Annotated in this window: 55 protein-coding genes and 1 riboswitch (2 of these 56 only partly in view); of the genes, 30 read left to right on the top strand and 25 right to left on the bottom strand. The window is 58.2% G+C overall.

Annotated features, from left to right (window positions below; all coding sequences use genetic code 11):
- Positions 1-952 carry the 3' portion of a cystathionine beta-lyase gene (gene metC, locus DFO52_RS12815; RefSeq protein ID WP_047646352.1) on the top strand. Its footprint begins 236 nt before the window's first position, so 952 of the gene's 1,188 nt are visible here — the last part of the coding sequence; its start codon lies off the left edge, out of view; the stop codon is at positions 950-952.
- 143 nt (positions 953-1,095) lie between these two features.
- Entirely contained in the window at positions 1,096-1,755 is a 660-nt protein-coding gene (gene yghB / locus DFO52_RS12810; RefSeq protein ID WP_029740714.1) for a DedA family general envelope maintenance protein YghB, read from the top strand.
- A gap of 39 nt (positions 1,756-1,794) precedes the next feature.
- Here the strand turns inward: yghB and DFO52_RS12805 are convergent, their stop codons facing one another.
- Positions 1,795-2,694 (bottom strand): AraC family transcriptional regulator, encoded by a 900-nt coding sequence (locus tag DFO52_RS12805; protein ID WP_133550507.1) that lies wholly within the window; start codon positions 2,692-2,694, stop codon positions 1,795-1,797.
- A gap of 195 nt (positions 2,695-2,889) precedes the next feature.
- Between DFO52_RS12805 and yqhD the strand changes: the two genes are divergently transcribed.
- Both yqhD and dkgA read left to right on the top strand, forming a co-directional pair.
- Entirely contained in the window at positions 2,890-4,053 is a 1,164-nt protein-coding gene (gene yqhD / locus DFO52_RS12800) for an alcohol dehydrogenase (protein ID WP_047646353.1), read from the top strand.
- Positions 4,054-4,158: 105 nt separating this feature from the next.
- Positions 4,159-4,986, top strand: a complete 828-nt coding sequence (dkgA, locus tag DFO52_RS12795) for a 2,5-didehydrogluconate reductase DkgA (RefSeq protein WP_047646354.1) — start codon at positions 4,159-4,161, stop codon at positions 4,984-4,986.
- A gap of 84 nt (positions 4,987-5,070) precedes the next feature.
- Here dkgA and DFO52_RS12790 read toward each other — a convergent pair whose 3' ends face one another.
- Positions 5,071-7,242, bottom strand: coding sequence for a YgiQ family radical SAM protein (locus DFO52_RS12790; RefSeq protein WP_047646355.1), 2,172 nt, complete (start codon positions 7,240-7,242; stop codon positions 5,071-5,073).
- 199 nt (positions 7,243-7,441) lie between these two features.
- Here DFO52_RS12790 and DFO52_RS12785 point away from each other — a divergent pair, with 199 nt between their 5' ends.
- Positions 7,442-8,917, top strand: coding sequence for a TrkH family potassium uptake protein (locus tag DFO52_RS12785; RefSeq protein ID WP_029740709.1), 1,476 nt, complete (start codon positions 7,442-7,444; stop codon positions 8,915-8,917).
- A 29-nt stretch (positions 8,918-8,946) separates the two neighbouring features.
- Here DFO52_RS12785 and ftsP read toward each other — a convergent pair whose 3' ends face one another.
- The 4 genes from ftsP to DFO52_RS12765 form a co-directional block, all read right to left on the bottom strand.
- Entirely contained in the window at positions 8,947-10,359 is a 1,413-nt protein-coding gene (ftsP, locus tag DFO52_RS12780; RefSeq protein WP_133550506.1) for a cell division protein FtsP, read from the bottom strand.
- A gap of 58 nt (positions 10,360-10,417) precedes the next feature.
- Positions 10,418-11,155, bottom strand: a complete 738-nt coding sequence (gene plsC / locus DFO52_RS12775; RefSeq protein ID WP_029740707.1) for a 1-acylglycerol-3-phosphate O-acyltransferase — start codon at positions 11,153-11,155, stop codon at positions 10,418-10,420.
- 163 nt (positions 11,156-11,318) lie between these two features.
- Complete coding sequence (gene parC, locus DFO52_RS12770; RefSeq protein ID WP_032659942.1) at positions 11,319-13,577, bottom strand: DNA topoisomerase IV subunit A; 2,259 nt, start codon at positions 13,575-13,577, stop codon at positions 11,319-11,321.
- Between the two features lie 118 nt (positions 13,578-13,695).
- On the bottom strand, positions 13,696-14,103 hold the full coding sequence (locus DFO52_RS12765; protein ID WP_121932331.1) for a NirD/YgiW/YdeI family stress tolerance protein: 408 nt from the start codon (positions 14,101-14,103) through the stop codon (positions 13,696-13,698).
- A gap of 139 nt (positions 14,104-14,242) precedes the next feature.
- Here DFO52_RS12765 and qseB point away from each other — a divergent pair, with 139 nt between their 5' ends.
- The 5 genes from qseB (at position 14,243) to lysM (ending at position 17,862) form a co-directional block, all read left to right on the top strand.
- On the top strand, positions 14,243-14,902 hold the full coding sequence (gene qseB / locus DFO52_RS12760) for a quorum sensing response regulator transcription factor QseB (RefSeq protein ID WP_029740705.1): 660 nt from the start codon (positions 14,243-14,245) through the stop codon (positions 14,900-14,902).
- On the top strand, positions 14,899-16,248 hold the full coding sequence (qseC, locus tag DFO52_RS12755; protein ID WP_133550505.1) for a quorum sensing histidine kinase QseC: 1,350 nt from the start codon (positions 14,899-14,901) through the stop codon (positions 16,246-16,248). Before qseB ends, qseC begins: the two co-directional genes overlap by 4 nt.
- A 104-nt stretch (positions 16,249-16,352) precedes the next feature.
- Complete coding sequence (locus tag DFO52_RS12750) at positions 16,353-16,934, top strand: NAD(P)H-dependent oxidoreductase (protein ID WP_023333418.1); 582 nt, start codon at positions 16,353-16,355, stop codon at positions 16,932-16,934.
- Positions 16,935-16,965: 31 nt separating this feature from the next.
- On the top strand, positions 16,966-17,280 hold the full coding sequence (locus DFO52_RS12745; protein WP_133550504.1) for a putative quinol monooxygenase: 315 nt from the start codon (positions 16,966-16,968) through the stop codon (positions 17,278-17,280).
- Positions 17,281-17,421: 141 nt separating this feature from the next.
- Positions 17,422-17,862 (top strand): peptidoglycan-binding protein LysM, encoded by a 441-nt coding sequence (gene lysM, locus DFO52_RS12740; protein ID WP_023309194.1) that lies wholly within the window; start codon positions 17,422-17,424, stop codon positions 17,860-17,862.
- Positions 17,863-17,879: 17 nt separating this feature from the next.
- Here lysM and DFO52_RS12735 read toward each other — a convergent pair whose 3' ends face one another.
- Genes DFO52_RS12735 through DFO52_RS12715 form a run of 5 tightly spaced genes read right to left on the bottom strand, consistent with a single transcriptional unit; the run spans position 17,880 to position 22,553 of the window.
- Entirely contained in the window at positions 17,880-18,767 is an 888-nt protein-coding gene (locus DFO52_RS12735; protein WP_023309195.1) for a MurR/RpiR family transcriptional regulator, read from the bottom strand.
- Positions 18,764-19,714, bottom strand: coding sequence for an iron-siderophore ABC transporter substrate-binding protein (locus DFO52_RS12730; protein WP_045356063.1), 951 nt, complete (start codon positions 19,712-19,714; stop codon positions 18,764-18,766). Before DFO52_RS12730 ends, DFO52_RS12735 begins: the two co-directional genes overlap by 4 nt.
- A gap of 9 nt (positions 19,715-19,723) precedes the next feature.
- On the bottom strand, positions 19,724-20,764 hold the full coding sequence (locus DFO52_RS12725; protein WP_133550503.1) for an iron ABC transporter permease: 1,041 nt from the start codon (positions 20,762-20,764) through the stop codon (positions 19,724-19,726).
- Positions 20,761-21,744 (bottom strand): iron ABC transporter permease, encoded by a 984-nt coding sequence (locus DFO52_RS12720; RefSeq protein ID WP_063439520.1) that lies wholly within the window; start codon positions 21,742-21,744, stop codon positions 20,761-20,763. The genes DFO52_RS12725 and DFO52_RS12720 overlap by 4 nt, the downstream gene beginning before the upstream one ends.
- On the bottom strand, positions 21,741-22,553 hold the full coding sequence (locus tag DFO52_RS12715; RefSeq protein WP_133550502.1) for an ABC transporter ATP-binding protein: 813 nt from the start codon (positions 22,551-22,553) through the stop codon (positions 21,741-21,743). The genes DFO52_RS12720 and DFO52_RS12715 overlap by 4 nt, the downstream gene beginning before the upstream one ends.
- A gap of 386 nt (positions 22,554-22,939) precedes the next feature.
- On the opposite strand from DFO52_RS12715, the gene DFO52_RS12710 reads away from it, so the two are divergent.
- Entirely contained in the window at positions 22,940-25,081 is a 2,142-nt protein-coding gene (locus DFO52_RS12710) for a TonB-dependent siderophore receptor (protein ID WP_133550501.1), read from the top strand.
- 83 nt (positions 25,082-25,164) lie between these two features.
- Here the strand turns inward: DFO52_RS12710 and parE are convergent, their stop codons facing one another.
- Genes parE through nudF form a run of 5 tightly spaced genes read right to left on the bottom strand, consistent with a single transcriptional unit; the run spans position 25,165 to position 29,573 of the window.
- The gene (gene parE, locus DFO52_RS12705; protein WP_029740698.1) at positions 25,165-27,057 is read right to left on the bottom strand and encodes a DNA topoisomerase IV subunit B; all 1,893 of its coding nucleotides are present in this window, start codon (positions 27,055-27,057) and stop codon (positions 25,165-25,167) included.
- A gap of 28 nt (positions 27,058-27,085) precedes the next feature.
- Positions 27,086-27,667 (bottom strand): esterase YqiA, encoded by a 582-nt coding sequence (yqiA, locus tag DFO52_RS12700; protein WP_008502976.1) that lies wholly within the window; start codon positions 27,665-27,667, stop codon positions 27,086-27,088.
- Entirely contained in the window at positions 27,667-28,494 is an 828-nt protein-coding gene (cpdA, locus tag DFO52_RS12695) for a 3',5'-cyclic-AMP phosphodiesterase (RefSeq protein WP_029740697.1), read from the bottom strand. The genes yqiA and cpdA overlap by 1 nt, the downstream gene beginning before the upstream one ends.
- A 27-nt stretch (positions 28,495-28,521) precedes the next feature.
- Positions 28,522-28,944 (bottom strand): DUF1249 family protein, encoded by a 423-nt coding sequence (locus DFO52_RS12690; protein WP_003862516.1) that lies wholly within the window; start codon positions 28,942-28,944, stop codon positions 28,522-28,524.
- Entirely contained in the window at positions 28,941-29,573 is a 633-nt protein-coding gene (gene nudF / locus DFO52_RS12685; RefSeq protein WP_023333429.1) for an ADP-ribose diphosphatase, read from the bottom strand. Before nudF ends, DFO52_RS12690 begins: the two co-directional genes overlap by 4 nt.
- Before the next feature lie 204 nt (positions 29,574-29,777).
- Between nudF and tolC the strand changes: the two genes are divergently transcribed.
- The 3 genes from tolC to DFO52_RS12670 all read left to right on the top strand — a co-directional run bounded on the left by tolC (position 29,778) and on the right by DFO52_RS12670 (position 33,278).
- Positions 29,778-31,256, top strand: coding sequence for an outer membrane channel protein TolC (gene tolC / locus DFO52_RS12680; protein WP_133550500.1), 1,479 nt, complete (start codon positions 29,778-29,780; stop codon positions 31,254-31,256).
- A 190-nt stretch (positions 31,257-31,446) separates the two neighbouring features.
- Entirely contained in the window at positions 31,447-32,115 is a 669-nt protein-coding gene (locus DFO52_RS12675; protein ID WP_029740695.1) for a DUF1190 family protein, read from the top strand.
- A 2-nt stretch (positions 32,116-32,117) separates the two neighbouring features.
- A complete protein-coding gene (locus tag DFO52_RS12670; protein WP_133550499.1) occupies positions 32,118-33,278 on the top strand; it encodes a glutathionylspermidine synthase family protein in 1,161 nt (386 codons plus the stop codon).
- A 92-nt stretch (positions 33,279-33,370) separates the two neighbouring features.
- Here DFO52_RS12670 and ygiD read toward each other — a convergent pair whose 3' ends face one another.
- Positions 33,371-34,159 carry a 4,5-DOPA dioxygenase extradiol gene (gene ygiD, locus DFO52_RS12665; protein ID WP_047646362.1) on the bottom strand — a complete coding sequence of 263 codons (789 nt, stop codon included), beginning with the start codon at positions 34,157-34,159 and terminating at the stop codon, positions 33,371-33,373.
- Between the two features lie 196 nt (positions 34,160-34,355).
- Here ygiD and zupT point away from each other — a divergent pair, with 196 nt between their 5' ends.
- Positions 34,356-35,129, top strand: coding sequence for a zinc transporter ZupT (zupT, locus tag DFO52_RS12660; protein ID WP_024906487.1), 774 nt, complete (start codon positions 34,356-34,358; stop codon positions 35,127-35,129).
- A gap of 31 nt (positions 35,130-35,160) precedes the next feature.
- On the opposite strand, the gene ribB is transcribed toward zupT, so the two are convergent.
- Positions 35,161-35,814 carry a 3,4-dihydroxy-2-butanone-4-phosphate synthase gene (gene ribB, locus DFO52_RS12655; RefSeq protein WP_023309208.1) on the bottom strand — a complete coding sequence of 218 codons (654 nt, stop codon included), beginning with the start codon at positions 35,812-35,814 and terminating at the stop codon, positions 35,161-35,163.
- A 106-nt stretch (positions 35,815-35,920) separates the two neighbouring features.
- A riboswitch (FMN riboswitch) is annotated at positions 35,921-36,071 on the bottom strand.
- Positions 36,072-36,190: 119 nt separating this feature from the next.
- On the opposite strand from ribB, the gene ubiK reads away from it, so the two are divergent.
- Positions 36,191-36,487, top strand: coding sequence for a ubiquinone biosynthesis accessory factor UbiK (ubiK, locus tag DFO52_RS12650; RefSeq protein ID WP_014071796.1), 297 nt, complete (start codon positions 36,191-36,193; stop codon positions 36,485-36,487).
- Positions 36,488-36,563: 76 nt separating this feature from the next.
- On the opposite strand, the gene hldE is transcribed toward ubiK, so the two are convergent.
- Genes hldE through DFO52_RS12635 form a run of 3 tightly spaced genes read right to left on the bottom strand, consistent with a single transcriptional unit; the run spans position 36,564 to position 42,213 of the window.
- A complete protein-coding gene (gene hldE / locus DFO52_RS12645; protein ID WP_029740691.1) occupies positions 36,564-37,994 on the bottom strand; it encodes a bifunctional D-glycero-beta-D-manno-heptose-7-phosphate kinase/D-glycero-beta-D-manno-heptose 1-phosphate adenylyltransferase HldE in 1,431 nt (476 codons plus the stop codon).
- 40 nt (positions 37,995-38,034) lie between these two features.
- The gene (gene glnE / locus DFO52_RS12640; RefSeq protein WP_133550498.1) at positions 38,035-40,890 is read right to left on the bottom strand and encodes a bifunctional [glutamate--ammonia ligase]-adenylyl-L-tyrosine phosphorylase/[glutamate--ammonia-ligase] adenylyltransferase; all 2,856 of its coding nucleotides are present in this window, start codon (positions 40,888-40,890) and stop codon (positions 38,035-38,037) included.
- Positions 40,891-40,911: 21 nt separating this feature from the next.
- Complete coding sequence (locus tag DFO52_RS12635; protein WP_133550497.1) at positions 40,912-42,213, bottom strand: inorganic triphosphatase; 1,302 nt, start codon at positions 42,211-42,213, stop codon at positions 40,912-40,914.
- Between the two features lie 229 nt (positions 42,214-42,442).
- Here DFO52_RS12635 and DFO52_RS12630 point away from each other — a divergent pair, with 229 nt between their 5' ends.
- Together DFO52_RS12630 and DFO52_RS12625 are read left to right on the top strand one after the other, a co-directional pair.
- The gene (locus DFO52_RS12630) at positions 42,443-43,063 is read left to right on the top strand and encodes a TIGR04211 family SH3 domain-containing protein (RefSeq protein ID WP_024906484.1); all 621 of its coding nucleotides are present in this window, start codon (positions 42,443-42,445) and stop codon (positions 43,061-43,063) included.
- 60 nt (positions 43,064-43,123) lie between these two features.
- Entirely contained in the window at positions 43,124-44,365 is a 1,242-nt protein-coding gene (locus DFO52_RS12625; RefSeq protein ID WP_023309213.1) for a multifunctional CCA addition/repair protein, read from the top strand.
- A gap of 10 nt (positions 44,366-44,375) precedes the next feature.
- Here the strand turns inward: DFO52_RS12625 and bacA are convergent, their stop codons facing one another.
- Entirely contained in the window at positions 44,376-45,197 is an 822-nt protein-coding gene (gene bacA / locus DFO52_RS12620; protein WP_087823187.1) for an undecaprenyl-diphosphate phosphatase, read from the bottom strand.
- Positions 45,198-45,302: 105 nt separating this feature from the next.
- Positions 45,303-45,671, bottom strand: coding sequence for a bifunctional dihydroneopterin aldolase/7,8-dihydroneopterin epimerase (gene folB / locus DFO52_RS12615; protein ID WP_023333447.1), 369 nt, complete (start codon positions 45,669-45,671; stop codon positions 45,303-45,305).
- A gap of 107 nt (positions 45,672-45,778) precedes the next feature.
- Here folB and plsY point away from each other — a divergent pair, with 107 nt between their 5' ends.
- Entirely contained in the window at positions 45,779-46,399 is a 621-nt protein-coding gene (plsY, locus tag DFO52_RS12610; protein WP_023309216.1) for a glycerol-3-phosphate 1-O-acyltransferase PlsY, read from the top strand.
- Positions 46,400-46,483: 84 nt separating this feature from the next.
- A complete protein-coding gene (locus tag DFO52_RS12605) occupies positions 46,484-47,950 on the top strand; it encodes an MFS transporter (protein WP_133550496.1) in 1,467 nt (488 codons plus the stop codon).
- A 40-nt stretch (positions 47,951-47,990) separates the two neighbouring features.
- Here the strand turns inward: DFO52_RS12605 and DFO52_RS12600 are convergent, their stop codons facing one another.
- Positions 47,991-48,413, bottom strand: a complete 423-nt coding sequence (locus tag DFO52_RS12600) for a MarR family transcriptional regulator (RefSeq protein WP_133550495.1) — start codon at positions 48,411-48,413, stop codon at positions 47,991-47,993.
- Positions 48,414-48,560: 147 nt separating this feature from the next.
- Here DFO52_RS12600 and DFO52_RS12595 point away from each other — a divergent pair, with 147 nt between their 5' ends.
- The 9 genes from DFO52_RS12595 to ureG all read left to right on the top strand — a co-directional run bounded on the left by DFO52_RS12595 (position 48,561) and on the right by ureG (position 55,205).
- Positions 48,561-49,574 (top strand): alpha/beta hydrolase, encoded by a 1,014-nt coding sequence (locus DFO52_RS12595; protein ID WP_133550494.1) that lies wholly within the window; start codon positions 48,561-48,563, stop codon positions 49,572-49,574.
- A 145-nt stretch (positions 49,575-49,719) separates the two neighbouring features.
- Positions 49,720-50,547, top strand: coding sequence for an urease accessory protein UreD (locus tag DFO52_RS12590; protein WP_133550493.1), 828 nt, complete (start codon positions 49,720-49,722; stop codon positions 50,545-50,547).
- Positions 50,548-50,557: 10 nt separating this feature from the next.
- Positions 50,558-50,860, top strand: coding sequence for an urease subunit gamma (locus tag DFO52_RS12585; RefSeq protein WP_006811999.1), 303 nt, complete (start codon positions 50,558-50,560; stop codon positions 50,858-50,860).
- Positions 50,861-50,870: 10 nt separating this feature from the next.
- Entirely contained in the window at positions 50,871-51,185 is a 315-nt protein-coding gene (locus tag DFO52_RS12580) for an urease subunit beta (protein WP_133550492.1), read from the top strand.
- Positions 51,178-52,881 (top strand): urease subunit alpha, encoded by a 1,704-nt coding sequence (gene ureC, locus DFO52_RS12575; RefSeq protein ID WP_133550491.1) that lies wholly within the window; start codon positions 51,178-51,180, stop codon positions 52,879-52,881. Before DFO52_RS12580 ends, ureC begins: the two co-directional genes overlap by 8 nt.
- 9 nt (positions 52,882-52,890) lie before the next feature.
- Positions 52,891-53,355, top strand: coding sequence for an urease accessory protein UreE (gene ureE, locus DFO52_RS12570; RefSeq protein ID WP_133550638.1), 465 nt, complete (start codon positions 52,891-52,893; stop codon positions 53,353-53,355).
- 9 nt (positions 53,356-53,364) lie between these two features.
- A complete protein-coding gene (locus DFO52_RS12565; protein ID WP_029741751.1) occupies positions 53,365-53,904 on the top strand; it encodes a HupE/UreJ family protein in 540 nt (179 codons plus the stop codon).
- Positions 53,904-54,578, top strand: coding sequence for an urease accessory protein UreF (locus DFO52_RS12560; RefSeq protein WP_133550490.1), 675 nt, complete (start codon positions 53,904-53,906; stop codon positions 54,576-54,578). Before DFO52_RS12565 ends, DFO52_RS12560 begins: the two co-directional genes overlap by 1 nt.
- A gap of 9 nt (positions 54,579-54,587) precedes the next feature.
- Positions 54,588-55,205, top strand: a complete 618-nt coding sequence (gene ureG / locus DFO52_RS12555; protein ID WP_023333456.1) for an urease accessory protein UreG — start codon at positions 54,588-54,590, stop codon at positions 55,203-55,205.
- Between the two features lie 44 nt (positions 55,206-55,249).
- Here ureG and tsaD read toward each other — a convergent pair whose 3' ends face one another.
- Positions 55,250-56,263 carry a tRNA (adenosine(37)-N6)-threonylcarbamoyltransferase complex transferase subunit TsaD gene (tsaD, locus tag DFO52_RS12550; protein WP_029741753.1) on the bottom strand — a complete coding sequence of 338 codons (1,014 nt, stop codon included), beginning with the start codon at positions 56,261-56,263 and terminating at the stop codon, positions 55,250-55,252.
- A gap of 236 nt (positions 56,264-56,499) precedes the next feature.
- Between tsaD and rpsU the strand changes: the two genes are divergently transcribed.
- Positions 56,500-56,659, top strand: the 5' portion of a protein-coding gene (gene rpsU, locus DFO52_RS12545; protein ID WP_001144069.1) for a 30S ribosomal protein S21. It continues 56 nt past the right edge of the window; 160 of the gene's 216 nt are visible here — the first part of the coding sequence; it begins with the start codon at positions 56,500-56,502; its stop codon lies beyond the right edge, outside the window.

Genomic DNA, 56,659 nt, shown 5'->3' with positions numbered 1-56,659 from the left:
CTGCGCGCTGTTCCCCTGCGGGGCGGCTGCGGTGGCCAACACCATTCTGGCTTTTGTGGAACAGGGCGACCATATCCTGATGACCAACACCGCCTACGAGCCCAGCCAGGACTTCTGCACCAAAATCCTCAGCAAGCTCGGCGTAACGACCGGCTGGTTCGACCCGCTGATTGGTGAAGGCATTGCCGAACTTATTCAGCCAAACACGCGCATTGTGTTCCTGGAATCTCCGGGATCGCTCACCATGGAAGTTCACGACGTGCCGGCTATCGTGAAGGCCGTGCGCAGCAAAGCCCCAGAGGCGATCGTTATGATCGATAACACCTGGGCGGCGGGCGTGCTGTTTAAAGCCCTGGAATTCGACATTGATATCTCGATTCAGGCGGCGACGAAATACCTGATAGGCCACTCTGACGGCATGATTGGCACCGCGGTCTCCAACGCGCGCTGCTGGGATCAGCTGCGTGAAAATGCCTACCTGATGGGCCAGATGGTGGATGCAGACACGGCCTACATGACCAGCCGCGGTATCCGCACGCTGGGCGTTCGCCTGCGTCAGCACCATGAAAGCAGCCTGAAGGTGGCCGAATGGCTGGCGCAGCATCCGCAGGTTGAGCGCGTGAATCATCCCGCGTTACCGGGTAGTAAAGGCCACGAATTCTGGCAGCGTGACTTTACGGGCAGCAGCGGTTTGTTCTCGTTCGTACTGAAAAAGCGGCTAAATAACGACGAGCTGGCGAGCTATCTGGATAATTTTACCCTCTTCAGCATGGCCTACTCCTGGGGCGGTTTTGAATCCCTGATCCTGCCTAACCAGCCGGAACAGGTTGCGGCTCTGCGCCCCGGCGGAGAAGTGGACTTCAGCGGCACCCTGATTCGACTGCATATCGGTTTAGAAAATGTTGACGATCTGATTGCCGATTTAGCAGCAGGGTTCGAGCGTATCGTGTAGAGTGCTGGCTGAAAATGTACTCTCTGGACGCTTTTGTGGACACGGCAATGAGAAAAGTCTGCATGAGTTGCGCCCGGGATCAAACCCGACGGGCGAATAAGGGAGTACAATAGCGCTATATCTGCTGTTCCACAGGAAAGTCCATGGCTGTTATTCAAGATATTATCGCGGCGCTTTGGCATCACGACTTTGCCGCGCTGGCGGATCCTCACATCGTTGGTATCGTTTACCTCGTGATGTTCGCAACTCTGTTTCTGGAAAATGGATTACTGCCAGCCTCGTTTTTACCCGGTGACAGCCTGCTTTTACTTGCCGGGGCATTAATCGGGAAAGGCGTCATGGACTTCACGCCAACGATGGTTATTCTCACCTCCGCAGCCAGCCTGGGCTGCTGGCTGAGCTATCTGCAGGGCCGCTGGCTTGGGAATACCCGCGTCGTAAAAGGCTGGCTGGCGCAGTTACCGCATAAATATCATCAGCGTGCGACCTGCATGTTCGACAGGCATGGCCTGCTGGCCCTGCTGGCGGGGCGTTTCCTCGCGTTTGTTCGCACGCTTCTGCCAACGATGGCGGGCATTTCCGGTCTGTCAAACCGCCGCTTCCAGTTCTTCAACTGGCTGAGCGCTCTGCTGTGGGTGGGTGTGGTCACCACGCTCGGCTATGCGCTGAATATGATCCCCTTTGTGAAACACCATGAAGATCAGGTGATGACCTTCCTGATGGTGCTGCCGATGTTCCTGCTGGTGGCAGGGCTGGTGGGAACCATCGCGGTGGTGATTAAGAAGAAGTACTGCAGCGCCTGATCCCCTCACCCTCTCCCCATAGGGGAGAGGGGAAAAAGCTTAAGCTCCCTGCATGGTTCGGATGCGTGATGCATCCTCTCCCGGCGTGACGCCGAAATAGCGCTTAAACTCCCGACTGAACTGCGACGCGCTTTCGTAACCCACCCGCATCGCCGCCGCGCTGGCCTTCATGCCGTCGTGGATCATCAGCATCCGCGCCTTATGCAGCCGGTAGGTTTTAAGGTACTGCAGCGGCGAGGTGCTGGTCACCGACTTGAAGTTATGATGAAACGCCGAGACGCTCATGTTCGCTTCCGCCGCCAGCTGGTCGACGCTGAGGTTTTCCGTGTACTGGCTTTCAATGCGCTTGAGCACGCGGCTTATCAGGCTGAAGTGGGTCTGTCGGCTCACAAGAGCCAGTAATGCCCCGCCGCCCGGGCCCAGCAGCACATGGTAGAGAATTTCGCGGACGATCTGCTTTCCCAGAATACGCGCGTCCAGCGGCCTTTCCATCACGTCCAGCAGACGCTCTATGGCGCAGAGGATCTCTTCCGACAGCGTCGCCGAGTTAATCCCGCTCGATGCCATAGACGGCTGGAAGAACTCATCTTCGCCAATCTCCATCAGCAGCTCCTGCAGCTGAAGAATATCGACGTTGACGCGAATACCGGCCAGCGGAACGGCTTCTGTCGCGAAGGTTTCACATTCGAAGGGTAAAGGTACCGTCAGAAGCAGATATTCATTGGTGTCGTAGCGGAACACGCGCTCGTTGATATAGCCAATTTTATGGCCCGAGAAGAGAAAAACGATGCCCGGCTGGTACATGACCGGCGTGCGCGTCCCGGGCTGCGTTCCATAAAGCAGACGAATGTCAGGAAGCAGATCGCTGACGTCATTTTCTTTATCTATCAGTCTTTTAATCTGCACAGTGAGCTGATGGCAGATCGCTTCACGGTTCATATTACGTTACTCCGGGTACGGTTTCCGACGTTGACAGTGTGCGTGCTTTTCCGCGCTTTCTCCAGCGCTCTGTAGAAATGGGCAAGACATCGGCAGGAATGTGCATTGAGAGGATAGCCCCGGACGGCCACAATGTGCAGCATCAGGTCGCCCTCTGCGCCACCACGGTTTTTCACCCACTAAAGGGAACGAGCAATGAACAACTTTAATCTTCACACCCCAACCCGCATTCTGTTTGGTAAAGACGCTATCGCCGATCTGCGCGCGCAGATCCCTGCTGACGCCCGCGTACTGATCACCTACGGTGGCGGCAGCGTGAAAAAAACCGGCGTGCTGGATCAGGTTTACAGCGCCCTGGACGGTCTGGACGTGCGTGAGTTCGGCGGCATCGAGCCAAACCCGTCTTACGAAACGCTGATGAACGCGGTGAAAATCGCCCGCGAAGAGAACATAACCTTCCTGCTGGCCGTCGGCGGCGGCTCCGTGCTTGACGGCACCAAATTCATCGCGGCGGCAGCGCACTACGCTGACGGCATCGATCCGTGGCACATTCTGGAAACCCGCGGCAGCGACATTAAAAGCGCCATCCCGATGGGCTCCGTGCTGACCCTGCCAGCGACGGGCTCTGAATCCAACAAGGGCGCGGTGATCTCCCGTAAAACGACCGGCGACAAACAGGCCTTCATGAACGAACACGTTCAGCCTGTGTTCGCCATTCTGGACCCGGTTTACACCTACACCCTGCCTGCGCGTCAGGTGGCGAACGGCGTGGTCGATGCCTTTGTTCATACCGTTGAACAGTACGTCACGTATCCGGTGAATGCCAAAATTCAGGATCGCTTCGCGGAAGGCATTCTGCTGACGCTCGTCGAAGACGGCCCGAAAGCGCTGAAAGAGCCGGAAAACTATGACGTTCGCGCCAACGTAATGTGGGCCGCAACGCAGGCGCTGAACGGCCTGATCGGCGCTGGCGTGCCGCAGGACTGGGCGACCCACATGCTGGGACACGAGCTGACGGCAATGCACGGTCTGGACCACGCTCAGACGCTGGCCGTTGTGCTGCCTGCCCTGTGGAACGAAAAACGCGACACCAAGCGCGCCAAGCTGCTGCAGTACGCCGAGCGCGTGTGGAACATCACCGAGGGTTCTGAAGATGCGCGTATTGATGCCGCCATCGAAGCGACCCGCAGCTTCTTTGAAGGTCTGGGCGTGCCAACGCGTCTGTCCGGCTACGGTCTGGACGGCAGCTCCATCCCTGCTCTGCTGGCGAAACTCGAAGAACACGGCATGACCCACCTGGGCGAGCACGGCGACATTACGCTGGACGTCAGCCGTCGCATCTACGAAGCGGCACGCTAAGCGTTTTTGCCCTCCCGACTTTCGTTTTTTGACATTTCGTCCAGACTTAATGCACACCCCATCGCCGGAGGAACCCTCCGGCGATGCGCACCTGAAGGAGGAAAAATGGCAAACCAAACCGTAATCAAGCTGCAGGACGGCAACGTGATGCCCCAGCTGGGGCTAGGTGTATGGAAAGCCGGTAACGACGAGGTCGTCTCCGCCATTCATAAAGCCCTGGAAGTCGGCTATCGGTCCATTGATACCGCCGCCGCGTACAAAAACGAGGACGGCGTGGGTAAGGCACTGGCCAGCGCTGGCGTCTCCCGCGATGAGTTATTCATCACCACAAAACTGTGGAACGACGATCAAAAACGCCCCCGCGAAGCGCTGGAGGAGAGCCTGGAGAAACTCCAGCTCGATTTCGTCGATCTCTGGCTGATGCACTGGCCGGTTCCGGCCATCGACCACTACGTTGATGCCTGGAAAGGGATGATTGACCTGCAGAAAGAGGGGCTGGTGAAAAGCATCGGCGTCTGTAACTTCCAGGTTCATCACCTGCAGCGGCTGATTGACGAGACTGGCGTTGCGCCAGTGATTAACCAGATTGAGCTGCACCCGCTGATGCAGCAGCGCCAGCTTCATGCCTGGAACGCCACGCATAAAATCCAGACCGAGTCCTGGAGCCCGCTGGCGCAGGGCGGCGAAGGGGTGTTTGATCAAAAAATTATCCGTGAGCTGGCGGATAAATACGGTAAAACCCCGGCGCAAATCGTCATTCGCTGGCATCTGGACAACGGCCTGGTGGTCATACCGAAATCGGTCACGCCATCGCGCATCGCCGAGAACTTCGACGTCTGGGATTTCCGTCTGGACAAAGAAGAGCTGGGTGAGATTGCGAAGCTGGATAAGGGCAAGCGGCTTGGGCCGGACCCGGACCAGTTTGGCGGTTAAGTGCGTAAAAAAGCCGGGTGGCGGCTTCGCCATACCCGGTCTACGTGTCTACATAAAAAACCCCGGCTTGCCGGGGTTTTTTATTTACGCTTTGCGCTTCATGGGCTTCTTCACACTCGAATTACCGTTTGAACGCTGATGCACAATCGGCGTGTGCTTGGTCAGCGCCGGGCGCGTATTGCGGTTCTGGCGACGCGCTTCGCGCATCTCATCCAGCGTCGGGGCCGGTACCAGGCAGTCGCGACGCGAGCCGATCAGGTGTTTTTTACCCATCTCTTCCAGCGCCTGACGGATCAGCGGCCAGTTTTTCGGATCGTGGTAACGCAGCAGCGCTTTATGCAGACGACGCTGTTTATCCCCTTTCGGCACCACCACCTCTTCACTCTTATAACCAATCTTACTCAGCGGGTTCTTGCCGGTGTAATACATGGTCGTCGAGTTGGCGAGCGGTGACGGATAGAAGTTCTGCACCTGATCCAGGCGGAAGCGACGCTGCTTCAGCCACAGCGCCAGGTTCACCATGTCTTCATCGCGCGTGCCCGGGTGGGCGGAGATGAAGTATGGGATCAGATACTGCTCTTTACCCGCCTGCTTCGAATAGGTATCGAACAGCTCTTTAAAGCGATCGTAGCTGCCCATGCCCGGCTTCATCATTTTCGACAGCGGGCCTTCCTCGGTGTGCTCCGGCGCAATCTTCAGATAGCCGCCGACGTGGTGCGTCGCCAGCTCTTTGATGTAGCGCGGATCTTCCACGGCGATGTCGTAACGTACCCCGGACGCGATCAGGATCTTTTTGATGCCCTTCAGGTCGCGCGCGCGGCGGTAGAGGTTGATCGTCGGCTCATGGTTGGTGTCCATGTGCTCGCAAATGCTCGGGTAGACGCAGGAGAGGCGACGGCAGGTTTGCTCCGCGCGCGGCGATTTGCAGCGCAGCATGTACATGTTCGCGGTTGGGCCGCCAAGGTCGGAAATCACGCCGGTAAAGCCCGGAACCGAGTCGCGAATCGCTTCGATCTCATTGATGATCGAATCTTCAGAGCGGCTCTGGATAATACGCCCTTCGTGCTCGGTAATGGAGCAGAAGGAACAGCCGCCGAAGCAGCCGCGCATGATGTTGATCGAGAAGCGGATCATCTCATACGCCGGGATACGGGCGTTGCCGTACGCCGGGTGCGGAACGCGCTTGTACGGCAGCGCAAAGACGCTGTCCATCTCTTCGGTGGAGAGCGGGATCGCCGGCGGGTTAATCCAGATAAAGCGCTCGCCGTGCTTCTGCATCAGCGCGCGGGCGCAGCCCGGGTTGGTTTCATGGTGCAGAATACGGGACGCGTGCGCGTAGAGCACCTTGTCGGCTTTCACCTTCTCGTAGGACGGCAGCAGCACGTAGGTCTTTTCCCACGGTTTCGGGCGCGGCGGCTGCACAACGATAGCCTTCGCTTCCGCTTTTTTCGGCTCAACCGGCTTGTTATCGGCACACGGCAGATCTTCGCCGTACGGGTGCGGGATCGGGTCGATTTTGCCCGGCATATCAATGATGCGGGAATCCACCCCGCTCCAGCCCGGCAGCGCCTCTTTCACCATAATGGCGGTATTGCGCACGTCGCGGATGCTGCTCACCGGTTCACCCTGCGACAGACGGTGCGCCACTTCCACCAGCGGACGCTCGCCGTTACCGTAAATCAGCATGTCGGCTTTGGAATCCACCAGCACCGAGCGGCGTACTGTATCTGACCAGTAGTCGTAGTGCGCGGTACGGCGCAGGCTCGCCTCGATGCCGCCCAGGATCACCGGCACGTCTTTCCAGGCTTCTTTACAGCGCTGGGTATAGACCAGGGTTGCGCGGTCGGGGCGTTTACCCGCCACGTTATCCGGAGTGTAGGCGTCGTCATGACGCAGCTTGCGGTCGGCGGTATAGCGGTTGATCATCGAGTCCATGTTGCCTGCGGTGACGCCGAAGAACAGGTTCGGTTTACCCAGACGCATAAAGTCGTCTTTGCTGTTCCAGTCAGGCTGGGAGATGATCCCCACGCGGAAGCCCTGCGCCTCAAGCATACGGCCACAGATGGCCATACCGAAGCTCGGATGGTCAACGTAGGCATCGCCCGTGACCAGAATGATGTCGCAGCTGTCCCAGCCCAGTTGGTCCATCTCTTCCCGGGACATCGGCAGGAACGGCGCCGGTCCAAAGCAGGCCGCCCAGTACTGGGGCCAGGAGAAGAGGTCACGATCCGGCTGGATCAGGGAAATTGCGCTCATAATGCTTCCGAAGAAAAAATAGACAAAAGGAGCGGGATTATACGCTGTTCATCCGCCAGATTTGAAGAAAAGGATGCATGAAGCAGGCAGATATTCGTGGAAGTCGTTAAAATACGGCGCCCTGATAATTTTGAATCATAATATTCACTATATTTTCCGGTGATTTGCCCCGGAACGTGTTATTGCGCGGAGCTCTGTCGTGAAGCCCAACGATTCGTTACATGTATCCCAGCTGCGGGTTGTCCTTCACCTCTGCGGTTTTCTGGTTCTGCTGTACAGCCTTTCCATGCTGCCGCCGATGGTTATCGCCCTGCTGAATAAAGAGCGGACCTACTTTGCCTTTCTGACCACCTTTTTAACCTTTTTTACTCTCGGAGGGTTAACCTGGCGGGCAACCCGTCACGCGGGCATACAGCTTCGCACCCGCGACGGGTTTGTGATTATCGTGCTGTTCTGGCTGCTGTTTTCATTCATTAGCGCCATGCCGCTCTGGATGGATGACGGGCTACAGCTCTCCTTTGCCGACGCGCTCTTTGAAGGGGTTTCCGGGATCACCACCACCGGGGCAACGGTAATCGGGGACGTCAGCGCCCTGCCTAAGTCGTACCTTTATTACCGCGCACAGCTGAATTTCATTGGCGGGTTAGGCGTCATCGTGCTGGCCGTCGCGGTCCTGCCGCTGCTGGGCATCGGCGGCATGAAGCTCTATCAGTCAGAGATGCCGGGGCCGTTCAAGGAGGAACGTCTGACTCCCCGCCTTGCCGATACCGCGCGCACGCTGTGGGTGACCTACTTCGCGCTGGGCGTGGCCTGCACCCTGGCCTACTGGCTGGCGGGAATGTCATTTTTTGACGCCCTCTGTCACGGGCTGTCGACCGTGTCGTTGGGCGGGTTCTCCACCCGCAGCGAGAGCATTGGGTTTTATGACAGCCACGCGATTGAGCTGGTCGCCGGGGCGTTTTCACTGCTCTCCGCGTTCAACTTCACCCTCTGGTACGTCGCCATTGTCAGACGCACCCTGAAACCGATTCGCCGCAGCCCGGAGGTTAAATTCTTTCTGAGCGCCGCTGCGGTGATTATTGTCATCACCGCCTGGCAGGTCTGGCATGCCGGGATGTACAACGCCACGGATAGCCTGGTGCACGCCTTCTTCCTTGCCAGTTCGATGATGACCGATAACGGCCTTTCGACCGCCGACTATGCCCAATGGCCCGCACACACCATTTTCCTGCTGTTGAGCGCCAGCTTTTTTGGCGGCTGCGTAGGCTCGACCTGCGGCGGGATCAAAGCCCTGCGTTTTCTCATTATGTTCAAGCAGAGTATTCAGGAGATGAACCAGCTGGCGCATCCGAGAGCGCTGTTGAGCATTAAGGTGGGCAAAAGCGTGGTGAATGAACGCGTCCTGCGCTCGGTATGGAGCTTCTTTTTTCTCTACGTCATGATCACGGGCTTTTTTGTCTGGTCGCTCAATCTGATGGGCTACGACCTGTTTACCTCATTCGCAACGGTTGCCGCCTGCATCAACAACATGGGGCTGGGGTTTGGCGAGACGGCGTCGACGTTTGGCACGTTAACAGAGGGGGCAAAACTGCTGATGTGCGCGGCAATGATCTTAGGGCGTCTGGAAATTTACCCGGTGCTGATTCTGTTCTCGCGCTTTTTCTGGCGGGCATAAACCATTCCCGGCGAACCGGGAATGTTGGGTTAAGGTGCGGGGTTGATCAGCATCTGCCCCACGGAGCCCCTGTCCATCATCTCCAGCGTCTGGCTGTGGAACAGGAACGGGAAGTGCGGCCACGAAGGCTGACCGTAATAGACAAGCAGTTCAACCTGACCGTCTACCCAGACGGTATCTTTCCAGCCGCGGTCTTCCGGGAACGGTATCGCGCCGTTGACGTTGCGGATCAGGAATGACACCCCTTCAATATGGAACGACTGCGGCATATCTGAACGGACCGTCCAGCGCTCCCAGGTGCCCTGCTGCGCGGTAATGTCGATGCGGTTGACGTCCCACAGCGCGCCGTTGATCCCCGGATCGTCGCCCAGGCTGATATCACGGCTGCGCACCGGCGAGCCGCTCATGATCTCCTGCGGCAGCAGGCGCATTGGCAGGCTATCGGTCACCAGCGGCAGCAGACCGGTTGGACGCAGGGTCAGCACCAGGGTCGAGACAAGTATGCTTGACGGTTCAAAGAACCCGCGAATACGGTCAACAATGCTCGCCGCTTCACCGCAGGTTAGCGACACTTCATCCCCGTTGGTCATGTCCACGAGAATTTCGCGACGTTCACCCGGCGAGAGCGCCAGCTGTTTGACGGAAACCGGCGCCGGCAAAAAGCCCTGGTCGCCGGAAATCACGTGCAGCGGACGGCCATCGCTCATTTGCAGCTGATAGCGGCGCGAGTTAGAGGCGTTGAGCAGGCGAAGGCGCACCCAGCCGCGCGAGACCTCGACGTACGGGCTTTGCGCGCCGTTGACCAGCAGCGTATCGCCGACGAAGCCACCGCTGCCCGGCTCGCTGTATTCCGGCGTACCGAAATTATCCAGACGTTTGTCCTGGATGATAATCGGGAAATCATCCACACCGTAGTGGTTCGGGATCGGCAGGGATTTGCTGACCTCATCTTCCACCAGCCACATTCCGGCCAGGCCGTTATAGACCTGCTGCGCCGTGCGGTTAGGCGTGTTGGCGTGATACCACAGGGTTGCTGCGCTCTGGCGAATCGGCAGAACCGGCGCCCAGTCGGCGCTGGGTGACATCATTCGCGCCGCGCCGCCAATCAACGGGCCAGGCACCTGTAAACCGCTGATGGTCATGGCGACATTTTCAGGGGTACGGTTACTGTAGATGAGCTTAACGTCATCGCCATTCCACACGCGTATGGTCGGCCCAAGATAACGTCCGTTAATGCCCCAGACAGGCGCGCGCGTCCCCTGGGTGAAGGACCAGTGGCTGCGCTGCAGCGTCAGGAAAAGCGGCTGACCGCGACGGGATTCAATTAATGGCGGAATAGGCAGCGGCTGTTGCTGCCCGGCGGCGCTGGCTGTCAGCGGCATCGCACCCGCACAAAGGGCGATCCCGGAAGCCTGAATAAACTGACGCCGACTGAGTGACATATAAGCTCCATCTGAAACGACTAACAACGCGGGAATTCGTTTTCCCTTCAACGCCGGATTAAATCTTACCGGCGGCTTCTCTCTCTGCGACTTCTTTGTCGAGCTGCGCAATATGCTGAGCCATCAGCTCACGGCAGTGCGCTGCCAGCTCGCGCACCTGGTCTTTACCGTATTTGCTGGTATCGACGGGTGGCAGCATTTCGACAATCACCAGCCCGTTATTCAGGCGGTTAAGATTAATCTTATTCGAAGTATTGGAAACGCACACAGGAATAATTGGAACACCTGCCGCAATTGCGGCATGAAACGCCCCGGTTTTAAACGGCAGCAGGCCGCGGCCGCGGCTGCGCGTTCCTTCCGGGAACATCCAGATTGAGATTTTGCGCTTTTTAAAATGATTCACCACTTCCGCAATGGTGCTGTGCGCTTTCGCCCGGTTGTTACGGTCAATCAGCAGGTTACCGGTCAGCCAGTACAGCTGGCCAAAAAACGGGATCCACAGCAGACTTTTTTTCCCTACCGTCACGGTCGGCGGTAAAACGATATTTGCGGCGGTCACCATATCGTAATTGTTCTGATGGTTAGCGATATAGATGGCGTTACCGAAATTCTCCGCCCCTTCAGGCAGACGTTTCTCAACCTTCAGGCCAAACAGCGGCGCAAGACGCCCGAACATATGGCCGAAGGTGGCAACATGCTTAGGATTACGCGGACTGAACAGGCAATAGATGCAGCCGAAAATACAGACCAGAATGCAGTAGATAACGGTAAGAATAAGACGAACAATATATAGCATAGCGACCTCTGAAGCCCCAACAGCTGACAATTATACTTCACCTGTGGCCAGGTAAGGACTTTATTACGAGCGCGTATTGTTAATCGCAACGCACGAATTAACAACGATTTTACGGGAAATTTTATTGAAACTCCCCCTCCGGGCAGAGGGGGATATCACGACATTACTCTTCGCTGTCACCCGCAGCGCTGCGTGCAGGAGAGTCAATCTCCACGCGGTCGATGCGCTGCAGGCCGCGCATCAGCGAGCCGCGGCGACCGCGCTCACCCACCACTTTCTGCAGCTCTTCCGGACGAAGCTTGATCTTACGCTTGCCGACGTGAATGGTCAGCGTGCTCTGCGGCGGCAGGAGGAAGAGGTGCGCCAGGCCATCTTCGCCTTTCGCGGCTTCCGCCGACGGGATGTTGATGATCTTGTTACCCTTGCCTTTAGACAGCTCCGGCAGATCGCTGACCGGGAACATCAGCATACGTCCGGCGGTAGTGATCGCCAGCAGCATGTCGCTTTCGTTCTCAATCACCAGCGGCGCCATCACGTGGGCGTTGTCCGGCAGGCTTATCAGCGCCTTACCGGCACGGTTACGGGAGACCAGGTCGTTAAAGGTACAGATAAAGCCGTAGCCCGCATCGGACGCCAGCAGCAGCTTCTGGTCATCGGCTTCCATCAGCATATGGTCAACCGTCGCCCCCGGCGGCAGCGTCAGCTTGCCGGTGAGCGGCTCGCCCTGCCCGCGCGCGGAAGGCAGCGTGATCGGGTCGATGGCGTAGCTGCGGCCGGTGGAATCGATAAACGCCACCGGCTGGTTGCTCTTGCCTTTCACCGCCGCTTTGAAGCTGTCGCCCGCTTTGTAGCTCAGCCCCGGCGCGTCGATATCGTGGCCTTTGGCGCTACGCACCCAGCCGCTCTGCGACAGAACAATGGTGACCGGCTCGGACGGCTGCATGTCGTGCTCGTTCATCGCCTTCGCTTCTTCGCGCTCGTGCAGCGGAGAACGACGGTCGTCGCCGAAGGCGTCTGCATCGGCCTGCAGCTCTTTCTTCAGCAGGGTGTTCATCTTGCGCTCGGACGCGAGGATCGCCTGCAGCTGATCGCGCTCTTTTTCCAGCTCGTTCTGCTCGCCGCGGATCTTCATCTCTTCCAGTTTGGCGAGATGGCGCAGCTTCAGTTCGAGGATCGCTTCGGCCTGGGTTTCGCTGATGCCAAAGCGCGACATCAGCGCCGGCTTCGGCTCGTCCTCGGTACGGATGATCTCAATCACTTCGTCGATATTGAGGAACGCCACCAGCAAACCTTCAAGGATATGAAGGCGCTTAAGCACTTTCTCCAGACGATGGTTCAGACGACGACGGACAGTATCGCGGCGGAAGGTCAGCCATTCGGTGAGGATCTCCAGCAGGTTTTTCACCGCCGGGCGTCCGTCGAGGCCAATCATGTTCAGGTTGATGCGGTAGCTTTTTTCCAGATCGGTGGTAGCGAACAGGTGGTTCATCACCTGCTCCATGTCCACGCGGTTGGAACGCGGCACGATCACCAGGCGGGTCGGGTTCTCGTGATCCGATTCGTCGCGCAGGTCGTCCACCATCGGCAGCTTTTTATTGCGCATCTGGGAGGCGATCTGCTCCAGCACTTTGGCACCGGAAACCTGATGCGGCAGCGCGGTGATCACCACGGCGCCGTCCTCTTTATTCCACACCGCGCGCATGCGCACGGAGCCGCGACCGTTCTGGTAGATTTTGCGGATTTCCGCGCGCGAGGTGATGATCTCAGCTTCGGTCGGGAAATCTGGCCCCTGCACGATATCCAGCAGCTCGTCGAGCGTCGCTTTCGGCTGCTCGATGAGGGTAATGGCGGCTTTCGCCACTTCACGCAGGTTGTGCGGCGGAATGTCCGTCGCCATACCGACGGCGATACCGGTGGTACCGTTCAGCAGGATGTTCGGCAGACGCGCAGGCAGCATCTTCGGCTCCTGCATCGTACCGTCGAAGTTTGGCACCCAGTCCACGGTTCCCTGACCCAGCTCGCCCAGCAGCACTTCGGCATATTTAGAGAGACGGGATTCGGTATAACGCATCGCCGCGAAGGATTTCGGATCGTCCGGCGCACCCCAGTTCCCCTGCCCGTCCACCAGCGGGTAGCGGTAAGAGAACGGCTGCGCCATCAGCACCATCGCTTCATAACAGGCGCTGTCGCCGTGCGGATGGTATTTACCCAGTACGTCACCGACGGTACGGGCGGATTTCTTAAACTTGGCGGTGGCGTTCAGCCCCAGTTCGGACATCGCATAGACGATGCGGCGCTGAACGGGCTTCAGGCCATCCCCGATAAACGGCAACGCCCTGTCCATGATGACGTACATGGAGTAGTTCAGGTAGGCGTTTTCCGTGAATTCATGTAGCGCGAGGCGCTCTGCCATATCGCTCATTACGTGTGATTCCTCAACTCAGAAACCGAAGGGTTTCAGGCAATATTGCCGCAGATACTACCTCATCTGATGAATTGAGTCACAAAGAAAAAGGGCCGCACAGGCGGCCCTTTTCGGGTTATTTGTCCAGCTTAATAACCTGCTTCACGTCGATTTCAAACTCGTTCCAGTCTTTATCGACTTTACCCTGCAGTTCAACTTTATCCTGCGGAGTGACGGTCACGCCGTTCCAGCGCTTGTGGTCAATCTCAACTACGACCGTGCCGGACTCATCGCGGAAGGTGTAGCGGTCATCGGACAGGCGCTCGGTAATGTTCCCGCGCAGCTTCACCCAGGCATCGTCCTTCAGGTCTTTCACTTTTGCCGCGGTGGTGAGGTTAGCGTTGTTATCGACAAAACCGCCCTGCTGAGTTTGCGTCTGGGTCTGTGTCTGTGTGGCCGATGGGCCAGTAAAACCGCCCTGAGCAGCAAAGACCGGCGCGGTGGTCATCATCATGATGGCAGCAATTGCAGCGAATTTTTTCATCTTCATCTCTCCCTTTAATGTCGTTTCGCAATCCATTTAACAGGGTAATCCTTAACAACTTCTTAAGGGAAAAATTTAATTATTATTGCTGTACAGCAGGCGCTTACAGAGGGTTTACTGACGGCATCAAGGAGGGAACATGCGCATTTTACTGGTAGAAGACGACAGGTTAATCGGCGACGGTATCAAGGCGGGGTTAAGCAAAATGGGCTTTAGCGTGGACTGGTTTACCGACGGTAAAACCGGTCAGGCCGCGCTCTCCTCTGCGCCCTATGATGCCGTGGTGCTGGATCTGACGCTGCCGGAAATTGACGGTCTGGACATCCTGCGCGCGTGGCGCGAGAGCGGACGCAGCGAGCCGGTACTGATTCTGACGGCACGGGATGCGCTGAACCAGCGCGTCGAGGGGCTGCGTCTGGGCGCGGATGATTATCTCTGTAAGCCGTTCGCGCTCATAGAAGTGGGTGCCCGCCTCGAGGCGCTGGTCCGCCGCAGCCACGGCCAGGCGCGTAGCGAACTGCGTCACGGGAAGGTCACGCTCGATCCGACCCGTCTCGTCGCCACGCTGAACGGTGAGCCGCTGACGCTCAAGCCGAAAGAGTTCGCGCTGCTGGAGCTGTTAATGCGTAACGCCGGTCGGGTGCTGCCGCGAAAGATGATCGAGGAAAAACTCTATACCTGGGACGACGACGTCTCCAGCAATGCCATCGAGGTTCACGTCCATCATCTGCGCCGCAAGCTTGGGAGCGAGTTTATCCGCACCGTGCACGGCATCGGCTACACCCTGGGTGACGCATGAAGCTGACGCAACGCCTTAGCCTGAAGCTGCGCCTGACGCTTCTCTTCCTGCTGCTCTCTCTGACGGCCTGGTTTGCCGCCAGCCTGGTCGCCTGGCAGCAGACGACCCACAAGCTCGACAAGCTGTTCGATACCCAGCAGATGCTGTTTGCTAAACGGCTGCTGACGATGGATCTGGACGAGATCCGCGCTCCCGAACGCATGCGTGACATCCCTAAAAAAGTGAAGCACGGTCGTCTGGACGACGACGCGCTGGCTTTCGCCATTTACGCCGTCGACGGCAAAATGCTCCTCAACGACGGTGAAAACGGACGCGATATTCCGTACCACTATCGCCGCGACGGGTTCGATAACGGGCAGCTGCAGGGCGACAACGACGAGTGGCGTTTTTTATGGCTGACCTCACCCGACGGAAAGTACCGCGTGGTGGTCGGCCAGGAGTGGGAGTACCGCCAGGAGATGGCGCTGGACGTGGTCAGCTCGCAGCTGACCCCCTGGCTGGTGGCGCTGCCTGTAATGCTGCTGTTGCTGATCCTGCTGTTGAGCCGTGAACTGAAGCCGCTGAAAAAGCTGGCGAAGACCCTGCGCTCCCGCTCGCCGGATGCTACCGATAACCTGCCGACGGAGGGGCTCCCGGCGGAAGTTCGCCCCCTGCTCGACGCGCTGAACCATCTCTTCGCGCGCACCCAGGAGATGATGACCCGCGAGCGTCGCTTTACGTCCGATGCCGCCCACGAGCTGCGCAGCCCGCTGGCGGCCCTGAAGGTGCAAACTGACGTGGCGCAGCTGTACCAGGACGATCCCGAGGCGCAGTCCAAAGCCCTTTCGCAGCTACATGCGGGTATCGACCGCGCCTCCCGGCTGGTGGATCAACTCCTCACGCTGTCGCGCCTGGATTCGCTGGATAACCTTGACGATGTCGAACCGATTCCCCTGGCCGACTTACTGCAGTCGGCCGTGCTGGATATCTGGCATCCGGCGCAGCAGGCGGGCATTGATATTCGCCTGAACATCCATGCACCAGAGGTTACACGCACGGGCCAGCAGCTGCTCCTGAGCCTGCTGGTGCGCAACCTGCTGGATAACGCGATTCGCTACAGCCCGCGCGGCAGTACGGTGGACGTGACGCTGGACGCGCGTGGCTTTACCGTGCGCGACAACGGCCCAGGCATTTCACCTGACGCGCTGGCGCGCATCGGCGAGCGCTTTTATCGTCCGCCGGGTCAGGATGCGACGGGCAGCGGTCTGGGATTATCCATCGTCAAACGCGTCGCCGCCCTGCACGGGATGCGCGTTTCGCTGAGCAATGCCCCTGAAGGCGGTTTTGAAGCGAAGGTCAGCTGGTAGGGATTATTGCGTTTAATGCAAAAGACTTTGCACATTTTGCTCATTTTACCGCACCGTCCTCGCGCGTAGAATACTCGCCATACTCTCATCATCGAGGACAAATAATGAGCAACATTCTGATTATCAACGGTGCAAAAGAATTTGCGCACTCTAAAGGCCAGCTGAATGACACCCTGACCGAGGTCGCGGACGGTTTCCTGCGCGACGCCGGGCATGATGTTAAGGTCGTGCGTGCAGACAGCAATTATGACGTGAAGGCCGAAGTGCAGAACTTCCTGTGGGCTGACGTGGTGATCTGGCAGATGCCAGGCTGGTGGATGGGCGCGCCGTGGACCGTAAAAAAATACATGGACGACGTGTTCACCGAAGGTCACGGTTCGCTGTATGCCAGCGATGGCCGCACCCGCTCTGACGCCTCCAAAAAATACGGCTCGGGCGGCCTGATTCAGGGCAAAAAATATATGCTCTCGCTGACCTGGAACGCCCCGCTGGAAGCCTTCACCGATAAAGATCAGTTCTTCGAAGGCGTGGGCGTCGACGGCGCGTACCTGCCGTTCCACAAGGCTAACCAGTTCCTGGGCATGGATCCGCTGCCGACCTTTATCGTCAACGACGTGATTAAAATGCCTGACGTCCCGAGCTATATCGCAGAATATCGCAAGCATCTCGCGGAAATTTTTGCTTAACTGGTAGCCTGGAATTAAAGGAGTAGTAAACATGCTTACCGTAATCGCAGAAATCCGTACTCGTCCAGGTCAACATCACCGTCAGGCGGTGCTGGATCAGTTCGTGAAAATTATCCCGACCGTACTGAAAGAAGAAGGCTGCCACGGCTACGCGCCAATGGTCGATGCCGCCACTGACGCCAGCTTCCAGGCGACCGCGCCAGACTCAATCATCATGGTTGAGCAGTGGGAAACCGTCGCTCACCTTGAAGCGCACCTGCAGACCCCTCACATGAAAGCGTGGAGCGACGCGGTGAAGAGTGACGTGCTGGAAACCCACATCCGCATTCTGGAGCAAGGGGTTTAAGTTTCCCCTCATCCCGCCCTCTCCCACAGGGAGAGGGCGAACAGACTCAGGCCCGGTGAGCGTCAGCGCTACCGGGTTTTTTATCAGCTTAAAACTCAACTGCTATGCTTATTCTGACTTCATGATTAACAGGAGGATGGAATGGGTCTTTTTAACTTCGTGAAAGAAGCAGGCGAAAAGCTATGGGATAACCTGACCGATCATAAAGGCCAGAGTGACAAAATCACCGAGCATCTCAAAAAACTCAATATTCCCGGTTCAGATAAGGTTCAGGTTAACGTTACCGACGGCAAAGCCAGCGTGACGGGTGACGGGCTGACCCAGGAGCAGAAAGAAAAAATCCAGGTCGCCGTCGGGAACATCGCGGGCGTCAGCGAGGTGGAGAACAACATCACCGCGACCGATGCCAAAGATGAAGCCACCTACTACACGGTGAAATCCGGCGATACCCTGAGCGCTATCTCCAAAACCGTGTACGGCGATGCCAACAAGTACAATAAGATTTTTGAGGCTAACCGCCCGATGCTCTCCAGCCCGGATAAAATCTATCCTGGCCAGACGCTGCGTATTCCTAAAGCGTGATCCGCGAGCCGGGGAAATCAGCTGCTTTTCTTCCCCGGTTTTAACCCACGATGTAACTCGTTGATGCGCTTCATCGACTTGATAGTGCGCTGCGGCTCGGTGGAGGCCACGGATAAAATAATCATCTCCAGACACAGCAGCACCGTGCCGTGGAGCGGGATTTTGCCTTTTTCGCCGCCGCGCGGAACGTGGATCACCACGCTGGCTTCCTTGCTGAAGCGTGAGTCTAGGGCATTGGTCAACAGGATGGTGGGAATGCCCAGACGTTTTGCTTCACGCAGCGTGGTTTGCCCCTCCCTGTGCGCGGATTTCTGCGCCATCATCACCAGCACGTCGCCGCGCTGAAGCGCAATCAGCTGCTCGGCAAGCCCTATCCCGGTACGGTTAAGCGGCGTGGCGGGTAACCCCATACGACTGAACAGCCTGGCGGTGTACTCGGCCAGAATGCCGGAGGCGCCAATGCCAAATATGGCGACCTGCCTCGCCTGCGCCAGCAGAGAGACCGCCTGCGCCATCGCGTAGCGGTTGTGGGGCTCGGATAACACCTCGCAGGTGTGTTGATGCCCCTCCAGCACGAAATCAATGCTCGCGTTGACGTCGCTGGCGAGCGTATTCACCGTGGTTGACATCTTTTCGCTGGAGGTGACCACCGGACCAAACCACTGCTCCAGCGTTTGCTTGAGATCGCGCAGCCCGGCGAAACCCAGCGCCTGAATGGCGCGGACCACCGTGGCATCTGAGGTTTTCAACAGCGTCGCGATCTCCATTGCGGTCTGTTCCATCACCGCTTCGCGGTTGTCATGAATATAGCGTGCAACCTGCAGCAGACGCGGCGTCAGCTGATGCGCACGCGCGCGAAAGCGGTCGCCATAGACATCCACGCGCCCTTTCTCTTTGCGGATCACCGTGTCGCCTCCGGCAGCGGACGCCCGGCAATCTGCGACTGTACCTGCGCGGCCATCAGCCCTAACGAGGCGTACGAATTCGAGATGGCCTCTTCACGCGAGATCAGCACGTAGTGCCCGGTTCGGCAGGCATTCAGGAACTGACACCAGCCCGGCATGACCGCATCCATCGCCGCCAGCTCGTCCTGCGGTTTCCCGCCCGTATCCCCACGCCAGGTAGCGAAGACGAAATCGGCATCCAGCTCAGGCAGACGCTCGGCGCTGACGTCAATCCGCCCCCCTTCCGGAATAGATTCAATCAGCGGCGGGAAGGTGAACCCGGCGTCGCGCAGCACGCGGCCCAGCGAGTGGTAGCTGTGCATGGCGTTAATCTTTCCCTGATTCGCCTGAATCACGGACACGGTCACCTTGCGGGTATCAATAGTCGCCTTCAGCGCCTTAATCTGCTCCTGATAGCGCCGCTCCAGAACCTTAAGCCGCGCCTGCGTTCCCGTCAGCTGAGCCAGCTTGCGGTAGATCTCCGGCGCACCGCCGTCGAGATGATCGATGCTCACCGTCGGGGCAATTTTCGCCAGCTGTTCCACCGGGGTGTTGCGGGTCGGCTCGGTAACGATGAGGTCAGGCTTTGCGGCGGCGATGGCTTCAATGTCGATATCGGCCGTGCCGATAAATTTAATGTCGGAATTATCGAAGTCGACGCCGGTCAACATGCCGCTGGAGCGCAGAAAGTGGCTGCCGTCCGGCCGCGTGCGGCCATGGCTTGCCACCGGCGGTACGCCAAGCTCAATCAGCGGAATGGTGATATCCAGATCGTGTAAAGAGACAATCCGTTTCGGATGAACCGGCACCACCACTTTTCGGTTCAGATCGTCAGTAAACGTCTGCGTCGGCTCCGCCGCACCCACCGCGAACCCCACCAGCAACAGCATCGAAAATAGTACGCGCATCCTAGTCCCCTAAAATCTGTCCCGACGCTGCCAGAGCAGCAGCAGGAAAAACGGTCCGCCAATCAATGAAATCACAATTCCCGCCGGCAGCTGCAGCGGGAGGAATGCCAGACGTCCGACGTTATCCGCCAGCAGCACCAGCAGCGCGCCCAGCACGGCGCTTCCCGTCAGGAGCGCGGTTTGCCCACCGCGCAGCAGCAGGCGCGCCATATGCGGGGCAATCAACCCCACGAAACCTATACTGCCCACGCACGAGACGCAGGCCGCCGTCAGCACCACCGGGGCGAGAACCCGCAGCAGCGCCAGCCGGGTTGTGCGTACGCCAAGGCCCGCGGCGGCCTGATTGCCAAGCAACGCCACGTCCGCGGCCCGCGCGGTAAACAGCAGCAGCGCAAACGCGGGGGCCGCCCAGAGAGCGGCCAACCCCACCAGCATCCAGTTTGCCGCATGCAGGCTTCCCGCCAGCCACAGCATCGCCGTCTGCACGTCGCGCACGTCCGCCGTGGTCATAAAGACGCCCATTGCCGCGGCAAAGGCCCATGAAACGCCGATGCCGATCAGGATGAATCGCGGGCGCGAGATATCGCGCGCCAGGCCGATAACTAACAGCGCGGTAAGCAGCCCGCCGGCCATGCCGACCAGCGGACGCCAGGCCAGGCCCAGCGCCGGGAACTGAAAAATCAGCAGCAGTACCGCCGCGCTACAGCCCTCCTTCACGCCGATAAGCCCGGGATCGGCCAGACCATTGCGGGTGATGGACTGCATTGCCGCCCCCGCCATGCCGAGCATCGCGCCGCACAGCACCGCCATCAGCAGGCGCGGCAGGCGGATATCCATCACGATGTAGCGCGTCTCCGCCGTCAGGCTCTCAGGAGAAAACAGCGCGCGCCCGATGGCGGAGGTGGGAACAGGCAGAGAACCGTGCGTCAGGCCAAAGCCCAGCAGGCTTAGCGCCACCAGCGCTAAAAGGGTCAGGCACGCCAGCGCCCGCGGGCGAACCAGCGCCGATAGGCGGCCAATTCGGATCGCGCGGAATCCGGCCCGGTTCATTTGAACATCCTCGATGCCATAAAGATGAACACGGGCGCGCCGACCAGGGCCGTCATAATGCCGGTTGCCAGCTCCCAGGGCGTAAAAAGCGTGCGGGCGGCGATATCCGCCAGCAGCAGAACCAGCGCGCCACACAGAGCAGACAGCGGCACCATCACGCGTAAATCGACCGACACCAGACGGCGAATGAGCTGCGGCACGACCAGGCCGATAAAGCCAATCGGCCCGGCGATAGAGACGGCCGCGCCGCAGAGCAGCGCGATGGCCAGAAGGGCGAGCAGGCGGGTTTTCAGCAGCGACACGCCAAGCCCCTGCGCCATTCGGTCTCCCAGCGCCAGCATGTTGAGCGAGGGCGACAGCCCGATGGCGAGAACAAAACCGGCTGCTGCAGCCCAAAGGGCGCTCCGGAGCGTCTGCACGTTGATCCCGGCCAGGTCCCCTGCCAGCCAGGTGCGCATGGCGAGCAGCGTCTGTTCATCGAGAATTAACACCGCGGCGGTAATCGACGAGGCAAACGCCGACATCGCCACGCCGCACAGCGTGACCTTCATCGGCGTAAGCCCGGTGCGACCGGACGAGGAGAACATCAGCACCAGCAAAAACAGCGCGGCGGCACCGGCGGCGGCAACGAGCGGGCGACCAAACGGCAGCGACAGCCCAAGCGCGCTGGTAATCACTACCGCCAGCGCGGCCCCGGCGTTGAGCCCCAGAATATGCGGCTCGCCGAGCGGGTTGCGGATCACGGACTGCAGCAGCACGCCCGCCACGCCGAGGGCGGCGCCCGTCACCATCGCGGCGCAGAGGCGCAGCAGTCTTAATTTGATAATGACGTTATGGTCGAAATTGCGCGGATCGAAATGGAAGAATGCCTCCACCACCGTCTGCGGGGCGATGAAGCGTGCGCCGATGCCCAAGTGCATAATCGCGCCCAGCGCCAGCAGCAATGCGAAGATCGGGAAGGCCAGAGAGGAGCGCATCATGGCTGAACGGTGCCCTGGCGAAACGGCATAAAGAACGGCTTGTCGGTCAACGGGTTTATGGACATATGCACGTCGACATCAAACACCGCTTTGATCAGCTCCGGCGTGCAGGCATCGCCCTCATGCAATACGCCTTCAACTTTTCCCTGGCGTAAAAAGACCAGCGAATCGCCGTAGTTCACGGCAAAGTTGAGATCGTGCAGCACCACCACCACGGTACGCCCGTGCTGGCGGGTCAGGGTGTGCAGCAGTTCCAGGATCTCCACCTGATAGCGGAGATCGAGAAATGTCGTGGGCTCGTCAAGCAGGATATACGGCGTTTGCTGCGCCAGCGCCATGGCGATCCAGCAGCGCTGACGCTGGCCGCCGGACAAGCTTTCCACCGGCATATGGGCAAACTCCGCCGTGCCGGTCAGGCGCAGGGCCTCTTCCACCGCCAGCTCGTCCTCGTCGCTCCACTGGCGCATAAAGTTCTGCCAGGGAAAACGCCCGCGCGAGACCAGCTCAAATACGGTCAACCCTTCCGGGAGCAGCGGAGACTGCGGCAGGATACCCAGCTCGCGGGCAACGGCTTTGGTCGGCTGCTCGTGGATCGCCTTGCCGTCGAGAACTGCCGCGCCGCCAAGCGGCTGAAGCAAACGCGCAATGGTGCTTAGCAGCGTGGATTTTCCGCAGCCGTTCGCACCCACCAGAACGGTTATTTTCTGCTGTGGGATGGCAAGGGAGATATCATCAACGATGATTTTTTTCTGATAGCCCGCAGAGAGGTTCTCCAGAACCAGTCCCGGTTTTTTTGTGTTGTGAGCCACGTGAATGCCAACGTAATAAAAAAGCGCAACAAATATAAATAAAAATCATTCTCTTTTGAGAGTTTGACGCTGCGCCATGTAGTAGTCAAGAGAAGAAACACCCTGATAAAACCAGGGGTAAGCCTGAGAGAAAATGAACACGGAACGGCTTTCAAAAACATTTATTTCAATAAGTTAATCATTATCCCGCTGCGCTTATACGCCCGGTTATACGCTGTAGCCGATTTTTTCTTTTTTCCATTTACTACTACATTGGCGCATGATTGAATGATTCTCAATTACATGTCCGATGCTCGCCGTGGCTAACGGACAGACCGTAAAGGGCAATGACTCACACATTTTTCCGCGAAACGTCATTCGCGGGATATTTCGGGATAACAGATGTAATGGCTACGTTCACACCTTCACTCTCTGGGGTAAAAGGGCGCGCGCTCTTTTCACTGCTGTTTATGGCGCCGCTGGTGCAGGCAGCAGATAACACCGCGGCTACAGACGGCGAAACGCTTACCGTCACCGCCGATCCAAATACGACGGCGGAGGCAACGAATGGCTATCAGCCGTTGAATACCTCCACCGCGACGTTAACCAACATGCCGATGCTGGACATCCCGCAGGTGGTCAATACCGTCAGCGATAAAGTGCTTGAGGATCAGCATGCCACCACGCTGGATGAAGCGCTCTATAACGTCAGCAACGTGGTGCAGACCAACACCCTGGGCGGTACGCAGGATGCCTTCGTGCGCCGCGGGTTTGGCGCGAACCGCGACGGCTCGATCATGACTAACGGCCTGCGCACCGTACTGCCGCGCAGCTTTAATGCCGCAACCGAGCGCGTGGAGGTGCTGAAAGGCCCGGCCTCCACGCTCTATGGCATTCTCGATCCGGGCGGCCTGATTAACGTCGTCACCAAACGCCCGGAGAAAACCTTCGGCGGTTCCCTTTCCGCTACCTCTTCCAGCTTTGGCGGCAGCACCGGACAGATCGATGTTACCGGCCCGATTGACGGCACGCGCCTGGCGTATCGCCTGACGGGCGAATATCAGGACGAGGATTACTGGCGCAATTTCGGCACCGAACGCAGCACCTTTATCGCTCCGTCGCTCACCTGGTTCGGCGACGATGCCACCGTGACCGTGCTCTATTCGCATCGCGACTATAAAACGCCGTTCGATCGCGGAACTATCTTCGATCTCAACACTAAAAAAGCCGTCGACGTCGATCGCAAAACCCGCTTCGACGAACCGTTTAACGTGACCGACGGCCAGTCCGATCTCGCTCAGCTCAACGCGGAGTATCGCCTCAACAGCCAGTGGACCGCGAAGTTCGACTACAGCTACAGCCAGGATAAATACAGCGATAACCAGGCCCGCGTGATGGCCTACGATTCTAAAACCGGCAACCTGACCCGCCGCGTGGATGCGACCCAGGGCTCGACCCAGCGTATGCACACGACGCGAGCGGATCTGCAGGGAAACGTGGACATCGCGGGCTATTACAATGAGATCCTGACCGGCGTGTCGTATGAGAATTACGATCTGCTGCGTACGGATATGATCCGCTGTAAGAACGTTAAGGATTTTAATATTTACAACCCGAGCTACGGCAGCCTCGGCAAGTGCACCACCGTCTCGGCATCCGACAGCGATCAAACCATCAAGCAGGAGAGCTACTCCGCCTACGCGCAGGACGCGCTGTACCTGACCGATAAGTGGATCGCCGTCGCCGGAATGCGCTATCAGTATTACACCCAGTACGCGGGGAAAGGCCGTCCGTTTAACGTGAACACCGACAGCCGCGACGACCAGTGGACGCCGAAGCTGGGTCTTGTTTATAAGCTCACTCCGGCGGTCTCGCTGTTTGCTAACTATTCCCAGACGTTTATGCCGCAGTCGTCCATTGCGAGCTACATTGGCGACCTGCCGCCGGAAACGTCAAACGCGTATGAAATAGGCGCTAAGTTTGACCTGTTCGACGGCATTACCGCCAATATTGCGCTGTTTGATATCCACAAGCGCAACGTGCTGTACACCGAGAGCGTGGGTGATGAAACCGTCGCCAAAACCGCGGGCCGCGTGCGCTCGCAGGGCGTGGAAGTGGATCTCGCCGGGTCATTGACCGAGAACACCAACATTATCGCCAGCTACGGCTATACCGACGCGAAGGTGCTGGAAGACCCGGACTATGCGGGCAAACCGCTGCCGAACGTGCCGCGCCATACCGGCTCCCTGTTCCTGACCTACGATATTCACAATGCGTTTGCCGGGAATACCCTGACGCTGGGCGGCGGCGGGCACGGCGTAAGCCGCCGTTCCGCAACCAACGGTGCGGATTATTATCTGCCGGGCTATTTCGTGGCGGATGCGTTTGCGGCGTATAAGATGAAGCTACAGTATCCGGTGACGCTGCAGGTGAACGTGAAAAACCTGTTTGATAAAACCTACTACACGTCGTCCATTGCGACCAACAACCTGGGCAACCAGATTGGCGATCCTCGCGAAGTGCAGTTTACGGTGAAGATGGAGTTTTGACATAAAAAAGCCCGGTGGCGCTAGCACTTACCGGGCCTACGATCCATTCCCTCTCCCTGTGGGAGAGGGTTAGGGTGAGGGCATCAGGCCTCGATATCCGCCATATCGCCTTTCTCCTGCAGCCAGTTACGTCGGTCTTCCGAACGTTTCTTGGCAAGGAGCATATCCATCATGGCGTTGGTTTGCTGTTCGTCTTCGTCGCTGATCGTCAGCTGCACCAGACGGCGCGTGTTCGGATCCAGCGTCGTTTCGCGAAGCTGCATCGGGTTCATCTCGCCCAGCCCTTTAAAGCGCTGCACGTTCGGTTTGCCCTTCTTGCGCTTCAGCTGTTCCAGCACGCCCGCTTTCTCTTCTTCCGTCAGCGCGTAGTAAACCTCTTTGCCGAGGTCGATACGGTACAGCGGCGGCAGCGCCACGTGGACGTGACCGTTTTTCACCAGCGTTTTGAAATGCTTCACGAACAGCGCGCACAGCAGCGTGGCGATGTGCAGACCGTCGGAGTCCGCATCCGCGAGGATACAGATCTTGCCGTAGCGCAGCTGGCTCAGATCGTCGCTGTCCGGATCGATGCCGATCGCGACCGAGATATCGTGCACTTCCTGCGAGGCCAGCACTTCATCAGAAGAGACCTCCCAGGTATTCAGGATCTTACCCTTGAGCGGCATGATCGCCTGATATTCACGATCGCGCGCCTGCTTGGCCGATCCGCCCGCCGAGTCCCCTTCCACGAGGAACAGCTCGGTACGGTTGAGATCCTGTGCGGTACAGTCCGCCAGCTTGCCCGGCAGCGCAGGGCCGCTGGTCAGCTTTTTACGCACCACCTTCTTCGCGGCGCGCAGACGACGCTGGGCGCTGGAAATCGCCATTTCGGCCAGCATCTCTGCCGCCTGAACGTTCTGGTTCAGCCACAGGGTAAACGCATCTTTCACCACGCCGGAGACGAACGCCGCGCACTGACGTGACGACAGGCGCTCTTTGGTCTGACCGGCAAACTGCGGATCCTGCATCTTCACGGAGAGCACGTAGGCGCAGCGATCCCAGATATCTTCCGCCGACAGCTTCACGCCGCGCGGCAGGATATTGCGGTATTCGCAGAACTCGCGCATCGCGTCCAGCAGCCCCTGACGCAGGCCGTTGACGTGGGTACCGCCAAGCATGGTTGGGATCAGGTTAACGTAGCTTTCGGTCAGCAGCTCGCCGCCTTCCGGTAGCCACAGCAGCGCCCAGTCCACGGCTTCGGTATCGCCGCTAAAGTTACCGACAAACGGTTTTTCCGGCAGCGTTGGCAGGCCGTTTACCGCTTCGCACAGGTAGTCGTTCAGACCGTCGGCGTAGCACCAGGTTTGTGCGGTATTGTTAACGTGATCGGTAAAGGTGATTTCCACGCCCGGACACAGCACCGCTTTGGCTTTCAGCAGGTGCGTCAGGCGAGAAACGGAAAAGCGCGGGCTGTCGAAGAAGCTTTCGTCAGGCCAGAAGTGGACGCTGGTGCCGGTATTGCGTTTGCCGCACGTGCCGACAACCTGCAGATCCTGCACCTTATCGCCATTTTCAAACGCGATGTTATAGACCTGACCGTCGCGACGAACGTTCACTTCCACGCGTTTGGACAAGGCGTTCACGACGGAAATGCCCACGCCGTGCAGACCACCGGAGAACTGGTAGTTCTTGTTTGAGAACTTACCGCCCGCGTGCAGACGACAGAGGATCAGCTCAACGGCAGGCACGCCCTCTTCCGGGTGGATATCCACCGGCATGCCGCGCCCGTCGTCGATGACTTCCAGCGACTGATCGGCGTGCAGGATAACGTCGACGCGTTTGGCATGGCCCGCCAGCGCTTCGTCCACACTGTTATCAATAACTTCCTGGCCCAGATGGTTTGGGCGCGTCGTATCGGTGTACATCCCCGGGCGGCGGCGAACCGGCTCAAGCCCGGTGAGGACCTCAATGGCATCAGCGTTATAGGTTTGCGTCATGATTTAAACTAGCAATTCGCATTGATTGTCAGTGGCTGTGCAGTCCAAGAAAATCGACAATCTGGGTGAAATGATTCTCAAAGCCCGTGAAAGCATGGTTTCCGCCCTCTTCTATAGTCTGGCGGCAGGAGGCGTAATACGCCACTGCCTGGCGGTAATCCAGCACTTCATCACCCGTCTGTTGCAGCAGCCAGATGAGATCCGGCGCCTCAAGCGGGTCGACCTGCATAACTTTGAGATCGTAAATATGGCGTGACTCTAGCACATATTGCTGGCCGGTGTAGGGGTTCTCGTTTTCGCCAAGAAAGTCCCTCAGCAGCTCAAATGGCCGAACCGCCGGATTAACCACAACGGCGGGCAGCATGAAGCATTGTGAGAGCCAGGTAGCGTAATACCCGCCCAGGGATGAACCGACCACACCGAAGGTTTCGCCGCCGTGCGCAAGCACGATAGATTCCAGCATCTCCGCGGCCTCTGCCGGGTAAGGCGGCAGCTGCGGGATAATCATCTCAACGTCGGGGTGATGCTCGCTCAGCCACTGGCGAAACTGTGTCGCTTTTGCGGAGCGCGGCGAGCTGTTGAATCCGTGCAGATAAAGGAGCGTAGACATCAATAGCCTTCTGAAGCGGTATCCGGGCGGAATTTTGCACCGGTCAAACGGCAGACTTCCGTAGTCAGCGTGCCGTCGGCATGCAGTTCCAGCCAGCGCCAGCCCGGCGCGATGGTGTCCAGGGTAAAGTTGGCGCAGTGCGGCTTAAACTGAACGCAGGTCGACGGCGTCGCCAGCATTCGGCGTCCGTTCCAGTCGAGATCCTGTTCCTGATGAATATGCCCACACAGCAGATTTTTCACCCGTGGGAACTTCGCCAGCACGCGATCCAGCGCCGCGGAGTTGCGCAGACTGTGCTGATCGAGCCAGCTGCAGCCCGCCGGCAGAGGATGATGATGAAGCAACAGCAGCGTGTGGCGTTCAGGTTCAGCAGCCAGTTTGGTCTCAAGCCAGTCGAGCTGAAACTCGCTTAACTCACCGTGCGGGACGCCAAATACCTGGCTGTCCAGCAGCAGGATTTGCCACTGTTCACCCGCAAAAACACATTTCGCCGGAGAAATCCCCGCATCCTGAAGAGAACTGAACATGGCAGGCTGGAAGTCATGGTTTCCCGGCAGCCAGACGCAAGGCACGCTAAAGCTCGCGATGCCTTCAGCAAAATGCTGGTAGGCCGCGGAGGACTGATCCTGCGCCAGATCGCCCGTTGCGACAATCAGATCGCATGCACGGTTTTCAGCGTGAATGGCGCTAAGCACCGCCTGATAACTCTCCCAGGTGTTGACCCCCAGTAGCGTCTCATGCTTTTCGGCAAAAAGGTGGGTATCGGTGATTTGTAATATCCTGACTGGCGCCCCACCAGCAACAGTCAGGTTCAACAGGCTTTCCAAATGGTGTCCTTAGGTAGGTTTATGACGCTAACAAACCGGAATCGCCATTGCTCCATGTGCTAAACAATATCTTAGCCAGTCGGCTAAAAACTGGTTAATTTGATGCTTTTCGTCGCGTTGATGCAACTTTTTATTCGGGTAATCATACCGCGCCTTGAAGCGAAAGATCTGCTGGCTTGAACACACTTCAGCGACCATCGCGTCGTGATAGAGGCGCACCGTCATCGACGGCAGGCTCCAGTAGCTAATGCTCGGGGCCGTTTGCTCAATCTCCACCAGCGTAGTGTAGCGCGTTGATTCTGTTATCGTTAACCGATACTGCGCGTTGCTCACCTGATAGCTTACCGTTTCGCCGGGTGCGTCGTTTCGCGGCAGCAGGCGGCGCAGCTGTGCGAAATTGGTTTCGCACAGGCGCATCATTTCTGGGAAGTCAGGCGTATAGCGCTTCATTTTTTCCACTCGTTTCGTAATGTCTGATAATGCAGCTGTAGCCATTGCAGGGCGATGACAGACGCTGCGTTGTCGATTTTCCCCTCTTCTACCCACTGATAAGCCTGTTCCCGGCTTACCACATGAACCCGAATATCTTCGTTTTCATCAGCCAGACCGTGGATCCCTTCCGCCGTCGTGGCGTCCACTTCGCCCACCATAATGGACAAGCGCTCGCTGGTGCCCCCCGGGCTTGCCAGATAGCTCAGCACCGGTTTGGTGCGGCCTACCACCAGCCCCGCCTCCTCCAGCGCCTCGCGCCGGGCGACGTCTTCAACCGACTCACCTTCTTCGATCATCCCGGCCACCATCTCCAGCAGCCACGGGCTCTCGCTCACGTCATAAGCGGCAATGCGAATCTGCTCCACCAGCACAACTTCGTCACGCACTGGGTCAAAGGGTAGCAAGACTGCCGCATGCCCGCGCTCAAAAATTTCGCGTCTGATTTCGCCGCTCATTTCTCCGTTAAACAGGCGATGCCTGAAACGGTAAAGATCCATTGAAAAAAAACCGCTATAAAGCGTTTCTCGTGCAATAATTTCTACATCGTTTTTGGCGAATGTCACGGGCAACTTTTCTGGTTTCTGCATGAGTCGAGTCCTGGTAGCAATGGTGATGAAATTGTGAATTTCAAGGCTGTTTGGCTGCCGTTTGTAAGGCTATATGGTAGATTGGTGCAAATTACCGCCAGATGGCACGTTACGCCAACCTTTTGGTATGGAAGATTCTGTTAGAATCGGCAATTATTTTTTAATTAGATCAGCGCTAATACTGCTTCACAACAAGGAATGCAAATGAAGAAATTGCTCCCCATCCTTATCGGCCTGAGCCTGACGGGCTTCAGTGCAATGAGCCAGGCGGAAAACCTGTTACAGGTCTACCAGCAGGCACGTCTGGGCAACCCTGATTTACGTAAATCAGCGGCCGATCGTGATGCTGCGTTTGAAAAGATTAACGAAGCGCGTAGCCCCTTGCTGCCACAGTTAGGTTTAGGTGCAGATTATACCTACAGCAACGGTTTCCGCGACGCTAACGGCGTAAATTCCAATGCTACCAGCGCCTCACTGCAATTGACACAGACGCTGTTTGATATGTCCAAATGGCGCGCCCTGACCCTGCAGGAAAAGAGTGCGGGTATCCAGGATGTGACCTATCAGACCGACCAGCAGACGCTGATCCTGAACACCGCCACGGCGTACTTCAACGTGCTGAGCGCGATTGACGCACTCTCCTACACCGAAGCGCAGAAACAGGCGATTTACCGCCAGTTAGATCAAACCACCCAGCGCTTCAACGTGGGCCTGGTCGCGATCACCGACGTGCAGAACGCCCGTTCACAGTACGACACCGTGCTGGCTAACGAAGTGACCGCGCGTAACAACCTCGACAACGCGCTGGAATCCCTGCGTCAGGTCACCGGGAATTACTATCCTGAGCTGGCGTCGCTGAACGTGGACAGCTTTAAAACGGATAAACCGCAGGCCGTTAACGCCCTGCTGAAAGAGGCGGAAAACCGCAACCTGAGTTTGCTGCAGGCGCGTCTGAGCCAGGACCTGGCCCGCGAGCAAATTCGTCAGGCGCAGGACGGCCATCTGCCAACCCTGAGCCTGAGCGCGTCTACCGGCGTCTCTGATACGACCTACAGCGGCTCTAAAACCAATACGTCCCAGTATGACGACAGCAATATGGGTCAGAACAAAGTCGGTCTGAGCTTCTCCCTGCCGCTGTACCAGGGCGGTCAGGTCAACTCTCAGGTGAAACAGGCGCAGTACAACTTTGTAGGCGCGAGCGAGCAGCTGGAAAGCGCCCACCGCAACGTGGTGCAGACCGTGCGTTCCTCCTTCAACAACGTGAACGCCTCGATCAGCAGCATCAACGCCTATAAACAGGCCGTTGTGTCTGCGCAGAGCTCTCTGGATGCGATGGAAGCGGGCTACTCGGTCGGTACACGTACTATCGTTGACGTGCTCGACGCGACCACCACGCTGTACAACGCGAAACAGCAGCTCTCGAGCGCGCGTTACCAGTACCTGATTAACCAGCTGAACATTAAACAGGCTCTGGGTACGCTGAACGAGCAAGATCTGCAGATGCTGAACAGCGCGCTGGGCAAACCGGTATCCACTTCACCGGACAGCGTTGCACCGGAGAACCCGGAGCAGGTTGCCGCGGTTGATAACTTCAACGCTAACAGCAACACCCCTGCGTCACAGCCGGCCGCCGCGCGTACCACCGCACCTGCCAGCAAAGGCAATAATCCGTTCCGTAACTAAGAGTGTCATCAGGTCCACTGCGGCCTGATGCCCTCACCCCGCCCCTCTCCCACAGGGAGAGGGCGCATCTGAATCACATCCGAACGTAAGCCAACGTAAAGATCCCCCTGATTCCGCCCCTCTTCGCTTCATTTTCAACCACTCATCCTCTATCCTGAGCGTTATTACCACTGGGTCCTGGAAGACAAAGATGAAACGGACAAAATCTATAAATCACGCTTCGTTCCGTAAGAGCTGGAACGCGCGTCACCTCACCCCTGTTGCGCTGGCGGTCACGGCTGTCTTTATGCTGGCAGGCTGTGAGAAAAATGACGAAACGGTTTCGCTGTATCAAAACGCAGACGACTGCTCCGCCGCAACCGGCAAAGCCGCCGAATGTAAAACGGCTTATACGAGCGCGCTGAAAGAAGCGGAACGTACTGCACCGAAATATGCCTCACGCGAAGACTGCGTGGCGGAGTTTGGTGAAGGTCAGTGCCAGCAGGCACCGGCTCAGGCAGGCACCGCTCCTGAAAATCAGGCGCAGGCGCAGTCCAGCGGCAGCTTCTGGATGCCGCTGATGGCAGGCTACATGATGGGTCGCCTGATGGGCGGCGGTGCGGGCTACCAGCAGCAGCCGCTGTTTAGCTCGAAAAACCCGGCCAGCCCGGCTTACGGTCAATATACCGATGCCAGCGGCAAAGGCTACGGCGCAGCGACCCCAGGCCGCACCGTGAACGTTCCGAAAACGGCGATGGCGCCGAAGCCAGCGACCACCAGCACTATCACCCGCGGCGGGTTTGGTGAATCTGTGGCGAAGCAGACCAGCATGCAGCGCAGTGCGACCGGCACCTCCTCTACTCGCTCAATGGGCGGCTGATCATGGAACGAGTCAGTATCACCGAGCGCCCGGACTGGCGCGAAAAAGCCACCGAGTACGGTTTTAACTTCCACACCATGTACGGCGAGCCATACTGGTGTGAAGACGCCTATTACAAGCTCACGCTGGCTCAGGTGGAAAAACTGGAAGAGGTGACGGCCGAGCTGCACCAGATGTGCCTGAAGGTCGTGGAAAAGGTCATCGACAGCGACGAGCTTATGGCAAAGTTCCGCATTCCGAAGCACACCTGGGGCTTTGTGCGCCAGTCGTGGAAAACGAATCAACCTTCGCTTTACTCTCGCCTGGATCTGGCGTGGGACGGCAAACGTGAACCGAAGCTTCTGGAAAACAACGCCGATACGCCAACCTCTCTGTACGAAGCGGCGTTTTTCCAGTGGATCTGGCTGGAAGACCAGGCCAATGCCGGAAACCTGCCGGAAGGCAGCGACCAGTTTAACAGCCTGCAGGAAAAGCTGATTGAGCGTTTTGCCGAGCTGCGCGAACAGCATGGCTTTAACCTGCTCCATCTCGCCTGCTGCCGCGACACGGAAGAAGACCGTGGCACGGTTCAGTATCTGCAGGACTGCGCCGCCGAAGCGGAAGTGGCGACCGAGTTCCTCTATATCGAGGATATCGGCCTGGGTGAAAAAGGTCAGTTTACGGATATGCAGGACCAGGTGATCAGCAACCTGTTCAAGCTCTACCCGTGGGAATACATGCTGCGCGAGATGTTTTCCACCAAGCTGGAAGATGCTGGCGTGCGCTGGCTGGAGCCGGCCTGGAAGAGCATTATCTCTAACAAAGCCCTGCTGCCGATGCTCTGGGAGATGTTCCCGAACCACCCGAACCTGCTGCCAGCCTATTTTGCGGAAGATGATTACCCGCAAATGGAGAAATACGTCGTTAAGCCGATCTTCTCCCGAGAAGGCGCAAACGTCTCGATTATCGAAAACGGCAAGACGCTGGAAGCGGTTGAAGGGCCATACGGCGAAGAAGGGATGATCGTCCAGGAGTTCTATCAGCTGCCGAAGTTTGGCGACAGCTATACCCTGATTGGCAGCTGGCTCATCAACGATCAACCGGCCGGGATTGGCATTCGCGAAGATCGCGCGCTGATCACGCAGGATCTGTCACGGTTTTATCCGCACATTTTTGTCGAATAGGCCGCAGCCTGATGCCCTCACCCCGCCCCTTTCCCACAGGGAGAGGGTGCAAACACTAAAAACGGCAACCTGAGGTTGCCGTTTTGCTTTTATTATCCCACCTGCACCGACAGCATACTCAAACTCCCCATCTCAATACCGTCGACCGGGATCGTCACCGGTTCCTGACCATCCCACGCGCCAAGAACGTACAGCAGCGGCAGGAAGTGTTCCGGCGTCGGGTTAGAGAGTGAACCGCCTTCGTGATCCAGATAGTTCACCAGCGGATGCTCCTCAGCCGGACCTTGCCAGGTCAGGTTCGCTTTAACGTAGTCGTTAAAAGAGGTTGCCCACGGGTACGGCGTGTTCTCACCGTGCCAGCGTGCGGTACGCAGGTTATGCACCACGTTGCCGCTCGCCACCAGCATGATGCCTTCATCGCGCAGGGTTGCCAGCTTACGCCCCATCTCCAGATGCCAGGCCGCCGGTTTAGTGCTGTCGATGCTCAACTGCACCATCGGGATATCCGCATCAGGATACATTTTGATCAGCACGCCCCATGAGCCATGGTCAAAGCCCCAGGCTTCTTTATCCAGCGTCACAGAGACGGGTGCCAGTAACTCTACCAGCTTTTGAGCCAGCTCAGGCGAGCCGGGGGCCGGATAATGCGTGTCGTACAGGGCCTGCGGGAAGCCGCCGAAATCATGAATAGTTTTTGGCGCTTCCATGGCGGTCACGCCTGTCCCACGGGTAAACCAGTGCGCAGATACCACCACGATCGCTTTCGGACGCGGCAACGTCTCGCCCAGATGACGCCAGGCGCGGGTATAGACGTTGTCTTCCAGAACGTTCATAGGGCTACCGTGGCCTAAAAACAGGGCTGGCATACGGGAAGAAGTCATGGTGATATCCTTACAGAAGGTGTCAATTTAATGGTGCTACATTACGCGCAATCCGGCAAAGATGAACGCAGATAAGCGTGAAGATCATCATCAGGAAATTTGAATGTAAGGAATGTGTAAAGCCAGGTTTTAACCCTCGCTTTGCCAGAAATGAATCATTTATATTAATGAGAATCATTATCATAAGGAGCAATGCATGTCAGTCCCCCTGATCCTGACCATACTGGCAGGCGCCGCGACATTCATCGGTGCGATCCTCGGCGTGCTCGGCCAAAAGCCCTCTAACCGCGTACTGGCCTTCTCACTGGGCTTTGCTGCCGGGATCATGCTGCTCATCTCCCTGATGGAGATGCTGCCTGCCGCGCTGGGCACAGAAGGCATGTCTCCGCTGCTGGGCTACGGCATGTTTGTCTTTGGCCTGCTGGGATACTTTGCCCTCGATCGGATGCTTCCGCACGCGCATCCGCAGGATTTAATGCAGAAAAACGTGACGCCCATGCCGCGCAATATCAAGCGTACCGCCGTGCTGTTAACGCTTGGCATCAGCCTGCATAACTTCCCGGAGGGGGTCGCTACCTACGTGACGGCCAGCAGCAATCTTGAGATGGGCTTTGGCATCGCGCTGGCGGTCGCCTTACACAATATTCCTGAAGGACTGGCCGTCGCCGGCCCCGTGTATGCCGCAACGGGATCGAAACGCACCGCGGTGTTCTGGGCGGGCATTTCAGGGATGGCCGAAATCCTTGGCGGCGTACTGGCCTGGCTGATCCTTGGTAGCCTCGTCTCTCCGGTAGTGATGGCGGCGATTATGGCCGCGGTAGCCGGGATAATGGTTGCGCTTTCGGTGGATGAACTGATGCCGCTGGCGAAGGAGATCGATCCTAACAACAACCCCAGCTATGGCGTGCTGTGCGGAATGTCGGTGATGGGATTAAGTCTGGTTCTCCTGCAGACCGCAGGAATCGGGTAAAAAACGCCGGGACTTCCCGGCGTTTTTATTATCAGCTGGCTTTGCGCTCGTGCGCCTGGCGATACTCAACCAGATCTTCAATCGTGACCACCGGCATGTTGTGCAGGCGGGCAAATGTGATGCACTCCGGCGCGCGCGCCATGGTGCCATCATCGTTGGTCAGTTCGCACAGCACGCCAGCAGGCTTGAAGCCAGCCAGCGTCACCAGGTCGATCGTCGCTTCGGTATGACCACCACGGGTCAGCACGCCACCCGCCTGCGCACGCAGTGGGAAGACGTGGCCTGGACGGTGCAGATCGGATGGCTTCGCACCATCAGCAATCGCTGCACGTACGGTGGTCAGACGGTCAGCCGCAGACACACCGGTGGTCACGCCATGAGCTGCTTCAATGGTCACGGTAAAACCGGTACCAAAGGCGCTGGTGTTGTTTTCGACCATCATCGGCAGATCGAGCTGCTTACGACGATCTTCATTAATACACAGGCATACGATGCCGCTGCCGTGACGGATGGTCAGCGCCATCTGTTCAACGGTCATGTTTTCGGCGGCGAAAATCATATCGCCTTCGTTTTCACGGTTTTCATCGTCAAGCACCATCACACCGCGGCCTTCGCGAAGTGCATCCAGTGCATGTTCAACACGTTGAGTTGAAGTGCCAAAAGAGGAAAGTAGCGTCTGATTCATGGTAAAAAAACCTCATTAACATTATGGTTACCAGAATCAGGGCAGTCTTAGGAGCGCCGTATAAGCGGCAAAAAGATAACGTGAGCGGGCCCATGCCCGACTTGATCGTTACTCTCTCCCATCCGGACTCTAACCGTCGGCCCCGGAATTACACCGGATCTGCTGACCTTTGAGTATTCACCCAAAGCGCTCGCGGGCTTTCAGCGTCACGCTGATTTACCGCCGGTGGGGAATTTCGCCCCGCCCTGAGAATAAGCGAGATAACTATAACGCTATTGATTATCCTGGGCAATGCATAAGCATCAAACAATTTTGTTTACCCCGGGCATGACGCGCTACAATGGACACTAACACTTTTCCATCAAGGGAAACGCCAATGATTGACCCGAAAAAAATTGAGCAGATCGCGCGTCAGGTTCATGAATCTATGCCAAAAGGCATTCGTGAATTTGGTGATGACGTAGAAAAGAAAATCCGCCAGACGCTGCAGGCGCAGTTGGTTCGCCTTGATTTAGTCAGCCGCGAAGAGTTTGACGTGCAGACCCAGGTTCTGCTGCGCACCCGCGAGAAGCTGGCGCTGCTGGAACAGCGTCTGACCGAGCTGGAAAACCGAAATGCGCCGGAAGAAGTGAAGCCGGCACCGGCTATTCCACCGGTGGATGACCAGGAGTAAGTGCGGCCTGATGCCCTCACCCCAGCCCTCTCCCACAGGGAGAGGGCGAAAAAAACGGGCCAGCTGGCCCGTTTTTTTACTGACTGTCCTTCTGGATCTTCTTGATGATATTGGTGGTTGAGCACCCGTCCTCAAAGTTGAGCACCATCACCTCGCCGCCGTTCGCCCAGACCTCTTCGCTACCCGCGATCTGCTCCGGCTTGTAATCCCCACCTTTTACCAGCAGGTCCGGCAGAATGCCGGCAATCAGACGCTGCGGGGTATCTTCTTCAAACGACACCACCCAGTCCACGGCTTCCAGCGCGCCGAGCACAATCATGCGCTGTTCAAGCGGGTTCACCGGGCGCGTTTCACCCTTCAGGCGCTTCGTCGATGCATCGCTGTTAACCGCCACAATCAGGCGATCGCCCAGCTTGCGCGCGTTCGCCAGATACGAAACGTGGCCCGCGTGCAGAATGTCGAACACGCCGTTGGTCATCACCACTTTTTCACCACGCTTACGCGCGGCGGCGACGGCCACCTTCAGCTCGTCTTCGGTCATAACGCCAAAACCGGTATCCGCACGACCGCGCACCGCGTTTTCCAGCTCGATTGGCGAAACGGTTGAGGTACCGAGTTTACCGACGACCACGCCCGCCGCGGCGTTGGCGAAGTAGCACGCCTCTTCCAGCGAGTTTCCTGCTGCCAGCGTCGCCGCCAGCACGCCGATCACCGTATCACCGGCACCGGTCACGTCGTACACTTCCTGCGCCTGGGTTGGCATATGCAGCGGCGCTTTGCCCGGCTGCAGCAGCGTCATCCCCTGCTCGGAGCGGGTGACGAGCAAAGCAGACAGCTCGAAATCAGCAATGATCTTCATGCCGCGCTCAACCAGCTCTTCCTCGGTTTTGCACTTGCCCGCCACCGCTTCAAACTCGGAGAGGTTTGGCGTCAGCAGGGTTGCGCCGCGATAGCGCTCAAAATCGGTCCCTTTCGGGTCGATCAGCACCGGGACGTTGGCTTTACGCGCCAGCTGAATCATCGTCTTCACGCTCGCCAGCGCGCCTTTGGCGTAGTCGGACAGCACCAGCGCGCCGATATTGCCCAGCGCCTGGTTGATACGCTCGTGCAGCGGCTCGGGATCAACGCCTTCGAACCCTTCTTCAAAGTCGAGGCGGATCAGCTGCTGGTTGCGCGACAGCACGCGCAGCTTGGTGATGGTCGGGTGGGTCGGAACAGAGACGAAGTCGCACTTCACGTTCACGTCCGCCAGCGACTTGCTCAGCGCGCGCGCCGCATCGTCAATGCCGGTCAGGCCCACCAGACGCGACTGCGCGCCCAGAGAGGCAATGTTCATCGCCACGTTTGCCGCGCCGCCGGGACGCTCTTCAATGGTGTCGACCTTAACCACCGGTACCGGTGCTTCCGGAGAGATGCGGCTGGTAGGCCCATACCAGTAGCGATCCAGCATCACATCCCCAACAACCATTACCCCAGCACGTTCAAACTCTGGCAGTGTTACTTTCATTCCTGACTCCAGAAAGATTCACAATTTGCGCGCGATAATATCACACTTGATTTGTTACGCACGGTTCCACCAGCCACTTCTGCCAGCTGGCCGTTACCTGAGCACGTTCATGAGCAAAACTGTCCAGCGCCACGTGCCCCGGTTCCTCCTGCAGCGCCAGGTGATGAAGCTCATCGCGAAGCGTCGTGTAGGCGCGGGTTAAAGCCTGCGCCTCCTGCTCGTCCATGATGTCATTTTGCGCCAGCAGCTCCAGAATGCGCACGTTATCGGACCAGCGCGTCAGCTTCGGCTTGTCGTGGGCGTGCAGCAGCACCAGATACTGGGTAATGAACTCAATATCGGTAATCCCGCCCTCGTCGGCTTTAATATCGAAGCGATCGCGATGTTTATTACCGAGATGCGCGCGCATTTTCTCGCGCATTTCGCGCACTTCCGTTTGCAGCGTGCTGCCATCACGCAAGGTGGTCATAACCTCCCTGCGGATGACGTCAAACTGCGTTTTGAGCTGCGGATCGCCGTACACCACGCGAGCACGCACCAGCGCCTGATGCTCCCACGTCCAGGCTTCATTCTTCTGGTAATCGGCGAAGGATTCCGTTGAGGTCACCAGCATGCCCGCCGCGCCGGACGGACGCAGACGGGCATCCACTTCATACAAAATGCCCGACGAGGTGCGGGTGCTGAACAGGTGCATGATGCGCTGCGCCAGGCGCAGGTAGAACTGACGCCCGTCAATTTCACGCTCGCCGTCGGTCATTACGTCAACCGGGCAGTCGTGCAGGAAGATTAAATCCAGATCGGAGCTATAGCCCAGCTCCCAGCCGCCAAGCTTGCCGTACCCCACGACCGCGAATCCGCGTCCTTCACGTTCGGCCAGGTGTTTCGGCTGGCCGTAGCGCGCCACCATCTGCACCCACGCCTGATGGACCACCGCGTCAATGATTGCCTCTGCCAGCCAGGTTAAGTGATCGCTCACTTTCATCACCGGCAGCGTTCCGGCGATGTCCGCCGCCGCCACGCGCAGCATCTGCGCCTGCTTAAACTGGCGCAGCGCCTCCAGCTGTTGCTCTTCATCCTCTTCCGGCACGCGCAGCAGATACTGACGCAGCTCGTCCCGGTAGGCATCCGTCGCCGTTGGCTGATACAGCGTGTTCGGATCGAGCAGCTCATCCAGCAGCAGCGGGTAACGCGCGAGCTTGTTGGCCACCATCGGCGACGCGGCGCAGAGCGTAATCAGGTGCTTCAGCGCCCCAGGAAACTCGCTTAAAAGTTCCAGATAGGTGGTACGCGTGATGATCCCGCTTAACAGCGGCATCATGCGCGACAGCGGCACCGGCGCGTCCGCCCGCGAGCAGACCTCGCTCAGCAGGTGTGGCATCAGGTGATCCAGCACCTGACGACCGCGCGGGCCGATGGCGCGTTTGTTCAGCTCAAGACGGAAATCAGCGATCAGCGCCACCACGCGATGGCGCGCGTCGTCGGTTAAGTGCGTCAGCACCGGCGTAGTGTCATCTTCCTGGAGCGCGTCCTGCCACAGCTCGCGCCAGTGCTCGGAAAGCGCATCGTCCTGCGATTCGCTTTCGTCATCACCGATCAGCTCGTTAAAGATGCGGCGTACGCCTGCCATATGGGCATCCAGCCGTTCGGTTAACGCCGTCCAGTCGTCCACGCGCATGCCCCAGGCCAGACGCGCCCGGTTAAGGTCATCGCCCGGCAGGGTCTGGGTCTGTTCGTCGTTGATACTTTGCAGCAGGTTTTCCAGACGGCGCAGGAAAAGATAGCCTTCGCGCAGGGTTTGCGCGTCGCCGTCCGGCAGCAGGTGCAGCTGCTCGATGGCGCTCAGGGTCGGCAGCAGCGAGCGGGACTGCAGGGACGGCTCACGGCCACCGCGAATAAGCTGGAAGACCTGAACGATAAATTCGATTTCGCGGATGCCGCCCGCGCCGAGCTTGATGTTGTCTTTCAGCCCGCGACGGCGCACCTCACGGGCGATCATCCCTTTCATATTACGCAGGGACTGGATCACGCTGAAGTCGATATAGCGACGGAATACGAACGGGCGCAGCATGGCGCGCAGCTCGTTGGCGTAAGCGTCGTCGCTGTCGCCCATGAGCCGCGCTTTAACCATCGCATAGCGCTCCCAGTCGCGCCCCTGCTCCTGGTAGTAATCTTCCAGCGCGGCAAAGCTCAGCACCAGCGGTCCGCTGTCGCCAAACGGGCGCAGGCGCATGTCCACGCGGTAAACAAAACCGTCCTGCGTCGGCTGATCCAGCGCCTTAATCAGACGCTGGCCGAGGCGGGTAAAGAACTGGGCGTTGTCCAGCTCGCGACGGCCGCCGCGCGTGGAGCCGTTCTCGGGCCAGGCAAAAATCAGGTCAATGTCGGAGGAGAAGTTCAGCTCGCAGCCGCCCAGCTTGCCCATACCCAGAATCAACAGCGGCTGAGGAACCCCTTCCTCGCTGCACGGCGTGCCCCACTCTTTACAGCAGGCGGCGTAGAGCCAGTCGCGCGCGGCGACAATCAGCGTTTGCGCCAGCTCGCTTAACTGCTGCAGCGTGCTCTCTTCGCTCACCAGCTCCAGCGCCTGAGCCCAGGCAATGCGCACCATCACCCGACGGCGGAACTGGCGCAGGACGCGCATCAGCGTCGCTTCATCCGCAACGTCTTCAAGCGCAGTTTGCAGCCAGCCGGCGTAATGCCGCCACTCGTCCGCCTGCGGCGGCGCGTTCTCAAGCTCTGCCAGCCAGTCCGGGTTGGCGGTGATACTTTCCTGCACAAAATCACTGAAGGCGAGCACGCTCTTCGCCTGCTCGCTTAACGATGACGCCGGTAATGACTCAGGCAGACGTTCGCAAACGGTCTGCCACTGCTGCTGTAACGGTGAAGAAAGCGGCATTATAGGGGTTCCTTGCCAGAGTTAACGTTTTCCGCTGTGCAGCCAGAACGGCTCCTGCGAAATGGCCTCGTTACGGAAATGCTCAATCTCAATATGCTGGCGGGTTTCAATGGCGTGCTTCAGCCCCTGCCAGTTTTCCAGCCAGGCCTGGGTTTTAACGCCGTCATAAGCGCCGGAAAGCAGCAGCATGCTGTCGATGTTGCGCGACAGACGAGGAAGCTGATCGCCATACTGATCGCCGAGCGGATACGCAAAGGTGCTCTTCAGCTCGGCGGCATGACGGGAAAGATGAATATCCGCGAAACGCTTAAAGTTTTCCGCGATTTTGGCCTCGGCTTTCGCATCCAGGAAGGCGCGCCAGCCGCGCGTCACCAGGAACTCGGTCAGCGCCAGTTTTGCCGTCGCGGCTTGCGGGCTGTAGATCGCCGTTTGCGCCGATACGTCGGAGAGCATCAGCGTTTCGGTTTGCGTCAGCAGGTCACGTAAGTGAGCGCTCGCTTTGCGAGGAACAATACCGCCGAACAGCGTCAGGGTATGGCGCACCAGGGCAATCGCCGCCAGCACGTGGGATTTCGCGTTTTTCACATTTCGCACCCACAGCTCTTCATGGTACTGCCACTGAGAAAGCGCCAGCTCCAGCGCGGCTTCCAGACCCTGTTCAACGCTGGCTTTCGGCGCAACGTGCAGGATGGTCGTCTCTTTCAGCACGCGCGGCGCATTTCCGGCGGCCAGATGGTAACCCCGCGCGGCTTTACTCAGGCTTCCTTGACGCAGTCCGGACTGGTTCACCAGCCTGCGCGCCAGCTTCAGCACGTCATTCGCGTCCCCTTCCAGCAGCTCAAGCTCGAGTTCGCAAATCGGTTCCTGGAACTCACCCGCCTTCACGTCCCCCAGATCGAGGGCGATTTCGATGCGGCTTTTGCCTTCCGTCACCAGCCATTTCTCGCGCCAGAAATCGGTACTGAACAGCGGCTGCACCTGTTCCGCCAGCGTGGAAGGCAGCTCGCCATCCGGCCAGACTTCCGCCGGGAAACGTTCCAGCTCAAGTTCTGGCTTGCTGATGTCGATATTGTATTCCGGGCGCTGATGTAAACCGCCGACCACGCGGCCGGCAATTTTCATCGTCATCTCGTAGCGCCCGCTCGCGCCGCGGATGCGCAGCCCCATATCGTGGCGACGCAGCCAGTTGTCTGGCGTTTCGTAATAGATATTAAGCAGTTGTACCGGTGCATGGTGTTCGCCGGAAAGCGTATGCAGATGCTGGCGGAGTGCGTCAACGCTGTCTTTTTCGACGATAAACTTTAATTCGATTTCTTGTGCCATAGCCTTGTACTTTTGCGTGCGTCACAGACGCGTCAATGAGGGCGAACTTCCTCGCCATTTGTTTGTCAGTACATAGTATTTTGCGCCAAATTGCCATGCAATGAGCAATTTGTCGGGTGTAAATCTGTAGAGTCGTGACACAGATGATTCTGATTGCTGACGAATGCTTTGCGTAGAGACACTGTTGCCACTACTATCGTTCCACTATTTATGAAAATAACGACTAATGATGCTTAAATTACGCCTGATTGGACTTACTTTACTCGCTTTTAGCGCCGCAACCGCAGTGCACGCTGAAGAGAAGCGTTACGTTTCTGACGAACTGAACACCTGGGTACGCAGTGGCCCCGGAGATAATTATCGCCTCGTGGGCACGGTGAATGCCGGCGAGGAAGTCACCCTGTTACAGACCAACGCGGATACCAATTACGGCCAGGTTCGCGACAGTACCGGCCGCACTTCCTGGATCCCGCTGAAAGAGCTGAGCACCGTGCCAAGCCTGCGCACGCGCGTTCCGGATCTGGAAAACCAGGTGAAGACTCTGACCGACAAGCTGAACAACATCGACGGCACCTGGAACCAGCGCACCGCTGAAATGCAGCAGAAAGTGGCGCAAAGCGACGGTGTGATTAACGGTCTGAAAGAAGAGAACCAGAAACTGAAAAACGAGCTGATTGTCGCGCAGAAGAAGGTGAATGCCGCTAATCTGCAGCTCGACGACAAACAGCGCACCATCATCATGCAGTGGTTTATGTATGGCGGCGGCGTGCTGGGCGTGGGTCTGGTACTGGGTCTGGTGCTGCCGCATCTAATCCCAAGCCGCAAGCGTAAAGACCGCTGGATGAACTAATTCGTCTTCTCTGCCAGACTTACGTATCATTCTGGAAAAGAGAAAACGGGAGAGTTGGGCGTGAAGAGTTATCTGGTCGGTGGTGCGGTACGTGATGCGTTGTTAGGTCTGCCGGTCAAAGATAAAGACTGGGTGGTGGTTGGCGCCACTCCTGAAGAGATGCTCGACGCGGGCTACCAGCAGGTAGGCCGCGATTTTCCCGTGTTCCTGCACCCGAAAAGCCGTGAAGAGTATGCCCTGGCGCGTACCGAGCGGAAATCGGGCTCGGGCTATACGGGCTTCACCTGCTATGCCGCGCCGGACGTCACGCTGGAGCAAGATCTCCTGCGTCGCGATCTCACCATCAACGCGCTGGCGCAGGACGAAGACGGGCAGATCGTAGACGCCTATGGCGGTCAGGACGATCTGCGCAACCGTCTTTTACGTCACGTTTCCCCGGCGTTTTCTGAAGATCCGCTCCGCGTGCTCCGCGTGGCGCGCTTTGCCGCGCGTTACGCCCATCTCAGCTTCCGTATTGCCGATGAGACAATGGCGCTGATGACCGCCATGACCGAGGCGGGCGAGCTTGAACACCTGACCCCAGAGCGCGTCTGGAAAGAGACGGAAAATGCCCTCACCACGCGCAACCCGCAGGTCTTTTTCCAGGTCCTGCGCGACTGCGGCGCGCTGAAGGTACTGTTCCCGGAAATAGACGCGCTGTTTGGCGTACCTGCCCCGGCAAAATGGCACCCGGAAATTGATACCGGCGTACACACGCTGATGACCCTGAGCATGGCCGCCATGCTCAGCCCTGACGTGGACGTGCGCTTTTCCACCCTGTGCCACGATCTCGGCAAAGGCCTAACGCCAAAAGAATTCTGGCCTCGCCACCACGGGCACGGCCCTGCAGGGGTGAAGCTGGTCGAGGGGCTGTGCCAGCGTCTGCGCGTGCCGAACGAGATCCGCGATCTGGCGAAACTGGTGGCCGAGTTCCACGATCTGATCCACACCTTCCCCATCCTGAAGCCGGCTACCATCGTTAAGCTTTTCGATAATATCGACGCCTGGCGCAAACCCCAGCGCGTGGAGCAAATCGCGCTGACCAGCGAAGCTGACGTGCGCGGTCGTACCGGTTTTGAAGCGTGCGATTACCCGCAGGGACGTTTACTGCGTAAAGCCTGGGACGTAGCGAAAGCGGTGCCCACGAAGGACGTTGTCGAAGCGGGATTCAAAGGACCGGAAATTCGCGAAGAGCTCACGAAGCGGCGAATTCAGGCGGTGTCGGACTGGAAGGAAAAGCATTGCCCTCAGCCGAAAGACTGAGGGCCATCGGTCAGAAGAAGACCACGTACACCGCAGCCGCCACGATAAAGCGATAGATCGCGAACGGAATAAACGAGATACGCTTAATCAGCTGCAGGAAGGTTTTGATGGCAATCAGCGCCACGATAAAGGCGGTGATGAAGCCAACGGCGAACATCGGAATGTCGCCAGCCGTCAGGAAGTGATAGCTCTTATAGACGTCGAGTACGGTGGCGCCCATCATCATCGGCACCGCCAGCAGGAACGAGAACTCTGATGCGGCGTAACGGCTTACGCCCATCAGCATCCCGCCGGAGATGGTAGCGCCTGAACGCGAGAAGCCCGGCCACAGCGCCAGACACTGGAAGCAACCAATGATAAACGCCTGACGATACGTCATATCGTCCAGACCTTCCGCGCGCGGCGTTTTTGGCTTCAGCACTTCCGCGGCGATCAGCAGTAAGCCTCCCACCACCAGCGCGTACATCACGTTAATCGGATTAAACAGCGATTTGATGGCGTCGTGGAACACCAGACCCAGCACCACCGCAGGGATCATCCCGAGCAGAATGTGGATCAGTGACAGACGACCTTTACTGGCCCCCTCGTGCTGAGGCGGACGTCCAAAATGGATGCCGATCAGGCCAAACAGGCGACGCCAGAACATCACGACCACCGCCAGAATAGACCCCAGCTGGATCACCACTTCAAACGTTTTTGCGGTATCGCCTTCAAAGCCCAGCAGATGGCCAACGATAATCATATGGCCCGTACTGGAGACCGGCAAAAACTCCGTCAATCCTTCGACCACACCCAGTATTGCCGCCACCAGCAGCGAGTGCATATCGCTCATCTATAAACCCCTAAAAAGATATAAAAAAACGGTGCCCCATATGGACAACCGATAAGATACAGTCCTGAGACCGGTATAACCTAAAATGGTTTAGCAATTATGACGTTAATTCTTGCCTTTCAGATTTGTGCCACGCTCAATAATGACGCCAACATTGGCGGCGCGCGCCACCGCTCCCGGCTTGCTCAGCTTGATGCGCACCCACGGTGAGTTGAATTTTTTCAACAGCAATTCTGCGACTTCTTCCGCCACCCGTTCGACCAGCGCAAAACGCTGCCCTTCAACGTGGGCTATGACCGTTTCACTGATATCGGCATAGCTCAGACAGTCGTTCACGTCATCGCTTTTTGCCGATTTGCGGTTATCCCATCCCATTTCGATATCGAACACCAGTTTCTGCTCGATGGTCTGTTCCCAGTCGTAAACACCAATTGTGGTGATTACCGAAAGTTGCTCTATAAATACAATATCCATCACGACCTGCCTGCTTTTTGGCTAAACCGGATACCACTTCCGGCGAATTATGCGTATTATCCACAGATGTTGAGAATACAGATACATTTTCAAAACGGAACAGCGTTATGAGTGCAATCGCGCCTGGAATGATCCTCCTCGCCTATCTTTGCGGCTCAATCTCCAGCGCCATTCTGGTCTGCCGCATTGCCGGGTTACCTGACCCGCGTGAAAATGGTTCCGGGAATCCGGGGGCGACCAACGTACTACGAATTGGCGGCAAGGGAGCAGCCGTAGCGGTTTTGATTTTTGATGTTCTGAAAGGGATGCTGCCCGTCTGGGGCGCTTATGCGCTGGGCGTCACGCCGTTCTGGCTGGGGCTCATTGCTATTGCCGCCTGCGTCGGCCACATCTGGCCCGTATTCTTCGGCTTTAAAGGCGGAAAAGGCGTTGCGACCGCCTTTGGCGCCATTGCGCCTATCGGCTGGGATCTCACCGGCGTAATGGCCGGGACCTGGCTGCTCACCATTCTTCTGAGCGGCTATTCGTCGCTGGGCGCAATCGTCAGCGCGCTGATCGCCCCGTTCTACGTCTGGTGGTTCAAACCCCAGTTCACCTTCCCGGTGTCGATGCTCTCCTGTCTTATCCTGCTGCGTCATCACGACAATATTCAGCGCCTGTGGCGTCGTCAGGAGACCAAAATCTGGACGAAGCTCAAGAGAAAGAAAAAAGACGCTCCGAAGGGTTAGTTATGCCTTATAGCCAAATGTGATTTTGGTCACCTTCTGCCTGTGGTAACTGTTAGGGACACAACACAACCACATAAGAAGAAAATGGCTGAAATCACAGAAACAACTCCCCTTTCAACGACAGGTATTCCCCCTGATGGCGACATCCAGTGGGTGCGCAGCGCTTCGGATGTATCACGCCTCGTTAATGACGGTTCTCAGGGCCGGACAAACGCCCGTATCGTGGTCGGAATCGCTTTGGGCGGCATTTTCCTCGATGCCTACGATCTGGGCGCGCTGGCTTTCGGCATTAAAGACATCACCCGCGAATTTAACCTGACGCCCGCCGGTACCGGCATGGTGGCCTCGGCGATTACCTTTGGTGCCATTGTCGGGGCGCTGCTCGGCGGTTACCTCACGGATAAAATCGGGCGCTACCGCGTTTTTATGGCTGATATGGTGTTCTTCGTGGTGGCAGCGATAGCCTGTGCGCTGGCCCCGAACGAATATGTGCTCGCGGGCGCCCGCTTTGTGATGGGGCTGGGGGTCGGGATCGACCTTCCCGTGGCGATGGCGTTTTTAAGCGAGTTCGCCAGGCTAAAAGGGCCCGGAAATAAGGCTTCCAGCGTCGCGATGTGGTGCCCCACCTGGTATGCCGCCATCAGCATCTCCTACCTGCTGGTGCTTTTCTTCTACGCCGTGCTGCCGGAGAGCCACAGCGACTGGCTGTGGCGTTTGATCCTGGGCTTTGGCGCGGTGCCCGCGCTGGTGATTATCGCCATCCGCAGCCGCTATATGAGCGAATCTCCGGTCTGGGCGGCGAATCAGGGCAACCTGAAAGAGGCTGCGTCAATTTTACGCCAGTCGTATAACATCAATGCCCACGTGCCGCAGGACGCGCTCGGCCAGCCAGCCCCTGTCGTGAATAAAGCGAAATGGTCAAACTATCTGAACCTGTTTCGCGGCATCTATTTGCGCCGCACGACGCTCGCCACGCTGCTGTCCGTCGTCTCTTCCTTCGCCTATAACGCCGTGGCGTTTGGTCTGCCGGTGATCATCTCCAGCTTCTTTGTCCAGTCGATGCTCACCACCATTCTCATTTCTCTGGCGCTTAACCTGCTGTTTGCCTTCGTCGGCGGGCTGCTGGCTGTACGCTACGTGCCGCGCTTCGGCGCCTGGCGAATGTCGCTGGCGGGTTATGCCTGCCAGCTTGTCGCATTGCTTGGCCTGGCGCTGATTGGCCGACCGGAAGGTGCCTCTGAAGGCGTGCTTGCCGTAGCCATGCTGGCGCTTTTCCTGTTCGGCCAGGGCTTTGGCCCGGGCGCGCATACCATGACGTTCGCCTCTCTGAGCTACCCGACCTCCCTGCGCGGCGTGGGCGTGGGCCTCAACCAGACGCTGATGCGCAGCAGTTCCACGCTGTCGCTGTTTCTGTTCCCGCTGCTGGTCGCCTCGCTCGATACCGCCGTGTTCTGGGTGATTGCGCTGGCGCCGTTTATCGGCCTGGCGTCGCTGCTGGCAATACGCTGGGAGCCGTCGGGGTATGATGTGGATGCGGAGGACTATCGGTAACGACACATTACTTCGGTGGGTTCAACCCACCGAAGGGTTATTACAAATCGTCGAGCAGCGTTCGGGAGAGTTTTTTTAGCGTCTCAAGCTCATCGTCATTCATCCGCATGCTGCAGCGCATCTGATCCGGCAATGCCATCACCCGTTTCTTCAGGTCTTTGGCCTTGTCGGTCAGTACAACATTTTTCATCCTTTCATCACCCACAACCGCGATACGGTTGAGGAATCCTTTTGCCTCAAGCTTTTGTACAAGCGGGGTCAATGTGCCCGAATCAAAAAACGTCTTATCGCTGAGATCGCGAAGTGGAATGTTGTCTTTCTCATAAAGCGCCATCAAAACAACGAATTGCGGATAGGTCAGATCCATCTCTTGCAGTAAGGGGCGATACTGGCGAACGAACGCATTGGTGACCGAGTACAGCGAGAAGCAAAGTAAATCGTCTAGCGTTTTGTTTTCTTTCATTTTTCTATCAACTCCGAATCGGTTGCCTAAAAAAATTATAAATAATGTTTGACTAAAAGTATCTTGCGCGCAAGTATTATACCAACAACTAAGTAGCGCACTATCTAGTTATCTCATCCGATCAAATACGCTTAAAGAGGCACTACCATGAAAACACTAACCGCCATCCTGATTTCTTCCGTCTTCGCGTCAGCCGCGGCATCCGCTCAAACCGCCAATACCCCTACCCCGACCGCAGGCGTACAGGCGTTTCTTAATGTTTTGAATTCCGGCAAGGGTAAGCCAATGGAACAGATGACCCCGCAGGAGGCCCGCCAGGTACTGATTGGCGCGCAGCAAGGCGCAAAACTGCCGCCCGCTCAGGTTTCTGAAAAAACGATCCAGGTAAATGGCCAGACGATAAAACTGAAAATAGTGAAACCTGAAAACGCCAGCGGCACGCTCCCCGCCTTTATGTTCTTTCACGGCGGCGGCTGGGTGCTGGGTGACTTCCCTACCCACGAACGTTTAATCCGCGACCTCGTTCGCGCTTCGGGTGCCGCTGCGGTTTACGTCGATTACACCCCGTCACCTGAGGCCCATTTCCCGGTGGCAATTAATCAGGCCTATGAAGCGACAAAATGGGTCGCCGAGCACGGTCAGGAAATTGGCGTTGACGGTAGCCGTCTGGGTCTGGTGGGTAACAGCGTCGGCGGCAATATGGTGGCTTCGGTGGCGCTGCAGGCCAAACAGTTCAATGGGCCAAAGATTCGCTACAACGTCATGCTCTGGCCGGTTACCGATGCGAACTTTGATACTGCCTCGTATAACCAGTTCGAAAATGGCTATTTCCTGTCGAAAAACATGATGAAATGGTTCTGGGATAACTACACCACCAGCGCTGCCGATCGCAACAATATCCTTGCCTCTCCGCTTCGCGCCAGCACCGCGCAGTTGAAAGGCTTCCCCGAGACGCTGATCCAGACGGCTGAGCTGGACGTTCTGCGGGATGAAGGTGAAGCATTCGGGCGTAAACTGGATGCGGCTGGCGTCCCGGTGACTGTCACGCGCTATAACGGCATGATCCACGACTACGGCCTGCTTAACCCGCTGAGCCAGGAGCCAACGGTTAAAGTTGCCCTTGAGCAGGCAGGTGCAGCGTTGCATGAACACCTGAAATAGCCTCGTCATTGCTTATACAGAGCACGGCCCCGGCCGTGCTTTTTTATTTCTCCTGCCTGGCCATCCATAAGCGACTCATATGACAGGCTTCATTTCCGCCAGGGCATACTGAAACGTATCCCGATGGTGTGGAAATGGATGCAGCATGTTAGCAGCTCAGGTCACTGATAATACGTATAAAGGCTGGCAGGCATCGCTTGCCCTGCAGTTTTGTCACACCCCTGAGAAAACCCTCCTGCACTCCGCCCACCACGTCGGGCCGCTTACCGTTCAGCGTCCGTTTTATCCCGAAGGGGAAACCTGCCACCTTTACCTGCTGCACCCGCCCGGCGGGATTGTGGGCGGCGATACGCTGGACATTTCCGTTCGGATGGACGCCAAAAGCCATGTGCTTATCACCATGCCCGGCGCCAGCAAGTTCTATCGCAGCAGCGGCCCGCAGGCTCGTCTGAGCCAGCATTTTTATCTCGATGAAAATTCCACGCTGGAGTGGCTGCCGCAGGACACCATTATCTTCCCCGGCGCGAATGCCGCGCTGCGCTCCGTTTTTCACCTGAAGGCCTCCAGCACGCTGCTGGCGTGGGAGCTGTACTGCCTGGGGCGCCCGGTGATCGGTGAGACATTCAGCCACGGCACGCTGGAGAGCCGCCTGGAGGTGTGGGTAGATGACGAGCCGCGCCTGATTGAGCGTCAGCATCTTAGCGACGGCGATCTCACGCCCGTCGCCGGACGTCCGTGGCTCGGCACGCTGCTGTTCTATCCGGCCAAAGAAGAACATCTCGACACGGTTCGCGAACGGCTCGCGCCGCTGGAAAATTATGCGGGTGCAACGCTCACTGACGATCTGCTGTCGGTGCGTTTTATCTCCGACGACAACCTGATTTGCCAGCGGGTGATGCGCGACATCTGGCAGTCGCTTCGCCCGCTTCTCACCACCAAAAACGCCTGTTCGCCGCGTATCTGGCAGACATAAGAGAAACGTTATGGAACTGACCCCCAGAGAAAAAGACAAGCTGTTGCTGTTCACCGCCGCGCTGGTTGCCGAACGCCGCCTTGCGCGCGGGGTAAAGCTCAATTACCCGGAATCAGTCGCGCTGATCAGCGCCTTCATTATGGAAGGCGCGCGCGATGGCGAAACCGTCGCCTCGCTGATGGAGGCGGGCCGCCACGTCCTGAGGCGCGACCAGGTCATGGAGGGCGTCCCGGAGATGATCCCGGATATTCAGGTCGAAGCCACCTTCCCGGACGGATCGAAGCTCGTCACCGTCCACAACCCGATCGTCTAAGGAGCGCGTGATGATCCCAGGTGAATACCAGATCCAGCCCGGAACGATTGCCCTCAACGTCGGGCGTGAAACCCAAAGCGTGGTTGTCGAAAATCACGGCGACAGGCCGATCCAGGTCGGATCGCACTATCACTTTTACGAGGTCAACCCGGCGCTGAAGTTCGATCGGGAAGCCACCAAAGGCTTCCGACTGAACATCCCGGCGGGCACCGCCGTGCGCTTCGAGCCCGGCCAGAAGCGGGAAGTGACGCTGGTTCAGGTCACGGGGGCGCAGCGCATTTTCGGTTTTCGCGGTGAGGTAATGGGCGAGGTGAAACATGGCTAATATTTCACGCCAGGCGTATGCCGATATGTTCGGCCCCACCACCGGAGATAAAGTGCGGCTAGCCGACAGCGAGCTGTGGATCGAAGTGGAAGACGATCTCACGGTCTACGGCGAAGAGGTCAAATTCGGCGGCGGAAAGGTGATCCGCGACGGTATGGGCCAGGGGCAGATGACCGCTGAGGGTTGCGTGGATCTGGTTCTCACCAACGCGCTGATCGTCGATCACTGGGGGATCGTAAAAGCCGATATCGGCGTCAAGAACGGGCGGATCTTCGCCGTTGGCAAAGCCGGCAACCCGGACATTCAGCCCGGCGTGACGATCCCGATTGGCGCGGCAACGGAAGTGATTGCCGCCGAGGGGAAGATCGTCACCGCTGGCGGGATCGACACCCACATCCACTGGATCTGCCCGCAGCAGGCGGAAGAGGCGCTGGTCTCCGGCGTCACCACCATGATCGGCGGCGGCACCGGACCGGCGGCGGGCACCAACGCCACCACCTGCACGCCGGGGCCGTGGTATATCGCCCGCATGCTGCAGGCTGCCGATACGCTGCCGGTGAATATCGGCCTGCTCGGCAAGGGTAACGGCTCCAACCCGGACGCCCTGTGCGAGCAGATTGCCGCCGGCGCGATCGGGCTGAAGATCCACGAAGACTGGGGCGCGACGCCTGCGGCGATCAACTGCTCGCTGGAAGTCGCGGAAGAAATGGATATTCAGGTGGCGCTGCACAGCGACACGCTGAACGAGTCCGGTTTTGTCGAAGACACGCTGGCGGCTATCGCAGGGCGCACCATCCACACCTTCCACACCGAAGGCGCGGGCGGCGGCCACGCGCCGGATATCATCACCGCCTGCGCGCACCCGAATATTCTGCCCTCTTCTACCAATCCGACCTTGCCCTACACGGTGAACACCATCGACGAGCATCTCGACATGCTGATGGTTTGCCATCACCTCGATCCGGATATCGCCGAGGACGTGGCGTTTGCCGAATCCCGCATTCGTCGTGAAACCATCGCCGCGGAAGACGTGCTGCACGACATCGGCGCGTTCTCGCTCACCTCGTCAGATTCGCAGGCCATGGGCCGCGTCGGGGAAGTCATTATCCGCACCTGGCAGGTGGCGCACCGCATGAAGGTCCAGCGCGGCGCGCTGCCGGAAGAGACCGGCGATAACGATAACTTCCGCGTGAAGCGCTATGTCGCCAAATACACCATTAACCCGGCGCTCACCCACGGCATCGCCCACGAAGTCGGTTCGATTGAGGCGGGCAAGCTGGCGGATCTGGTGGTCTGGTCTCCTGCGTTCTTTGGCGTCAAACCCGCCACCATCGTCAAGGGCGGGATGATCGCCTGTGCGCCAATGGGCGATATCAACGCCTCGATCCCCACGCCGCAGCCGGTGCATTACCGCCCGATGTTTGGCGCGCTGGGCGCCGCGCGCCACGCCACCCGGCTGACGTTTATCTCGCAGGCCGCCAGTGCGAACGGCATCCCGCAGCAGCTCAACCTGCAGAGCGCCACCGCGGTGGTGAAAGGCTGCCGAACGGTGAAAAAGGCGGACATGATCCACAACGGCCTGCAGCCAAATATCACCGTCGACTCACAAACCTACGAGGTGCGCGTCGACGGTGAACTGATAACCAGCGAACCGGCTGACGTTCTGCCGATGGCGCAACGCTATTTCCTGTTTTGAGGAGTGATGATGATCTATTTAACCCAACGCCTGGACCATGCGCATCCGATTACCGCCAGCGTCACGCTGCCGATTGACGTGCGGGTGAAAAGCCGCGCCCGCGTATCGCTGAACGACGGCCGCGAAGCCGGGCTGATGCTGCCGCGCGGCCTGCTGCTGCGCGGGGGCGACCTGCTGACTACCGACGACGGCAGCGAGGTCATCGAAGTGATCGCCGCCCCGGAGTCAGTTTCCGTGGTGCGCTGCGCCAATCCGTTCCTGCTCGCCCGCGCCTGCTACCACCTGGGCAACCGCCACGTACCGCTGCAAATCATGCCCGGCGAGCTGCGCTATCACCACGACCACGTTCTCGACGACATGCTGCGCCAGTTCGGGCTGGAAGTGGCCTACGCCAGCCTGCCGTTTGAACCGGAAGCGGGCGCTTACACCAGCGATGCCCACAGCCACAGCCATTCTCACGCTCATTCACATTAAGGATCCATCATGCGCAAGTATTTACCGCTGTTACTGCTGGCTTTTTCCGTTCCCGCGCTCGCGCATCCCGGCCACGGCACCGACAGCTTTCAGGCCGGTTTTCTCCACCCGCTGACCGGGCTCGATCACCTGCTGATGCTCACCGGTGCGGGCGTGCTCTCGGCGCTGAGCGGCCGCAAACTCCTGCTGCCGTTTGCCACCCTCGGGATGATGCTTGTCGGCGCCATTGCGGGCAGCCTGCTCGGCGGCTTCAGCGGCATGGAGATGCTGATTATCGCCTCGCTGGCGGTATCCGGCGTGATGATGTTTAAAACTGAAAACCGCCTGCTGCTGGCGGTGCCTGCCCTGGCGATGTTCCACGGCTGGGCGCACGGCGTGGAGATGTCCGGCCACAGCTTCTGGCTCTTCACCAGCGGCTTTATGCTCGCCAGCGCCACGGTGCTGTGCGCCAGCTTTGCCGCGGGGCTGCTGCTGCGCCGTCACGACGGCCTGCGTAAAACCTTCGGCGGCGGGCTGATTGTCTCCGCCCTGCTGGCGCTGATGAGCTGATGGAGCACGCCCGCCAGAGGCTGCGCCTGATGCAGCTCTCCAGCAGCAGCCTGCCGGTCGGGTCGTTTACCTGGTCGCAGGGGCTGGAGTGGGCCGTTGAGGCAGGCTGGGTCACCGACGCCGACGCGTTCAAACGCTGGCAAATCCACCAGATGGAGCAGAGCTTTTTCTGCGTCGACCTGCCGCTGTTTATCCGTCTTTATCAGGCCTGTGAGCAACGCGATCTTACCTATGTAAAACGCTGGACGGCATACCTTCTCGCCTGCCGGGAAACGCGCGAGCTGCGCGAAGAGGAGCGCAACCGTGGGGCGGCGTTTACGCGGCTGATTAAGAGCTGGGAACCTGACTGTCCGCCCGAATGGCTGCCGCTGTTTATGCAAAGCCAGCTCTGCGGCATGGCCTGGCTCGGCGTGCGCTGGGGCATTAGCGCGCGCGAGCTGGCGCTCAGCCTCGGCTATAGCTGGATGGAAAGCGCGGTCATGGCGGGCGTCAAGCTGGTGCCGTTTGGGCAACAGGCCGCGCAGCAGCTGATTATCGACCTGAGCGACCATTACGCCGCCGGACTTGAACAGGCATTTTTGCGTTGCGACGACGCGCTGGGGGCAGCAACGCCGCTGTCCGCCATCGCCTCCGCGCGCCACGAAACCCAATATTCACGACTATTCCGTTCCTGAGGAGTCAACATGGCTGATTACAAACATCCCCTGCGCGTGGGCGTGGGCGGCCCGGTAGGGTCGGGCAAAACCGCGCTGCTGGAAGCGCTCTGCAAGGCGATGCGCGATACCTACCATCTTGCGGTGGTGACCAACGATATCTACACCAAAGAGGATCAGCGCATCCTGACCGAGGCAGGCGCGCTGGAGCCGGAGCGCATCGTGGGCGTAGAGACGGGAGGCTGCCCGCATACCGCCATTCGTGAAGATGCCTCGATGAACCTGGCGGCGGTAGAGGCGCTAAGCGAGAAGTTCGGCAATCTGGATCTGATCTTCGTTGAAAGCGGCGGCGATAACCTGAGCGCGACGTTTAGCCCGGAGCTGGCGGATCTGACCATCTACGTGATCGACGTGGCCGAAGGGGAAAAAATTCCGCGCAAGGGCGGGCCGGGGATCACCAAATCCGATTTTCTGGTGATCAATAAAACCGACCTCGCGCCGTACGTCGGTGCGTCGCTGGAGGTGATGGAGCGCGACACTAACCGCATGCGCGGCGATCGTCCGTGGACGTTTACCAACCTGAAGGCGGGTGACGGGTTAGCGACAATTATTGCGTTTCTGGAAGAGAAAGGGATGCTGCGGGTGTAATCAAACGATCCCCTCTCCCTTTGGGAGAGGGTTAGGGTGAGGGATTACGCCTCCGGCAGTTCCGCCAGCGGCCAGCGCGGACGCACGGACACGCTCAGGTCGGACGTAGCGCCCGCGTTCAGGCGCACCATTCCGGCGTAAGCGATCATCGCGCCGTTGTCGGTACAAAATTCCGGACGGGCATAGAACACTTCCCCGCGACGCTTTTGCATCATCTCGGCGAGCTTCGCGCGCAGCGTGCGGTTGGCGCTGACGCCGCCGGCCATCACCAGACGCTTAAAGCCGGTCTGATCCAGCGCGCGCTTGCACTTGATCATCAGGGTGTCCACCACCGCATCTTCGAACGCACGGGCAATATCGGCGCGGGTCTGTTCGCTGTCATCGTTATTGCGAATCGTATTCGCCGCGAAGGTTTTCAGCCCGGAGAAGCTGAAATCCAGCCCTGGACGGTCGGTCATCGGACGCGGGAAGACAAAGCGCCCTTCCGTTCCCTGCGACGCCATTTTCGACAGCATCGGGCCGCCAGGATAATCCAGACCCAGCAGCTTGGCGGTTTTGTCGAAGGCTTCACCGGCGGCATCGTCGATCGACTCGCCCAGCAGCTCATACTTGCCAATGCCCGTTACGCTAATCAGCTGCGTATGGCCGCCGGAGACCAGCAGCGCCACAAACGGGAATTCAGGCGGATTCTCTTCCAGCATCGGTGCCAGAAGGTGCCCTTCCATATGGTGAACCGGGATCGCCGGCACATCCCACGCAAACGCCAGCGAACGGCCAACCGTTGCGCCAACCAGCAGCGCGCCGACCAGGCCCGGGCCCGCGGTATACGCCACGGCGTCGATATCGTTTGAACTCAACCCGGCCTCTTTCAGCGCCGCCTGAATCAGGGGAACCGTTTTACGCACGTGGTCACGAGAGGCCAGTTCAGGTACGACGCCGCCGTAGTCAGCGTGCAATTTCACCTGACTATACAGCTGGTTGGCCAGAAGCCCTTTTTCGTCGTCGTAAATGGCGATGCCGGTTTCATCGCAGGATGTTTCAATACCCAGTACACGCATGACTTGTTTTACCTCGTTTCAATACCGCGCAGTGTAGAGCCTGGGCGGGTTGATGTAAAACTTTGTTCGCCCCAGGAAGAAGGCTCGTGTATACTCCTCACCCTTATTAAAGTCCCTTTCAAAATCGCATCGGTGCTTTACAAAGCAGCAGCATTTGCAGTAAAATTCCGCACCATTTTGAAATAAGCTGGCGTTGATGCCAGCGGCAAACCGAATTTATTAAAGGTGAGAGTTACATGCCGGTAATTAAAGTACGTGAAAACGAGCCGTTCGACGTAGCACTGCGTCGCTTCAAACGTTCATGCGAGAAAGCAGGTGTTCTGGCTGAAGTTCGTCGTCGTGAGTTTTATGAAAAACCAACGACCGAACGTAAGCGCGCTAAAGCTTCCGCTGTGA

Origin of the sequence: Enterobacter sp. AG326 (genome assembly GCF_004362415.1) — a bacterium.
Classification (GTDB): domain Bacteria; phylum Pseudomonadota; class Gammaproteobacteria; order Enterobacterales; family Enterobacteriaceae; genus Enterobacter; species Enterobacter asburiae.
This window is presented reverse-complemented; position numbering and strand designations above follow the sequence as displayed.

Bases quoted from the DNA above. Each gene is read 5' to 3' on its own strand.
- yghB (WP_029740714.1), top strand. From the start codon at position 1,096: ATGGCTGTTATTCAAGATATTATCGCGGCGCTTTGGCATCACGACTTT.
- DFO52_RS12805 (WP_133550507.1), bottom strand. From the start codon at position 2,694: ATGAACCGTGAAGCGATCTGCCATCAGCTCACTGTGCAGATTAAAAGA.
- yqhD (WP_047646353.1), top strand. From the start codon at position 2,890: ATGAACAACTTTAATCTTCACACCCCAACCCGCATTCTGTTTGGTAAA.
- dkgA (WP_047646354.1), top strand. From the start codon at position 4,159: ATGGCAAACCAAACCGTAATCAAGCTGCAGGACGGCAACGTGATGCCC.
- DFO52_RS12790 (WP_047646355.1), bottom strand. From the start codon at position 7,242: ATGAGCGCAATTTCCCTGATCCAGCCGGATCGTGACCTCTTCTCCTGG.
- ftsP (WP_133550506.1), bottom strand. From the start codon at position 10,359: ATGTCACTCAGTCGGCGTCAGTTTATTCAGGCTTCCGGGATCGCCCTT.
- plsC (WP_029740707.1), bottom strand. From the start codon at position 11,155: ATGCTATATATTGTTCGTCTTATTCTTACCGTTATCTACTGCATTCTG.
- parC (WP_032659942.1), bottom strand. From the start codon at position 13,577: ATGAGCGATATGGCAGAGCGCCTCGCGCTACATGAATTCACGGAAAAC.
- DFO52_RS12765 (WP_121932331.1), bottom strand. From the start codon at position 14,103: ATGAAAAAATTCGCTGCAATTGCTGCCATCATGATGATGACCACCGCG.
- qseB (WP_029740705.1), top strand. From the start codon at position 14,243: ATGCGCATTTTACTGGTAGAAGACGACAGGTTAATCGGCGACGGTATC.
- qseC (WP_133550505.1), top strand. From the start codon at position 14,899: ATGAAGCTGACGCAACGCCTTAGCCTGAAGCTGCGCCTGACGCTTCTC.
- DFO52_RS12750 (WP_023333418.1), top strand. From the start codon at position 16,353: ATGAGCAACATTCTGATTATCAACGGTGCAAAAGAATTTGCGCACTCT.
- DFO52_RS12745 (WP_133550504.1), top strand. From the start codon at position 16,966: ATGCTTACCGTAATCGCAGAAATCCGTACTCGTCCAGGTCAACATCAC.
- lysM (WP_023309194.1), top strand. From the start codon at position 17,422: ATGGGTCTTTTTAACTTCGTGAAAGAAGCAGGCGAAAAGCTATGGGAT.
- DFO52_RS12730 (WP_045356063.1), bottom strand. From the start codon at position 19,714: ATGCGCGTACTATTTTCGATGCTGTTGCTGGTGGGGTTCGCGGTGGGT.
- DFO52_RS12725 (WP_133550503.1), bottom strand. From the start codon at position 20,764: ATGAACCGGGCCGGATTCCGCGCGATCCGAATTGGCCGCCTATCGGCG.
- DFO52_RS12720 (WP_063439520.1), bottom strand. From the start codon at position 21,744: ATGATGCGCTCCTCTCTGGCCTTCCCGATCTTCGCATTGCTGCTGGCG.
- DFO52_RS12710 (WP_133550501.1), top strand. From the start codon at position 22,940: ATGGCTACGTTCACACCTTCACTCTCTGGGGTAAAAGGGCGCGCGCTC.
- parE (WP_029740698.1), bottom strand. From the start codon at position 27,057: ATGACGCAAACCTATAACGCTGATGCCATTGAGGTCCTCACCGGGCTT.
- yqiA (WP_008502976.1), bottom strand. From the start codon at position 27,667: ATGTCTACGCTCCTTTATCTGCACGGATTCAACAGCTCGCCGCGCTCC.
- DFO52_RS12690 (WP_003862516.1), bottom strand. From the start codon at position 28,944: ATGAAGCGCTATACGCCTGACTTCCCAGAAATGATGCGCCTGTGCGAA.
- nudF (WP_023333429.1), bottom strand. From the start codon at position 29,573: ATGCAGAAACCAGAAAAGTTGCCCGTGACATTCGCCAAAAACGATGTA.
- tolC (WP_133550500.1), top strand. From the start codon at position 29,778: ATGAAGAAATTGCTCCCCATCCTTATCGGCCTGAGCCTGACGGGCTTC.
- DFO52_RS12675 (WP_029740695.1), top strand. From the start codon at position 31,447: ATGAAACGGACAAAATCTATAAATCACGCTTCGTTCCGTAAGAGCTGG.
- DFO52_RS12670 (WP_133550499.1), top strand. From the start codon at position 32,118: ATGGAACGAGTCAGTATCACCGAGCGCCCGGACTGGCGCGAAAAAGCC.
- ygiD (WP_047646362.1), bottom strand. From the start codon at position 34,159: ATGACTTCTTCCCGTATGCCAGCCCTGTTTTTAGGCCACGGTAGCCCT.
- zupT (WP_024906487.1), top strand. From the start codon at position 34,356: ATGTCAGTCCCCCTGATCCTGACCATACTGGCAGGCGCCGCGACATTC.
- ribB (WP_023309208.1), bottom strand. From the start codon at position 35,814: ATGAATCAGACGCTACTTTCCTCTTTTGGCACTTCAACTCAACGTGTT.
- ubiK (WP_014071796.1), top strand. From the start codon at position 36,191: ATGATTGACCCGAAAAAAATTGAGCAGATCGCGCGTCAGGTTCATGAA.
- hldE (WP_029740691.1), bottom strand. From the start codon at position 37,994: ATGAAAGTAACACTGCCAGAGTTTGAACGTGCTGGGGTAATGGTTGTT.
- glnE (WP_133550498.1), bottom strand. From the start codon at position 40,890: ATGCCGCTTTCTTCACCGTTACAGCAGCAGTGGCAGACCGTTTGCGAA.
- DFO52_RS12635 (WP_133550497.1), bottom strand. From the start codon at position 42,213: ATGGCACAAGAAATCGAATTAAAGTTTATCGTCGAAAAAGACAGCGTT.
- DFO52_RS12630 (WP_024906484.1), top strand. From the start codon at position 42,443: ATGCTTAAATTACGCCTGATTGGACTTACTTTACTCGCTTTTAGCGCC.
- bacA (WP_087823187.1), bottom strand. From the start codon at position 45,197: ATGAGCGATATGCACTCGCTGCTGGTGGCGGCAATACTGGGTGTGGTC.
- folB (WP_023333447.1), bottom strand. From the start codon at position 45,671: ATGGATATTGTATTTATAGAGCAACTTTCGGTAATCACCACAATTGGT.
- plsY (WP_023309216.1), top strand. From the start codon at position 45,779: ATGAGTGCAATCGCGCCTGGAATGATCCTCCTCGCCTATCTTTGCGGC.
- DFO52_RS12605 (WP_133550496.1), top strand. From the start codon at position 46,484: ATGGCTGAAATCACAGAAACAACTCCCCTTTCAACGACAGGTATTCCC.
- DFO52_RS12600 (WP_133550495.1), bottom strand. From the start codon at position 48,413: ATGAAAGAAAACAAAACGCTAGACGATTTACTTTGCTTCTCGCTGTAC.
- DFO52_RS12595 (WP_133550494.1), top strand. From the start codon at position 48,561: ATGAAAACACTAACCGCCATCCTGATTTCTTCCGTCTTCGCGTCAGCC.
- DFO52_RS12590 (WP_133550493.1), top strand. From the start codon at position 49,720: ATGTTAGCAGCTCAGGTCACTGATAATACGTATAAAGGCTGGCAGGCA.
- DFO52_RS12585 (WP_006811999.1), top strand. From the start codon at position 50,558: ATGGAACTGACCCCCAGAGAAAAAGACAAGCTGTTGCTGTTCACCGCC.
- DFO52_RS12580 (WP_133550492.1), top strand. From the start codon at position 50,871: ATGATCCCAGGTGAATACCAGATCCAGCCCGGAACGATTGCCCTCAAC.
- ureC (WP_133550491.1), top strand. From the start codon at position 51,178: ATGGCTAATATTTCACGCCAGGCGTATGCCGATATGTTCGGCCCCACC.
- ureE (WP_133550638.1), top strand. From the start codon at position 52,891: ATGATCTATTTAACCCAACGCCTGGACCATGCGCATCCGATTACCGCC.
- DFO52_RS12565 (WP_029741751.1), top strand. From the start codon at position 53,365: ATGCGCAAGTATTTACCGCTGTTACTGCTGGCTTTTTCCGTTCCCGCG.
- DFO52_RS12560 (WP_133550490.1), top strand. From the start codon at position 53,904: ATGGAGCACGCCCGCCAGAGGCTGCGCCTGATGCAGCTCTCCAGCAGC.
- ureG (WP_023333456.1), top strand. From the start codon at position 54,588: ATGGCTGATTACAAACATCCCCTGCGCGTGGGCGTGGGCGGCCCGGTA.
- tsaD (WP_029741753.1), bottom strand. From the start codon at position 56,263: ATGCGTGTACTGGGTATTGAAACATCCTGCGATGAAACCGGCATCGCC.